Source organism: Delftia sp. ASV31 (assembly GCF_016428765.1).
Taxonomy (GTDB): Bacteria; Pseudomonadota; Gammaproteobacteria; order Burkholderiales; family Burkholderiaceae_C; genus Comamonas; species Comamonas acidovorans.
In genome coordinates, this window is record NZ_JAELTK010000029.1 from 1 (window position 1) to 56950 (window position 56950).

Sequence of the window (56950 nt, forward strand, 5' to 3'; positions counted from 1 at the left end):
GGAGCTGAGGGTGTCGGTCTGCGCATTCACGCCCGCGCCCACCGTCCAGCGGCCCAGCTCGCCCGGCAGGCGGTAGCTGCCCCACAGGCGCAGCATGTGCCGGGGCGTCCAGGTGTTGAAGATCTGGCCCTGGTAGATCATGGGGCGCGAGCGGCTGTGGCGCTGTCCCTCGGCCAGGCCCGCCGTGGTGCTGGCGCTGATGTCGTAGTCCAGCGCCGCGCAGGACTTGCGCAAAGCAGCAACTACACCCTGGCCAGCAGCCCCAACGGGCAAGAGCGCGTGCAGCAAGGCGCCTACGGCCTGGTCAACCTGATGGCGCGCTACCAGTTCAACCGCCAGCTGTCGCTGCAAGTGAACCTGAACAATGCCTTCGACAAGAAGTACTACAGCCAGATCGGCTACTACGGCGCATCGGCCTGGGGTGCGCCGCCAAGCGTGGTGGCGACGCTGAACTACAGGTTCCAGTGAGGTTCATCGCGGGGACGGAGAAGGCTTTCGCGGTTTGCTGTTAGCCTTCCTGCGCTGGCGCGGCAGCCGCCCGCCAGCGCCTGACCCATCGAGCCAACCCCGAAGCGAGCCCGCCATGACCAGCCCCCTGTACACCGCCTCCATTCCCGTCCTGCAGCAGATGCTGAAGGCCCTGTCCGACGTGCTCAAAAAGGCCGAGGAACACGCCGCGCAGAAGAACATCGATCCCGACGCCCTGCTGCAGGCCCGCCTGTTCCCCGACATGTTCCCGCTGGTGCGCCAGGTGCAGATTGCTGCGGACTTCGCCAAGGGCATCGCCTCGCGCCTGGCCGGCGCCGAGGTGCCTTCGTGGCCCGACACGCAGACCAGCTTTGCCGACCTGCAGGCGCTGATCGCCAAGGCGCTGGACCATGTGGGCTCGTTCGCGCCCGAGCAGTTCGCGCAAAGCGAGTCCCGCGAGATCGTGCTGCGCCCCGGCACGCCCAAGGAAAAGAAGCTGAGCGCCAGCGCCTACCTGCTGCACTACGGCCTGCCGCAGTTCTTCTTCCATGTGACCACCGCCTATGCCCTGCTGCGCCACAACGGTGTCGAGGTCGGCAAGCGCGACTACATGGGCAGCTACTGAGCGTGCCGTGGCCGGTCTGGCCAGCGCTTCACTGCGCGGCCAGATCCCGGCCTCGCGTCTCCGGCAGGCACATTGCGAACATCACCACCATCACGTAGCCGGCCGTGGCGCAGATGCCGATGGCCGTGCCCAGCGACAGGCCCAGCCGGTCGCTGAACACGCCCACCAGCGCGGGAAAGGTGGCCCCGATGCCGCGGCCGAAGTTGTAGCAAAAGCCCTGGCCGGAGCCGCGCAGTTCGTTGGGGAACAGCTCGGCCAGGAAGGCTCCGGCGCCGCTGAAGATGCCCGACATGAAAAAGCCCAGCGGAAAGCCCAGCACCAGCATCCAGGCATCGGTGATGGGCATCAGCGTATAGGCATAGGCCAGGCTGCCGGCGCCGATGGCGAACAGCGTGAAGGCCAGGCGCCGGCCCAGCCGGTCGGAAGCGTAGGCACCGCACAGGTAGCCGGCAAAGGCGCCAAAGATGAACATGAACTGGTAGCCGCCCGAGCCCAGCACGGTCAGGTGGCGCTCGTTTTTCAGGAAGGTGGGCAGCCACACGGCAATGGCGTAGTAGCCGCCCTGCATGCCGGTGAACATCAGGCTGGCCAGTACCGTGGTCTTGAGCATGCCGCCCTTGAAGATGTCCAGGAAGTGCCCGCTGCGCTCGCCCCGGCCCACGGCGGCGCGGGTCTTCAGGTAGACCTCGGGGTCCTTGACGGAACGGCGGATGAACAGGATCAGCAAGGCCGGCAGCAGGCCCAGCAGGAACATGGCCCGCCATGAGATCTCGGGCGGCAGAAACGAGAACAGCGCCATGGACACCAGCACGGCCGCCCCCCAGCCTATGGCCCAGCTGCTTTGCACCAGCCCCACCGCCTTGCCACGGAAAGCCGGCCGTATGGTCTCGGCGATCAGCACCGAGCCCACGGCCCATTCGCCGCCAAAGCCCAGACCCTGCAGCGTGCGGGCCAGCAGCAACTGGCCCGGCGTCTGCGCCAGGCCGCAGGCGAAGGTGAAAAGGGCGAACACGAGGATGGTCCACTGCAGCACGCGCACACGCCCGTAGCGGTCCGCCAGGATGCCGGCCATCCAGCCGCCGATGGCCGAGGCCACCAGGGTCGAGGTGCCGATCAGGCCGACCTCGGTCTTGCTCATGCCCCACAGCGACAGCAGGATGGGCGTGACCAGGGGCAGCGTGTAGTAGTCAAAGGAATCGACCGCGTAGCCGCCGAACGAGGCCGTCAGCGCGCGTTTTTCCCGGGGTTCGAGCTGGCCCAGCCAGCTGCCCTGCGACTGTTCGCCAGCCAGGGGCTTGGCATTGTCAAGGCTTGTCATTTTTCAGTCTCCTTGCGCTTCGGTATGCAGAAGCGTCTTGCCTTCAATGGCATTGCATCGGTGATGAACCAGGCCTGGCCGGGCGGCCCTCATCCACCACCCGGACAGACCCCTGCAGGCGGCGTGTCAGGCCGCCGTTCCGTAGCCGCCGCCCCCCGGCGTGCAGACCTCGAACACATCGCCGGGCTGCATCTGCACGGCGCCGATGTGCTCCAGCGCCTCGACCTGGCCATCGGCGCGCAGCACACGGTTGATGCCCGGCTGCCCCGGCTGGCCGCCCGCCATGCCGAAGGCCGGGTTCAGGCGTCCGTTGGACAGAATGCTGGCCGTCATGGCTTCCAGGAAGCGCACGCGCCGCACACCGCCGCTGCCCCCATGCCAGCGCCCGCTGCCGCCCGAGCCTTCGCGGATGGCATAGCTGTCCAGCATGACGGGGAAGCGGAACTCCAGCACCTCTGGATCTGTCAGGCGCGAATTGGTCATGTGCGTCTGGACGACGCTGGTGCCGTTGAACCCGCGCTCCACCCGGCCCTCGGCGTCCAGCACCGCGCCCGCGCCGCTGCCGCCGGCAATGGTTTCGTAGTACTGGTGGCGCGCATTGCCGAAGGTGAAGTTGTTCATGGTGGGCTGGCTGCCCGCCATCACGCCCAGCGCGCCGAACAGCGCATTGGTGATGCAGGTGGAGGTCTCCACATTGCCCGCCACCACCGAGGCCGGTGCATTGGGGTTGAGCATGCAGCCCTGGGGAATGATGACCTTCAAAGGCTTGAGGCAGCCCGCGTTGAGCGGAATGTCGTCGTCCACCAGCGTGCGGAACACGTACAGCACGGCCGCCATGCACACGGCGCGCGGCGCATTGAAGTTGTTGGTCTGCTGGGCGCTGGTGCCCGAGAAGTCGATGACCGCGCTGCGGCCCGCCGTATCCACGGTGACGGCCACGCGGATCTGCGCGCCGTTGTCCAGCGGCAGCGTGAACTGCCCGTTCCTGAGCCGCGTGATGACGCGGCGCACCGACTCCTCGGCGTTGTCCTGCACATGGCCCATGTAGGCCTGCACCACGGGCAGGCCGAACTGGGCCACCATCTTGCGCAGCTCCTGCACGCCTTTTTCATTGGCCGCGATCTGGGCCTTCAGGTCGGCCAGGTTCTGGTGCGGGTTGCGGCTCGGGTACTCGCCGCTTTGCAGCAGCTCGACCATCTCCTGGCCGCGCAGCACGCCGCGATCGACCAGCTTGAAGTTGTCGATCTGCACGCCCTCTTCCTCGATGCGCGTGGAAAACGGCGGCATGGAACCGGGCGTGATGCCGCCCACGTCGGCATGGTGGCCCCGGCTGCCCACGTAGAAGGTGGGAGAGGCCTCGTCGGCCACGTACACGGGCGTGATGACCGTGATGTCGGGCAGGTGGGTGCCGCCCTGGTAGGGGTCGTTGAGCACATAGACATCGCCCTGGGCCATGCGCCCGGCGTTCTTGCGGATCACCGTCTGGATGCTCTCGCCCATGGAGCCCAGGTGCACGGGCATGTGCGGCGCATTGGCGATGAGGTGACCCTCGGCATCGAACAGCGCGCAGCTGAAGTCCAGCCGTTCCTTGATGTTCACCGAATAGGCCGTGTTCTGCAGCTGCAGACCCATCTGCTCGGCGATGTTCATGAACAGGTTGTTGAAGACCTCCAGCAGCACCGGGTCCACCGAGGTGCCGGCCGCGTACTCGGCCTTGCGCGCGACCACGCGGTCCAGCACCAGATGGTCCAGCGCCGTGAGCCGCGCCAGCCAGCCGGGCTCGACCACCGTGGTGGCATTGTGCTCGGCGATGATGGCCGGGCCGGGAATGGCGTCGCCGGGCCGCAGGTCCTCGCGCACCACCAGGGCCGCGTCATGCCAGGCACCGTCGGAGTACATGCGCACGGTTTCGCGGCGCGGATGCGCGCGCGGCGGATGCTCCTGCAGCACCGGCTCGCTGGGCGCATCGCCCGCAATCACGGCTTCGACGGAAACGGCTTCCACCACCAGGCCCTTGCCCGCCATCAGGAAGGCGAACCGCTGGCGATAGGCCGACTCGAAGGCCGCCTGGATGTCGTCCAGCCCGCCGAAGGGCACGGCCAGGGCGGAATCGGTGCCCTCATAGCGCACATGCACGTTGTAGCGTACCTGCACGGGGCTGGCACCGACCTGCTGGCGCTCAAGCTCGGCCTTGGCCGCGTCGCCCAGCGAATCCAGCGACTCCGCGATCAGCGGCAAGGCCGCCGCAGACAGCGCCACCTCCATCGCCTGTTCACGGATGACGGTCTGGTCCGCCAAGCCCATGCCGTAGGCGCTGAGCACGCCGGCCAGCGGATGCACGAACACACGGGTCATGCCCAGGGCATCGGCCACCAGGCAGGCATGCTGGCCGCCCGCACCGCCAAAGCACTGCAGCGTGTAGCGCGTCACGTCATAGCCGCGCGCCACGCTGATTTTCTTGATGGCGTTGGCCATCTGCTGCACGGCGATGCGGATGAAGCCTTCGGCCACTTCCTCGGGCCTGCGCCCCGTCTGCACCGCCAGTTCATCGAAGCGCGCCCGGACGGCCTCGCCATCGAGCCGCTCGTTGGCGGCCGGGCCGAACACGCTGGGGAAGTAGCGGGGCTGGACCTTGCCCACCATCACGTTCGCATCGGTCACGGCCAGGGGCCCGCCACGGCGGTAGCTCACGGGGCCGGGGTTGGCGCCCGCGCTCTCCGGGCCCACGCGAAAGCGCGAGCCGTCATAGGCCAGTACCGAGCCGCCACCGGCGGCCACCGTGTGGATGCTCATCATCGGCGCGCGCATGCGCACACCGGCCACCTGGGTCTCGAACTCGCGCTCGAAGGCGCCAGCGTAGTGGCTGACATCGGTGGAGGTGCCGCCCATGTCGAAGCCGATGACCTTGTCGTGCCCGGCCAGCCCCGCCGTGCGGGCCATGCCCACGATGCCGCCGGCCGGCCCGCTCAGGATGGCATCCTTGCCCTGGAAGCTGCCCGCATCGGCCAGCCCGCCGCAGGACTGCATGAAAAACAGCCGCACGCCCGGCATCTCGCCAGCGACCTGCTGTACATAGCGGCGCAAGATGGGCGAGAGGTAGGCATCGACCACCGTGGTGTCGCCCCGGCTCACGAACTTCATCAGCGGGCTGGTCTCGTGCGAGGTGCTGATCTGCGTGAATCCCGCCTGCCGCGCAATGCGCGCCGCAATCTGCTCGTGCCGCATGTAGCGGTAGCCATGCATGAAGACGATGGCCACGCTGCGCAGGCCCCGGGCATGGGCCTGCAGCAGCGCGGTGTGCAGGTGCAGCACGTCCAGTTCCTGCTGCACTTCCCCACGGGCATCCACGCGCTCAAGCGCCTCCACCACCTCGCTGTACAGCAGCTCGGGCAGCTGGATATGCCGGTCGAACAGGCGCGGGCGGTTCTGGTAGGCAATGCGCAGCGCATCACGAAAGCCCCGCGTGGTCACCAGCAGCGTGGGCTCGCCCTTGCGCTCCAGCAGCGCATTGGTGGCCACCGTGGTGCCCATCTTCACGCACTCCACAAGGTCCGGCGTGACCGGCTCGCCGGGCTTGAGGCCCAGCAGATGGCGGATGCCGGCCACGGCCGCATCACGGTACTGCTCGGGGTTTTCCGACAGCAGCTTGTGCGTGGCCAGGCTGCCATCGGGCCGCTTGCCCACGATGTCGGTGAATGTGCCGCCGCGGTCTATCCAGAATTGCCAGCGCCTGTCATGGGGAGTGGAGCGTTCTTGCATGGTGTCGGAACCCGTTTGTCTCGAAGTTGAAGTCAGGAAAACCGTGGCCTGGAGCACGGCCCTCCGCCGGTGCCCACCACTGGCGTCCAATCTAAAAGTGCCCCTGGACCGCGTCCATCGAGAAGTTTTCGCCCCCTCTGTTCACGAAAACTGAACAGGAGCGGCCCCTTGCCGGCCGGCAACGCAAAGAAAAAGGCCCGCCGAAGCGGGCCCCATGCCAGGCAGGCAGGCCGTCAGAACGCGGCCAGATGGCTGTTGCGCAACTCCGTCACCAGCATGTGGCCCGGCTCGTGCGTGATGGCGAATGGCAGGGCCGCCGAGCGGATGGCCTGCTGGGGCGTCACGCCGCAGGCCCAGAACACGGGGATCTCCCCGGGTTTGAGCGCCATGGGCTCGCCGAAGTCCGGCCGCTCGATATCGGCAATGCCGATCTGCGCGGGGTCGCCCAGGTGCACGGGCGCCCCATGCACGCTGGGAAAGCGCGAAGTCACCTGGATCGCACGGATGGCCTGGGAGGCCGTCATGGGCCGCATGCTGACCACCATCCGGCCACCGAACCGGCCCGCCTGGCCGTTGGCAATGTCGGTGATGAACATGGGCGCGCCCCGGCCCTCGTCGATATGGCGCACGGGCACGCCCGCATCGCGCAGCGCGTCCTCGAAGGAATAGGAGCAGCCGATGACGAAGCCCACCAGGTCGTCGCGCCACAGGTCCGTGAGGTCATTCACCTGCTCGGCCCTGTGACCATCGCGAAACACCCAGTACGAGGGCAGATCGGTCTTCAGATCGATATCGCCGAGCTCGGGCACGCGGCTGCTGCCGGGCTCGGTCACGCCGATCAGCGGGCAGGACTTGGGGTTCAGCCGGGCAAAGCGCAGGAACTCCTCGCTGCACTCGCGCGGCAGTATCGCCAGGTTGCCCTGGGTGTAGCCGGGGCACTGCCCGGCCGTCTGCCCGCGAAAGCGTCCGGCGCGCACCTCCTGGCGGAATTCGGTCGGATGGGTCCAATGCGTCATGGGGGAGCCTCTATTGAATGGAGATGCCCCCCAATGTAAAAAGCAGCAGGCCACCGGTCCACTCAGGAATTGTGCGCAGCCACCCCCAGGAAAACTGAACAGCCACTGCAGCCCGCGCTGCCTCCCCATGAACATCCGCTTTCTGGAAACCTTTGTGCTGCTGGCACGCATCGGCAGCGTGCGCCGCGTGGCCGAACTGGTGCATGCCAGCCCCGGCGCCGTCTCCATGCGCATACGCGGGCTGGAGTCGGACCTGGGCGTGACCCTGTTCCACTGGGACCGCAAGACGCTGCAGATCACCGATGCCGGCGCCCGCTTGCTGCGGCATGCGGAAGCCGTCATCGAAGCCACACGCACCCTGGAGCGTGCCGCCAGGTCCGACGACGCCATCGGCTGCCGCCTGCGGGTCGGCGTGCTGGAGACGGCGGTACACACCTTCCTGCCCGAATTCGTCAAGGCAATGGGCGCCAGCCTGCCGCACATCGAGCTGGACCTGACCGTCGATCTGAGCACCCACCTGTCGGAGCAGATGATGCGGCGCGACCTGGACCTGATCGTGCGCACCGGCAGCGGCGTGGACCCCCAGTTCGCCGTGGTCGAAAACCTGCTGGAAGTGCCCGTGCACTGGATTGCCCGGCGGGGCCTGGTGCCCAGGAAGGATGGTCTGCACAAGGCGCTGGGCAAGCAATTGCTGACCCAGATGCGCGGCACCGGCCCCTACGAGCAGGCCGTGGCCATGGCACAGCAGCTGGCCGTGCAAAGCGGCATGGTCTCCAGCGATCTGCGCATCTCGGGATCGCCCTCGCTGGCGGCCCTGGTCTCGCTGGTGCGCGAGGGCCTGGGCGTCGCCATCATGCACGGCATGCTGGTGGCGCCGCAGCTCGAAAGCGGGGAGCTGGTGGAGCTGGAGTTGCCCACGCCGCCTTCCTTTCGCATCACCACCTGGTACCCCAAGAGCCCGTCGCCCGGCGTCACCGACACCGCCCAGGTGCTGCGCCGCGTCTGCAAGAGCTACTGCAAGCGGGTCAGCCCGCATCTGGCGCGGTACATCGGCTAGGGCGCGGATGCCGGCGGCGGCTCCTGCCCGTGCAACAGCGCCAGAAAGCTGTCGGCCGCCTGGCTCAGCGGCCGGTCGCGGCGCACCAGGCTGCCGTAGGCCTGCAGGTTGCGGCGCATGCGATAGGGCAGGATGCGGACCATGCCGTGCGCGGCGCTGTCCCGGGCCACGGCCTGCGGAATCACGGCGATCAGGTCGGAGTTGCGCACCAGGTTCATGGTGGTGAGGATGGAGCCCGTCTCGATCAGGCCACGCGGCAGCGGCAGGCCGTGGGCCTGGAACTCCTGGTCGATCAGTGCGCGCATGGGGCTTCCGGGCGGCTGCAGCACCCAGCCATGGGCCTGCAGCTGCGCAAAGCCAACGCTGCGGGCACGCGCCAGCGGGTGGCTGCAGCCCACGATGATGGACAGGGCCTCGTCATCTATGGTGCGGAACAGATGGGCGGGATCGGCCTGCCCGGTCTGCCGACCCACCACCACCTCCAGCACGCCGTCCTGCAACTGCGCCAGCAGCCGGTCGCTGGTGTCCACGGCCACCTCGATGGACAGCAGCGGCCACTGGCGCTTGAGCGCCAGCAGCGCCTGTGTCAGCCGCCCCGGCGAGGCCGCCATGATGCTGCCCACGGCCAGCCGCCCCGCGCTGCCTTCGCGCAGTTCCTGCAGCTCGCGGTTCAGCGCCTCCATGCCGCCGCGCAGATGGCGGAAGTAGCCCGTCACGCGCTCGCCCGCCGCGTTCAGCTGCAGGCCGCGCCCCACGCGGTCGAACAGGGGCAGGCCCAGCGCGCTTTCCAGCTCATGCAGCATCTTGGTGGCGGCCGGCTGGCTCAGTCCCAGCTCGGCTGCGGCGCCGCGCAGCGTGCCCTTCTGGTCGATGGCCAGCATCAGCGCCACCTGCCGCATGCGCAGGCGGTTGAGCAGTTGCGGCGTGCTGTCCCTGCGGTCGATGGAGCCCATAGGAATATCCCGCGAATTGATTACCCAAGGTTATTGATTCATCAGCAACTTTCAGTTTACGGCAATCAATCATCTGCCTAGCATGGGTCCACAACAAAAGCACCGGAGACAAGACATGCAACGCCGCCCCCTGCTGCTGGCCGCAGCTGCCCTGCTGCCCGCCATCGCCCTGGCCCAAACCCCGCCGGACTGGCCCACGCGGCCCGTGCGCATGCTTGTGGGCTCGGCCCCGGGCGGCGGCACCGACGCCATGGCCCGCGCCGTGGCCGACCGGCTGGCGCCGCTGCTGCGCCAGCCGGTGATCGTGGAAAACCGCCCCGGCGTCTCCAACACCCTGGCCGTGGACATGACGGCCAAGTCCACGGACGGGCACACCATGGTGATGGGCGTGGTCACGGCCCATGCCATTGCCCCGCACCTGCTCAAGCTGGGCTACGACAGCAACCGCGACCTGGTGCCCGTGGCCTATGTGGGCGCAGTGCCCAATGTGCTGGTGGTGGGCAACAACCTGCCCGCCAACTCGGTGCAGGAACTGGTCGCCCTGGCCCGCAAGGAGCCCGGCAGGATCAACTTCGCCAGCAGCGGCACGGGCAGCACCCAGCACATCGCGGCCGAGATGTTCAAGGACGCGGCCGGCATTGAACTGACCCACGTGCCCTACAAGGGCAGCGCCGCCGCCCTGATGGATCTGGTCAGCGGCCAGGTGCAGATGAGCTTCGACACCATGCCTTCGGTGATCGGCCAGATCAAGGCCGGCAAGCTGCGCGCCCTGGGCGTGACGTCGCCGCGCCGCAACGCCCAGCTGCCCCAGGTGCCCACGCTGGCCGAGGCCGGCCTGCCCGGCGTGGAGATAGGCGCCTGGTACGGCATCTACATGCCAGCGGCCACACCCCGCGCCGTGCAGGCCCGGGTGCACGACGAGGTCAACAAGGTGCTGGCCATGCCCGAGACGCGCACGCGACTGGAGGCCGTGGGCGCCGAGCTGCAGCCCATGGGCCAGGCGGAGTTCATCGCCTTGCACAACGCCGAGTACCAGCGCTTTGGCGAAATCATCCGCAAGAACCACATCAAGATCGACTGAGCCGCATATGCCCGCATCCGAACTTCCCGTCGTCGCCCTGACCCTGGGCGATCCCGCCGGCATAGGCGCCGAACTGATCGCAGGCCTGCTGGCGCGGCCCGAGGCCATGCAAAAGGCCAACATCGTGCTGGCCGGCGACCCCTGGCTGTGGCAGCAGGGCCAGCGCATCGCGGGCCTGCAGGTGGCCACCACACCAATCGCCAGCATGGCCCATGCACGGGGCCGCACCGACACCGCCCTGCCCGCCTTCCTGGCCCTGGACACGGTGGCCCCCGATGCCGTGCACCAGGGCCGTGCCGAAGCCGCAGGCGGGCGCTCGGTGCTGCAGGTGCTGGACCTGTGCATGGACGCGGCCCAGGCCGGCCAGATCGACGCCATCTGCTTTGCGCCGCTCAACAAGCAGGCCATGAAGCTGGGCGGCCTGCGCCATGAAGACGAGCTGCACCACTTTGCCGAGTACCTGGGCGTCACCGGCTATTTCTGCGAATTCAATACGCTGGGCGATCTGTGGACCTCGCGCATTTCGTCGCATGTGCCGCTCAGGGACGTGGCCGGCTATCTGAGCCAGGAGCGCATCGCGCAGGCGGCCGAGCTGATCTACCGCGCGCTGCTGGCCAGCGGCATGGCCACCCCCAAGGTGGCGGTGGCGGGCTTCAACCCGCACAACGGCGACGGCGGCACCTGCGGGCGCGAGGAGATCGACATCATCGCGCCCGCCGTTCGCGCGCTGCAGGCCCGCGACTGGCCCACGCCCGATCCGTTCCACGGACCCTTCCCGGCCGACACCATCTTCCTGAAGGCCCAGGCCGGCGAGTACCAGGCCATCGTGACCATGTACCACGACCAGGGCCAGATCGCCATCAAGCTGCTGGGCTTCTCGCGCGGCGTGACCGTGCAGGGCGGCCTGCCGATCCCCATCACCACGCCGGCCCACGGCACGGCCTATGACATCGCGGGCCAGGGCCGGGCCAGCGTGGAGGCCACCTGGCAGGCCTTTCTGATCGCCTGCCGCATGGGCGCCGCGCGCCTGTCCTGACTGACTTCACTCCCTCGCCATCACCATCATGAAAATCAAATCCGTCCGCGCCCACGTCTACGAATGGCAAGGCAAGACCGTGCCGCCCCAGGGCAACTTCTGCTCCAACGCCATGGACCTGCTCTATGCGCCGCAGGAGACCATGTCCACCTTCCGCTTCCATTCCTGGACGGTGGTGGAGATCGAGACCGACGACGGCATCGTCGGCCTGGGCAACGTAGCGCTGGCGCCGCGCATCGCCAAGGCCATCATCGACGAGTACCTGGCGCCCCTGGTCATCGGCCACGACCCATGGGACTACGAATACCTGTGGCAGCGCATGTACCGCGCCACGCACGCCTGGGGCCGCAAGGGCGTGACCATGGCCGCCATCTCGGCCGTGGACCTGGCCATCTGGGACATCCTGGGCAAGAGCGTGAACAAGCCTGTGTTCAAGCTGCTGGGCGGGCGCACCAAGGAAAGGATTCCCTGCTACTACAGCAAGCTCTACCGCACCGACCTCAAGGCCATGCAGGAAGAGGCGCAAAAATTCCTGGACCAGGGTTTCAAGGCCTTCAAGATGCGCTTCGGCTACGGCCCGGCCCACCTGCAGGAAGGCGTGCGCGAGAACCTGCGCTCGGTCGAGGCAGTGCGCGAGGTCATAGGCTACGACTGCGACCTGATGCTGGAGTGCTACATGGGCTGGAACCTGGAGTACGCCAGGCGCATGCTGCCCAAGCTGGAAAAATTCGAGCCGCGCTGGCTGGAGGAGCCCGTGATCGCTGACGACATCGACGGCTACGCCGAACTCAACCGGCTCACCAGCATTCCGATCTCGGGCGGCGAGCACGAGTTCAGCCTCTACGGCTTCAAGCAGCTGCTCGACAAAAAGGCCGTCAGCGTCGTGCAGTACGACACCAACCGCGTGGGCGGCATCACGGCCGCGCACAAGATCAATGCGCTGTGCGAGGCGTTCAGCGTGCCCGTCATCCCGCATGCGGGCCAGATGCACAACTACCACCTGACCATGAGCACGCTGGCCTCGCCCATGGCCGAGTACTTTCCCATCTTCGACGTGGAGGTGGGCAACGAGCTGTTCTGGTACATCTTCGACGGCGAGCCCGTGGCCGAGAACGGCTTCCTGCAGCTCAGGGACGATGTGCCGGGCCTGGGCCTCACGCTCAAGACCGAGTACCTGGACCAGTTCCGCATCGTCGAATGAGGGAGCACGCCATGCCCGGAATTTCTCGGCCGCGCTACAGCGGCATCTTCCCCGTGGTCCCCACCACCTTCCACGAGGACGGCACGCTGGACCTGGCCAGCCAGAAGCGCTGCCTGGACTTCATGATCGACTCGGGAGTGGACGGCCTGTGCATCCTGGCCAACTTCTCCGAGCAGTTCCTGCTGGCCGATGACGAGCGCGAGGTCCTCACGCGCACGGCGCTGGAGCATGTGGCGGGCCGCGTGCCCGTGATCGTCACCACCACGCACACCTCATCGCGCGTGTGCGCCGAGCGAAGCCGCCGCGCGCAGGACATGGGCGCGGCCATGGTGATGGTCATGCCGCCCTACCACGGCGCCACCTTCCGCTTCGGCGAGCCCCAGATCCAGGGCTTCTTCCAGGCCGTGTCCGATGCCATCGCCATTCCCGTCATGGTCCAGGACGCGCCGGCCGCAGGCACGCCGCTGTCCCCCGCCTTCCTCGCGCGCATGGCCCGCGAGATCGAGCAGGTCTGCTACTTCAAGATGGAAACCGCAGGCGCCGCCGGCAAGCTGCGCGAACTCATCGCCCTGGGCGGCGAGGCCGTCGAAGGCCCCTGGGATGGCGAAGAAGCGATCACCCTGCTGGCCGACCTGGAGGCCGGCGCCACGGGCTCCATGACGGGCGGCGGCTTTGCCGACGGCATACGCCCCATCATCGAAGCGCACAGAAACGGCGACCCCGACACCGCATTCGCCCTCTACCAGCGCTGGCTGCCGCTGATCAACCACGAAAACCGCCAGGCCGGCTTCCTGGCCGCCAAGGCGCTGATGAAGGCCGGCGGCGTGATCGCCTGCGACGCGCCGCGCGCGCCCTGGCCGCCCATGCACCCCGAGGTGCGCCGCCAGTTGCTGGACATTGCGCGGCGGCTCGATCCGCTGGTGCTGCGCTGGGGGCGCTGAGGGATTGGGTTGTTGGGGGCGCATTAGAGGGGCATTAGAGGGGCACTAGAGGTTCATTAGAGGGGCACCAGAGGGCTGCAGCCGCCTGCGCATGGGCTATGCTGCCGCTCTGCCTGCCCAGCCCCAATGAATCGACTGCCGCCCATGTTCGCCACCTCTTTTCCCCCTCCCGACTTCGAGCTGGACGACGCGCTGTATGCAAGAGCCCTGACCTGGAGCGACGCCCAGGCCCTGGCCCAGCAGACCGTGAGCTTCTTCATGGCGGAGGGAGAGCACACCATCGGCATCGATATGCAAGTGCTCGGCGCAACGCAGACATCAATCGACACGCCCGGCATGCTGCAGTTCTCCCTGGTGTTTCGCGGTCCGCGCCAGCCGCAACTGCCGCAGCGCACTTACCGCGTGCGCCATGCGCAGCTCGGTGACTACGCCATCTTCATCACGCCCATTGCGCAGTCGGCAGGCCATGTCGATTACGAGGCCTGCTTTTCCCATGCCGTCTGATCCGTTCGTGCCCGAGTTGCCGCCGCTGTATCTGGAGGATGTGCGGCTGCGCCTGGCCGAAGAAGCCGACTACGCTTTTCTCCGCGCCCTGTACCGCCAGGTACGCGCTGCCGAACTGGCGCCCGTGCCCTGGAGCGAAGCTGAAAAGCATGCCTTCTGCGATTCGCAGTTCGCTTTGCAGGACCAGCACTACCGCAAGCACTACGCACACAGCGCGTTTTTCGTGATCGAGAGGGCAGGACTGCCTATAGGCCGGCTCTACCTCAATCTCGCACCCGGGCCATTGGGAGTGATGGACATCTCGCTCGACGCCGCTGTTCAAGGCCAGGGGCTGGGCACGGCCCTCATGCAATGGCTGGCCGGCTGGGCAGATCAAGAAGGGCGCGACATGCAGCTGTTCGTGGAAGCCAACAATCCAGCCCGGCGCCTGTATACGCGCCTGGGCTTTGTCGAGCAGGACCAGGAAGGCATCTACCTGCGCATGCGCAGGACCGCAGCACTCAGCCGCGGTTGAACACGGCTTCCAGCAGACCGCCTTGCGCGTCGCTGGGACTCAGGAAGACAGCGTGGCGTCCCAGAGCCGGGTGAACGATTTCCCAGGTGTTCTGTGGCAAGGCACCAGGGCGGGACAACTCAAACAGGGCGCTGAAAGACCGGTCACTCTGCAGCGCGTGCGGCAGCGCGCTCAGCGCAACCAAACGTAACTCAACCGTTTCCCCGGCGACCGAGAAATTTTGGCCAAGCAGCGGCTGAAAGTGGCTGCGGCGCAACTCCATGGCCACAGCGCTGACGCCCATCGAAATGCTGGAAGCAGCCGCTGCAGCGGGCAAGGCCCCTGCAACCTGCATGAAAGCACGGCGTCCTGTCTTCATCGTGGCCCTTCCTGCCAAAGCAACGGCAGCAAAATATTTTTGCTGCGCAACAGATTGGCATACTAAACTATTTTGCAATTATTAACGTTTTCTAACTTCACCCCACTTTGCCATGGCTCAACCCTACGTCGGGGAAATCCGGATGTTTGCCGGCAACTTCGCGCCGGCAGGCTGGATGTTCTGCGAAGGGCAGCAAATGCCCATCTCGGAATACGAAACCCTTTTCAATCTGATCGGCACGACATACGGCGGTGATGGCCAAAGCACGTTCGCCCTGCCAGACATGCGTGGCCGCATCCCCCTGCACGCAGGCAACGAATTCACGCTGGCCCAGGCCGCTGGAGTCGAAGAGGTCACGCTGACCGTCAATCAGATTCCAGCCCACACGCACGGCGTTCCCGCTTCCTCCGGCACCGGCTTTCTGGCCTCGCCCGCCGACGCAGTGTTTGCCAAGCACAGGGATCACAAGGCCTTTGTGAAAGGCGTCCCCGCCACGTACATGGCTACATCGATGGTGAGTTGGGTAGGAGGGTCGCAGCCGCATACCAATATGCCGCCCTTCCTTTGCGTGAACTTCATCATCTCGCTGTTCGGCATCTATCCCTCCCCCACCTGATGTCTACCCCCTTTCTCGGAGAGGTTCGCGTCTTCTCCTTCAACTTCGCCCCCAAAGGCTGGGCTCTTTGCAATGGGCAGTTGCTGCCCATCAACCAGAATCAGGCGCTGTTCTCGCTGCTGGGCACCACCTATGGTGGCAACGGGCAGACCAACTTTGCACTGCCCGACCTGCGCGGCCGCATGCCCATGCACATGGGAGCCGGCCATACGCTGGGAGAGAGAGCAGGCGAGCAAGCCCATACCCTGACCCTGCCAGAGATACCGCAGCACAGCCACGCCATGGCCGCTTCCGGCACCACGGGCCAGGCGACATCGGGCAACGGCAACCTGCCTGCAGCGGCGCGCGGCCACTATGCGCAAAGCGGCAATACGACCATGCCCGCCCTGTTGGCCAATGTGGGCGGCAGCCAGCCACACCTCAATATGCCGCCCTATCTGCCACTGAGCTTTTGCATGGCCATGCAAGGCATCTTTCCTTCTCAGACCTGAAGACCATGTCCGATCCCTTCGTCGCCGAAATCCGCCTTGGCGGATTCAACTTCGCACCCAAGGGCTGGGCCTTTTGCGATGGTCGGCTCCTGCCGATTTCTCAGAATACGGCGCTGTTTTCCCTGCTGGGAACAGCATATGGTGGAGATGGCAAGTCCAGCTTCGCGCTTCCCGACTTGCGGGGCCGCATGCCCATGCACCCAGGCCAAGGACCTGGACTGTCACCGCGCGATCTGGGCGAATCCGGCGGTGTTGAAACCGTGACGCTGCAGGCATCGGAAATTCCCGCCCACAACCATCTGGCCCGAGCGGGCACGCCTGCGGATCCCGCTGTAGCAAGCCCGGCAGACGCCGTCCTGGGCACCGCACCGACGCGCCCCTACATCGCGCCAGCCTCCAACACCTCTGCGGTCACCATGGCTCCCCCTCAAGCTGCGGGCGGCAGCCAGCCACACAACAATCTTCCGCCCTACCTGGTCATGAACTTCATCATCGCCTTGCAGGGCATCTTCCCCCCACGGAGCTGAGTACACCTATGCGCAGTTCCATTGCGGCCTTGACCATGTTGGCCCTGACCACGGGGGTCCAGGCCGATCCCCTGGTCCAACGCGAATTCTCCGGCAGGGACAACCGCTTCATAGAGATACCCGGTGCCGGCTTTCGCGCCATGGCCGCAGGCAAGCGCATCAGTTTCGATGCGCAAGGCATGAGCATCGACCTGCCCGGCCAGACCAACGGCGTGCAAGGCCGGTCGGTGGCCGCATCCGGCGTGGCCCGGAGCCTGAGCCTGCGCCCGGATTCGCGCCTGCGCTACAGCTTCGAGAACGCATCGATGTCGGCCCCGCAGGGCCTGCACCCTTCGCCCACTCTCTATCACTGGCTGGTCGGCGAAGCCGCGCAATGGCGCACGGGCCTGCGCAGCTTCGGCGCCTTGGGCTACCGCAGTGTCTGGCCCGGCATCGATGCTGTCTTCCAGGGTGAGCCCGGTGGCCTCAAGTACCAGTTTGAGCTGGCTCCTGGTGCCGATGCCGCACAGGTCTGGCTGCGCGTGGAAGGTGCGACGGATGCACGCATCCTGCCCACGGGAGCGCTGCAGTGGAGCATAGGCAACGACCTTTTCACCGACGATGCACCGCTGGTCTACCAACCCCGGGGCAATGGCCGCGTGGACGTGCCCGCCCGCTACCGGCTGGAGCAGGTGGACGCCACCACCTGGCGCGTGGGCTTTGAGCTGGGCAGCCATGACAAAGGCCTGCCGCTGGTCATCGATCCGGCGTGGACCGGCTACTCGGGCCTGGTCGGAGGCAACTCGGCCGACCAGGTCAACGCCGTGGCGCGAGACAGCGACGGCAACACCTACGCCTGTGGCGTGACGCAATCGTCCGACCTTCCCAACGCGGGCAGCAGCAAAGGTGGCGAGGATGCCTTCGTCGTCAGATTCGATCCCAAGGGTGTCCCCATGAGCGTCACTTATGTGGGCGGATCGGAAGACGACGCCTGCAACGGCCTGGCCGTGGACATACAAAACCGCATCCACCTGGCGGGCAGCACGGAATCCACCGGCTTCCCCCTGCTTGGCACAGATGCCAACCAACGCTTTCGGCGCAGCAAGAGCACGACGGATAGGGATGCCTTCGTCATGCGCCTGACACCAGACGGTGCCGGCATTCTGTATTCGGGCCTGATTGGTGGAACGGGTGACGATCAGGCCAATGCCCTGGCTCTGGACAACAGCGGCAGGGCCTACGTGACCGGATTCACGGAAGGCAAAGGCTTTCCTGCCGTGAACGGGCCGCAGCTCAACCACGGCTCCGGCCCTGCGCAGTCAGAAATGCGGGATGCCTTCGTGGCCCGCATCGACGCTTCAGGCAGCGGGCTGGAGTACGCCGGATACATCGGCGGCGACGGTGGCGCCGACATCGGATATGCCATTGCCGTGGACAGCACCGGCGCGGCCTATGTGGCTGGCGCTACCGACTCTGTCTCGGGACTGCCGGGCGCAACGGGCTTCAGGACACAAATCAATTCGCGCGCCATCGATGGATCAGACGGCTTCGTCGCCAAGATCCGGGCCGACGGCAGCGCCTTCGACTACTTCACGCTGCTGACAGGCTCGGGGGACGGTGCGGACCGTGCACTGGCCCTGAACCTGATGTATGACGGCTCACTGCTCGTGGGCGGGGAGACCGGGTCCGACTACTTTCCCGCCGACAACAGCGGACGGCGCCAGGGCCTCGGGCCGCAGATCGCGCGCAGCACCGGCATGGACGGCTTTGTGCTGCGCCTGAATGCAACAGGAGACCAGGTGCTGGACGCCACCTACCTGGGTGGCAATGGCTACGACAGCGTGGAAGGGCTGGCCAGCGACGGCAGGAACTGGTTCGCCACGGGCAGCACCAACAATGGCGCAGGCTTTCCCGTCAAGGCTCAAAGCGGCCTGTCCACCACGCCAGGTGGCAAGCAGGACGGCTTCCTGGTCAGCGTCGCAACCAACAATCCGAACGGCTGGGACTATGCCGGGTTCCTGGGCACCTCGGAAAACGAGGCCATGCGCAGCTTGGCCGCAACCAATGTGCAGGGCAGGACCCTTCTTTCCGTGGGCGGCGCCACCACCACATCGGGCACCAACGGCCTGACCAACCCTGCGAACAGCGCCCTCAGCGCAAACGAGAGCCTTTCGAATGGTCTGGTATTTCGCATCGATCCTTTCGGCCCACCTGCGGCCATGGCGGTGCTCACTGGCTCTCAACAGTCCACCCGCATCCAGCAGCCTTTTGCCACGCCGTTGTCGGTCAAGGTCACCGACATCGACGACCAGCCGCTTGCCGGCATCATGGTGGACTTCAATGCGCCTGCCGCATCGGGGCCATCCACCACCTTTGCCACAAGAACCTCGGTCACGACCAACGACCAGGGCATCGCATCGCTGAGTGCCACGGCCAACCTGTTCGCCGGCAGCTATACCGTGACGGCGCAGGCAGGGGCGGCCAGCACGTCGTTCTCGCTGACCAATGACAAGAGCCCGCAGGCTGCACTGACGGCAAGTGCAGCACTCCAGACCCTGCCCTATGCCAGCACCACCACGCTGAGCACCAACGGCGGCTCTGGCGCAGGCGCCATCAGCTACGCCGTAACCGCAGGCGCGGCCTATTGCGCCCTGACAGGCAACACGGTCACAGCCACGGCCGTGGGCGATTGCACCGTGACGGCGACCAAGGCGGGAGACGCCAGCTACCTGGCCGCCACGACCACCGTGGACATCTCGGTGATCAAGGCCCAGCAGCCTGTTCTGACGGCGACGGCAACGCCCAGCACGCTGGTGGCCTTCAGCACGGCCGCGCTGTCAACCAGTGGCGGCGCAGGGTCCGGCGCCGTGGGCTTTTCCATCACGGATGGAGCCGCCTTTTGCTCCGTCAACGGCAACACGCTCACTGCGGAAGGCACGGGCTCCTGCACAGTGACTGCCACCAAGCTGGGCGATGCCAACTACCAGGACACGCTGGCCACCACCGTGGTGACCGTGACCCCTGCAGCCCAGGTCACCCTGAGCGTGCAGTCCACGCCTTCGACCCTGACCTTCGGCGCCACGGCAACCCTGGCGACCACTGGGGGTTCGGGCAGCGGCGCCGTCACCTACGCCGTGACGGGTGGTGCCCAGTTCTGCGCGGTGACCGGCAACCAGTTGAGTGCCATTGGCGCCGGCAGTTGCACCATCACGGCCACCAAGGCTGGCGACATCAACCACCAGGCCATCAGCGCCAGCACCACCGTCATCGTGGCCAAGGCTGGACAGACAGCACTGTCGGTGCAGGCCAGTCCTGCAGCCATCAGCTTTGGCGGCATTTCGCAACTGAGCACCACGGGCGGCTCGGGCACCGGCGCCATCGGCTTGAGCGTCGCGGGCCCCTGCAGCATCGCGGGCTCCACGCTCACCGGCCTGGCTGTCGGAACCTGCACGGTCACGGCCACCAAGGCAGCGGATGCCGACCATGAAGAGGCCACGGCCAGCACTTCGGTGACGGTATCCCAGGCAAGCCAGGGGGCCCTGTCCGTGGTGGCATCACCCGCCAGCATTCCCAAAGGCAACTCCAGCACGGTCACCGTCACTGGCGGCAGCGGCAGCGGTGTGCTCACGCTGGCGCTGACGGCAGGCGCTAGCAACTGCGCGCTGTTCGGCAACACCGTCACCGGCACGGCCGTAGGCAGCTGCACGGTGACGGCGACCAAGGCGGCCGATGCCAACCATGCACAGGCCACCGGCTCGGTACAGATTGCAGTCGGCAAGGCGATCCAGAACATCACCTTCGATTTCTCGTCCCTGCGCTATCTGAGCCCCGAGGCCCTGTCTCTGGCCAACGCCGCCGGCACCAACTCCAACCTGCCCATCAGCTTCAGCAGCTTCACCCCTCAGACCTGCGTGGTCACGGGCACCTCGCTGCGCCTGATGCGTACGGGCGAATGCACATTGCAGGCCAGCCAGGCCGGCGATGCCGAGTACGCCGCGGCAACGCCCGTGAACCAGACCTTCACGATCACCCTGCCCCCCCACTCTCTGAGCACCATCACCGGTACCGTGGGCGGAACGACGGTCTCAGCAGAGATTGCTGCGGGAAGCCCATGGGTCTTCACACCCATGGGAACAGGCCCGGCGCAGACTGCGGGCTTCATCCCGCTGCAGGGGCACATCAGGTCACCTGCCGATGCACCGCCTGCCAATCTTCAGTTCCCGCTGGGCCTGTTCGATTTCGCTGTCCACAACGGTGCGCCGGGATCCACGGTGAGCATCAAGCTCACGTTCCCGAACAATCTGCCCCGCAATGCACAGTACTGGAAGTACGGCCCCACGTCCGACAACGCAACGCCGCACTGGTATCACTTCACCGGCGCGCAGTTCAACGCCAACGACAACAGCGTGACGCTGACGATTGAAGACGGCAGGAACGGCGATGACGACCTGGATGTGAACGCCTTCATCAGTGACCCGGGCGGCGTGGCCGTGGTGGCCGCCGCTGCCGGCGGCAGCCCCGCGGCCATTCCCACGCTTTCGCAATGGGGTCAGTGGATGCTGGCAGCGCTGATGCTGGGCGTCGCAGTCCTGGCCGGACGCCGCACGCGAATGCGCAAGCCGCGCTGAGTCGTACGCTGTAGCCGGGGGCTGCTCACGCGCCCCCGGCTACCCGAGTCAAGCCTCCACGATCCCCGACACATCCAGCACATACATCTGCCGCTGGTGCTCGTGCACGGAGTCGATGCAGACCTGGCGCCCGTCACGGCTCCAGCGCGGGTGCAGGTCGCAGCGGTTTTCCTTGCTGAGATCGGGCGAGGCGTAGAAGCTGCCCAGGTCGTGGCGCTCGCCCGTGTGCATGTCGTACAGGAACAGGAAGCGCTCGTGCGTGCGGTCGTCGGGGTAGGTATCGCTGAGCAGCCAGCGCGTGTCCACGGGCGAGAAGCTCATGTGGCCGTTCTCCACCAGCACGCCTGCACCCACCACCTGCACGTCACCGCCCTCCACATCGTCATAGAGGTGATAGTGGATCGCCCCGGCATGCGGGCCCCACACAATGATGTGGCTGTCGTCCTGCCATAGCGGATGCGAGATCTGGTATTCGGACTTTTCGTAGTCGAACGTGCCCACGGCCAGTGGGTCGAAGTCGTCGGCCAGCTGGGGCAGCGGATGGTCCGAGCATTCGAGCAGGCGCATGTCGGAGCCGTCGGGCGCCATGGTGATCAGGCGGTGCAGAAAGCAGGTTTCGTCCTTGACGCGTTCGGTCCAGCGGTGCAGGAACAGGATGCGCGATGACGACGGGTTGACCTCGATATGGCTGACCCAGTGGATGGCCTTGTCCATCGATGTACGGTGATGAAAGGCCTTGAGCCGCGCATAGCTGGCCAGCAGCCTTGCCTCGCCCGTCGCGACCTCCATGCGCCAGATGCCGTCTTCCTCGGGCGCCAGGGGCAAGGCGAAGGGACCACCCTCTTCGCTGTAGCCGATGGTTTCGTGCGTGATGTAAAGGCGCCGGTAGTCCACGCACAGCGCCCAGGCGCTGCTGGGCGCCACCACATAGACGGGCATGGGCAGGGTGCGCCGCTCGCCGCTGTCCACATCGATGACCACGGAGCCGAACCCCGGATAGCGCCCCCCGGAATCTGCCGTCCTGTCGTTGTGGATCAGTTGGCGGCCCGCCAGCCCGTCCAGCCACTGCAGTTGGCTGCCCATCTGCCAGTTCCAGGCGCCGGTCTCGCCCACGGCGTGGAAGCGGTCGCCGTTTTCGGTATCGAAGTAGCCGATGGAAGCCCGCGCCTGGGGCGTGAGGTACTGGTCCATCCACGGCGTTTGCTGTGCCAGCACCAGGCGATTGCTGCGGTCCCAGCTGGACTTGTTGTAGTAGCCGAAGAAGTGGTGCTGGCGGCCATCGCCCAGGCGGCGGCAGGGGACGAAGGATGCGGGGGTGTTCGAAGTCATGGAGCGTTTCATTGGGCGGAGATGTGGCCTTCGGCGATCACGCGGTCCCAACGCTGCTTTTCGCGGGCAACGAAGGATTGCGCCTCAGGCAGGCTGTTGGCGACGGCGCTCATGCCCTGCTCTTGCAGGCCCTTGCGGAACTCGGGCGTGGCCACGACCTTTCGGATGTCGTCGTTGAGCTTTTTGACGATGGCCTCGGGCACCTTGGAGGAGACGGCCACCGTGGTCCAGGAGGTGGCCACATAGTCCTTGAGCCCGGACTCGGCCGCCGTGGGCACGTCCGGCAGGGCCGGCAGTCGCTGGCTGCCCGTGACGGCCAACGCCTTGAGCTTGCCGCCGCGTATGTGCGACAGCACCGTGGGCGGGTTCTCGAACATGAGCTGGATCTGGCCGCCCAGCAGGTCATTGAGCGCGGCCGAGCTGCCGCGATAAGGCACGTGCACAATGGGCGCGCCCGCCTGCAGCTTGTACAGCTCGCCCATCATGTGCACGGACGAGCCCACGCCGGCCGAGCCGAAGTTGACCGTGCCAGGCGCCTTTTTGGCCAGCGCCGTCAGCTCGGCCAGGTTGCTGGCGGCAAGGCCGGGCGTAGCCACCACCACATGCGGCATCTCGGCCAGCACGGTCACCACGCGCAGATCCCTTGCGGGGTCATAGGCCAGCTTGCCGTACACGCCATAGGCGGCATGCAGGCCGATGGAGCCCACCATCAGCGTGTAGCCGTCGGCCGGCTGATCGGCCACATATCGGCCTCCCAGATGACCGCCCGCGCCGGGCTTGTTTTCCACCACCACCGGCTGGCCCCAGAGCCGGCTCAGGCGGTCGGCCAGCATGCGTGCCTGCACGTCGGAGCTGCCGCCTGCAGTGAACGGCACGATGATGCGCAGCTGGCGCCCTGGCTGGGGAAAGCCATCCTGCGCGATGGCGGCGGCTGGCGCCGCGCCTGCCACCGAGGCGGAGATGGCCGCAGCGAGCATGGCGGCTTTGCGGCCTGCGCTTGTCTTGATCATGGAATCCTTTCGATGGCGCTGCTGCGCCTGGGCAAACGATGCAATGGGGCCAGTGTAGAAAGCCGGGCATCTTTGGAAAAATGCATTTTTCCGTGGCCTCTATACAGAAAAGATATACATTGCCAGCCACCCCGAGCAGGACCGAATCGCCATGTCCAGACCCCTGAGCTCCCGAGAGATCGAAGCCTTCCGTGCCGTCATGCAGACCGGCACCACCACGGCCGCCGCGCGGCTGCTGCACACCACGCAGCCTTCGGTCAGCCGGCTGCTGGCCCAGATGCAGGCGGCCGCAGGGCTCAAGCTGTTCGACATGCACAAGGGCCGGCTGCGCCCCACGGCCGAGGCCGTGGAACTGTTCGCCACCGTGCAGCAGCATTTCCTGGGGCGCGAGCGCATAGAGCGCGACCTGGCCGCACTGCGCCAGTCCGGCGCCGGCACGCTGCGCATAGGCTGCACGCCGGCCCTGGGCCTGAGCGTGATCCCGGCCGTGGTGCGCAGCTTCGCGCAGCGCTACCCGGGCACCCACATCAGCCTGCAGACCCTGGGCTCCACGCCCTTGCGCGAGGGCCTGCTGCATGGCCACTTCGACCTGGTGGTCAGCACCATGGCGCTGAGCACGCCCGAGCTGGACGCCACCGTGCTGCACCGCAGCCGCGCCGTCTGCGTCATGCACCCGGACCATGCGCTGGCCACGCGCACGCGGCTGCATGTGCGCGATCTGCAGGGCCAGTTGCTGCTGACCCTCAACGCCGATGACGATATCTGCCTGCAACTGCGCCACACCATGCAGGAACACGGAATAGAAGCCGGCTCCACCATGGAGACCACCTACTCCTCCACCATCTGCAGCCTGGCCGCACAGGGGCTGGGGCTGGGCGTGGTCAACCCCTACGTGGCCTCGGTGTTCGCACGCGACCTGCGTGTGCTGCCACTGCTTCCAGCCTGTGCGGTGGAGGTGGTGCTGGCCCTGCCGCCCCAATACGCGCCCACCGAAAGGGCTGACTGCTTCGTGCAGTTGCTGCGCGAGCAATTGCACGCCTATCCGCAGGCCTGCACGCCCTAAAATTGCGGCCGATTGGAGACAAGCGGTTTGCAAACGAGTACCCACGAGCCCATGCTCACCCCCGCCGAGCGCGAGGCCATCAATTCCGGCCAGTGGTTCTGCAGCCTTTCGCCCTCGCTGCGCCATGACATCCTGCGCCAGACCACGGTCCGGCGGCTCAAGGACGGGGCACTGATCTATGCACGCGGCGATGTGCCGCACAGGTGGTATGCCTGTGCGCAGGGCGCCGTGCGCATGAGCTCGACCAGCCTGTCGGGTCGGCAGACCACGCTGGCCTATGTGGAGCCGGGTGCCTGGTTCGGTGCCATGTCCACCTTTCTTGACGAGCCCCGCACGCGCGATGCCTATGCCCACGGCGACACCACGCTGCTGTGCGTGGACAAGGAGAGCTTTCACGCCATCCTGGCCACGCATGTGGAGTTCTACGACGCCCTGCTGCGCCTGCAGGCCCACCGCATACGCCAGACCTACGGGCTGGTGGAAGACCTCAACACCCTGCCCCTGCGCGCACGCCTGGCCAAGCAGTTGCTGCACCTGTCGCGCAGCTACGGCACACAGGTGCTGGACGACCCGCGCGAGCTGCGCATAGGCCTGCAACTGGTGCAGGAGGAGCTGGCCCAGTTGCTGGGCGCCTCGCGCCAGCGCGTGAACCAGGAACTCAAGCGCATGGAGCGCGACAACTGCATTCGCGTGGAAGCCCAGGGCCTGGTGGTCAGGGACCTGGTGGCCCTGCAGACCATCGTGCGCGAGGCCAGCCTGGCCGGCGCCTGAGGCCGGCGCCAGCGCGCCGGCGGTTCAGCGCCGGTTCAGCGCCGCCAGTCGATTCTTGCCGGGCGGCCCGGCAGATGCAGCGCAGCCGTTGCAGCAGGCGCCTCGGCCAGCAACCGGCCCTTGCGGAACACCTTCAGGCGCGTGGCGCGCAGCCGTATCGCCTCGGCCGCATCGCGCGCCTGCAGCAGCACGAAGCTGGCATCGCAGCCGGCCTCCATGCCATAGCCGTCCAGATGCATCGCACGCGCCGCGCGCGTGGTCACGGCGTCGAAGCAGTCGCGCATGCCGTCCTGGCTGGTCATCTGCGCCACATGCAGGCCCATGTGGGCGACCTCCAGCATGTCGCCCGAGCCCATGCCGTACCACGGGTCCATCACGCAGTCATGGCCGAAGGCCACGTTGACGCCTGCGGCCAGCAGCTCGGGCACGCGCGTCATGCCGCGGCGCTTGGGATAGCTGTCCTGGCGGCCCTGCAGCGTGATGTTGATCAGCGGATTGGCAATCACGGCCACGCCGCTTTCGGCGATCAGCGGCAGCAGCTTGCTCACGTAGTAGTTGTCCATGCTGTGCATGGAGGTGCAGTGCGAGCCCGTCACGCGGCCCTGCAGGCCCAGGCGCTGCGCCTCGAAGGCCAGGGTTTCGATGTGGCGCGACAGCGGGTCGTCGGACTCGTCGCAGTGCATGTCCACCAGCAGGCCGCGCTCGGCCGCCAGCTCGCACAGCAGCCTGACGCTGTCGGCACCCTCGGCCATGGTGCGCTCGAAGTGGGGAATGCCGCCCACCACGTCCACGCCCTTGTCCAGCGCCCGCCGCAGGTTGGCGACGCCGCCGGGCGAGCGCAGCACGCCGTCCTGCGGAAACGCCACCAGCTGCAGGTCGATATAGGGAGCCACCTGGCGCTTGACCTCCAGCAACGCATCGACGGCCAGCAGGCGGGCATCGCTGGTATCCACATGGCTGCGGATGGCCTGCAGCCCCTTGGCCGCCGCCCAGTCGCAATACTCCAGCGCGCGCGAGATCAGCGCCTCGGCCGTGAGCAGCGGCTTGAGCTCGCCCCACAGCGCTATGCCCTCCAGCAGCGTGCCGCTGCGGTTGACGCGCGGCAGGCCGTGGCTCAGCGTGGCATCCATGTGGAAATGCGGATCGACGAAGGGCGGCGACACCAGCTGGTGCTGTGCATCGATGACCTGATGGGCGGGCGCCGAAAGACCGGCCGCGACCTCGACGATGCGCCCGCCCTGCACGGCGATGGACATGTCCTGGCGGCCGTCGGGCAGCGTGGCGTGAATGACGAGTAGATCAAGCATCTGCGTATTCTGCGGGCATGGCCGCGCACCCGCAGACTTGCCTGACCACGCTGAATGGCCTGCCAGCGGTCAGACCGAAAGCGCAAGGGATCAGGGGGAACTACTGGTAGCTGATGGTGAAGGTCGCCGCCGCATTGGCACTGCCTATGGTCACGTTCTCTTCGGTCTTGACATAGCGCGCCGTCAGCGGGATATCCAACCGCTCCTGCCCGTAGGCAACAGCCCCTGCAAACCATTGATTCCTGTTGCCGGCGGCATTGGAGTCCGGGCCAAAGCCCAGTATCTGGTCATCCTTGCGGATCTGCACACCCACACCTTTTGCCACCGAGGTTTTCGACAGGGTCAGAGCATTGCCGATATTTCCAGGATTTGCCACATCCGTCAGCGTGACATAGGCGTTGGTCAACGAACCTGGGATGCCGCCCTTGCACAACAACGAGATGAGGAAGGAGCGGGGAGCACCGGTTGAGCCGATTGAGGTGAGTTTTTGAGTGACAGTCTGGGCCATGCGCACGGGCTCCGGCGCCTGTGGGGTACAGGTGGGCACCTTGGGCCGGAGGACGACGGGCGAGGAAAAGCTGTATTGAGCGAGAAGCTGGCCAAATGCATCAGTCGCGCGTTCGTACAGGAAATCGCTGTCCAGCACGCCACCTGCAGTGATATCGCCATCTGCGGTCTTGATCAACTCAACTGTGACAATGGCATATTGATATGCAAAAGATCCGGGGTGATTGGAATGCTCCGAAGTACTTACAGGCGCAGCACCATTTACAGTCGAAACCCTCATTCCAATACCCTCGACTGTCGTCGGGTATATATTATTGACTGGTGTAGATTTACCCAAACTATAGCCCTTGACCGCTGGACTACAACGCATCAGTCTATCGCCAACCCCATTACTCAGTACCGCTATAGCGGTTTTTGAGTAAATCACCGTGTTCTTGGCCACAGTGGGATTGAATTCTGGAGGATTGAAATTGCTGAACACATACTTGTAATAGCCTGACCCATCACTTGTATCTACAATTGCGCATGCAGACCATGCGGAGGTGGCCATCATTGCCAAAATAAATATCATGACAGCCTTGTTTATTCTGCAAAAAGCACCTATGAATATATGCATTTTGAATACCCCCGGATAATAAAAAATTCCAAGGCCGCATTTCCTTGGTAAATTTTCAATCGTAGACACCTTTCATCCGAGATGAAATCAGATCAATCTGATTCAAGGTCTGCCCGGTGCCATGAAGGTCGTGGCGAGGCAGGCCCCATCACGTCAACGGCCCCGCATGCCGATACGCTGGCCGAAGCCAGGGCCGACAGCCGCGCTGCCGAATCGCCTGAAAAACACCCAAGCGCAATCGCGCATCAAAATAGGGGCTGACTGCTGCGGCAAGGGCATGATTTTTCGGGTGAACAGGCTGGCAACCGCCACAAGAGCAACCATCGAAAAATCACGCAATCATTTGATTTAATTGGATTTATTTATGCAAATCGCCACCTGGAACGTCAACTCCCTGTCCGTGCGCCTGCCGCAGGTGCTGGCCTGGCTGCAGGCCAACCCTGTCGATGCGCTGGCGCTGCAGGAACTCAAGCTCACCGACGACAAGTTTCCGCTGCAGGCGCTGCAGGAGGCCGGCTACCACGCGGTCAGCCATGGACAGAAGACCTACAACGGCGTGGCCTGGCTGACGCGCACGCCGGTGCGCGACGTGGTGCGCAATATTCCGGGCCTGGATGACGAGCAGGCCCGCATCATTGCCGCCACCCTCGATGCCGAAGGCGGCCCGGTGCGCCTGATCAATGGCTACTTCGTCAATGGGCAGGCGCCCGGCACCGACAAGTTCGCCTACAAGATGCGCTGGCTGCAGGCGCTGCAGGACTGGGTGAAAAGCGAAATGGCGACCCACCCGCGCCTGGTGCTGGTGGGCGACTTCAACGTGGCGCCCGAGGACCGCGACTCCTACGATCCCATCGGCCTGAAGGACACGATCCACCACACGGTGGAAGAGCGCACGCATTTCCAGGCGCTGCTGCAGCTGGGCCTGACCGATGCCTTCCGCATGTTCGACCAGCCCGAGAAAAGCTATTCGTGGTGGGACTACCGGATGCTGGGTTTCCAGAAGAACCGGGGCCTGCGCATCGACCACATCCTGGTCAGTGAGGCGTTGCGCCCCAGCGTCACTGCCTGCAGCGTGGACCGTGCGCCGCGCAAGAACCCGCAGCCCAGCGACCATGCGCCCGTGGTCGTGACCTTGGGCTGAATTCCAGCCAGCCGGCTACAGCATGTACCGGCGCAGCCAGTGGATGGCCTCGATATGGCCGCGCAGCATCAGGGACTGGCGGTGAAGAATCTCGCTGAGCGCCCTGGGCAGACGTACCTGCTCGGCAGCCTCATAGGCGCTCAGCCATTGCTGCTGGCAGGACTCGGCCTGGTCCAGCACGTAGTCCGCGCCCTCTTCCCTGCCCAGCAGCCCGTCCCAGAAGGCGTTGCGACGCAGTGCGGCACGGCTGTCGCGCACGGGCAGGACCACGCCGCCGCTGGAGCCGATGGCACGTTCCAGGTCTTCGACCAGGATCTGGCTGGCATTGAAGTGCCGCGCCAGCACCTGTCCGATCAGCCCCTGGGGCATGGGATCCATGCATTCACCCAGGCGTGCATGGGCCTGGCGGCCCAGGGCCAGCACGGCATTGAGCAGGGCCGTGCTCTGCAATTCCAGCGTGGTGGCCACTGGCTGTGTGGGCGTGCGCTGGCGCGCCTGCAACCATGAGGCCTCCACGGCCTCGCGTACCTGGCTCCAGCGCAGCAGGCTGCTGCCCCGAACCTGCTCCCAGCGCTCTTCAAGCTCGAATTCGACATCGTCGAAATCCTGCTGCGCGTGCTCGGGTTCAAGTGACGCTTTCCAGCCCAGTGCGTAGGCGGGACGGTATTGGTCGTAACCACGCCCCGCAACGAAGTAAGGCTCCAGGAAGTAGCGGTCATGCCAGTACGCATCGACCGGCTCGCCAAGCGTGCGCGGTGTCGATGGGTACATCAGGCCCGGACGAGCGGGCTTGGCTTTTTGCCAGAGATTGGAGAGGACTGTGGGCACGATAGGTCGGGACGTAGGCCGTTCCAGCGAAGAGGACTCCATTGTCCCAAGCCCGGGCGGCCCGGACCGTCAGCACCCCGGGCGCCGGCCTGTAGGAGCCGGACCCTTGCCAAGGCAAGGGCCCGGCCGCCCGCCGGCTTGCCTTACTCGAAGGCGTCCTCGTCCATGCCCAGCTCCTGGAGCTTGCGGGTGATGGTGTTGCGGCCAATGCCCAGGCGCTGGGCGGCCTCGACCCGGCGGCCGTGGGTGACGGCCAGAGCCGAGCGGATCAACTGCGCCTCGAAGCGGCGGGACAGCTGGTCCCAGACTTCACCATGCCCCTGGGCGTGGGTGTGCTCCAGCAGCTGGCGCGCCTGCTGCCCCAGCAGATGGACCCAGTCCAGGTCGGATGCGGCCAGGGCGGTGTCATGCGGCGGGGCCAGCGCGGACACGGGCACGGCCAGTCGGCCAAGGCCCTCTTCCGCCAGCGGTGCCGGCGCATGCGGCAGCGTGGCCGGTGCAGGCACGCTGCCGTTGCCACCGCCCACGGGCGGGGCGGCTTCGCCCAGCACCTCGGGGGGCAGGTCCTTGACCGAGATGACCTGGGCAGGAGCCATGACGGTCAGCCAGTGGCAGATGTTCTCCAGCTGTCGCACGTTGCCGGGGAAGGCGAAGGTCTGCAGCCGCTGCATGGCATCGACCCCCATGCGCTTGGGCTCCACGCCCAGTTGCCGCGCGCTTTGCTGCAGGAAGTGGCGAGCCAGCATGGGCACGTCTTCATTGCGCTCGCGCAGCGCGGGCAGGCGCAGGCGGATGACGTTGAGGCGGTGGAACAGATCCTCGCGGAAGCCGCCGTTGCGCACGCGCTGCTCCAGGTCCTGGTGGGTGGCGGCGATGACGCGCACATGGGCCTTGACGGCCTGGTGGCCGCCCACGCGGTAGAAGTGCCCATCCGACAGCACACGCAGCAGGCGCGTCTGCAGGTCGAAGGGCATGTCGCCGATTTCATCGAGAAAGAGCGTGCCGCCCTCGGCCTGCTCGAAGCGTCCGCGCCGTTGCGTCTGGGCGCCAGTGAAGGCGCCGCGCTCGTGGCCGAACAGTTCGGACTCCAGCAGGTCCTTGGGGATGGCGGCGGTGTTGATGGCCACGAAGGGGCCGCCCGCCACGGGCGAGTGCTTGTGCAGCGCGCGCGCCACCAGCTCCTTGCCCGAGCCCGACTCGCCGGTGATCAGCACCGTGACCTGGCTCTGGCTGAGCCGGCCGATGGCGCGGAACACGTCCTGCATGGCAGGCGCCTGGCCCAGCATCTCGGCCTGCAGCGGGGCCTGGGCCTCGGCCACGTCCTCGCGCAGGCTTTCCTCGACGGCGCGCCGGATGAGTTCCACGGCCTTGGGCAGGTCGAAGGGTTTGGGCAGGTATTCGAAGGCTCCGCGCTGGAAGGCCGAGACGGCACTGTCCAGGTCGGAGTACGCGGTCATGATGATGACGGGCAGGCCCGGCTGCTGGGCACGGATCTGCTCGAGCAGCTCCAGCCCCGAGCCGCCGGGCATGCGGATGTCGCTCACCAGCACCTGGGGTGGCTGGCGCGCCGGGTCGCCGGCATCGACATCGGACAGTGCCGTGAGCACATCGCGCGCCTGGATGAAGCTGCGCGTTGCCCAGCCTTCCCGGCCCAGTGCCTTTTCCAGCACGAAGCGGATGGAAGGGTCATCATCCACGATCCAGATCGGTTTCATTGGTGGTGCATCCTTCCCTTGTTGCAGTGTTGACTTCCGTGGGCCTCAAGGCAGGGGAATGAGGATGCGGAAATCCGTGCGTCCCGGCTGGCTTTCACATTCGATCAGCCCCTGGTGGCGCTGCACGAAGGTCTGCGCCAGCGTCAGCCCCAGTCCCGAACCGCCATCCCTTCCCGATACCAGCGGATAGAAGATCCGCTCCTTGATGGCATCGGGAACGCCTGGCCCGTTGTCGATCACATGCAATTCCAATGCCAACCGATAGCGCTGGCGACCAAAAGTTACCTGCCGGGCCACGCGCGTTCGCAAAATGATCTCGGCATCACCAGCCGCAATGCGCTCCTGCAGCGCCTGCGCCGCGTTCTGGACGATGTTGAGCACGGCCTGGATCAGCTGGGCGCTGTCGCCCCGGAACTCCGGGATGGAGATGTCGTAGTCGCGCGTGATGGTCAGCCCGGCAGGGTGCTCGACCAGCACCAGCGAGCGCACGCGCTCGCAGACTTCGTGGATGTTGACGTCACCGACCTCATGCGGATGGCGGTGCGGCGCCAGCAGCCGATCCACCAGCGCCTGCAGCCGGTCGGCCTCGTGGATGATGACTTCGGTGTACTCGCGCAGCTCGGGTGCGTCCAGATCCATCTGCAGCAGCTGGGCTGCGCCACGGATGCCGCCCAGCGGGTTCTTGATCTCGTGGGCCAGGTTGCGGATCAGCTCCTTGTGTGCCTGGGCCTGCTCGCGCAGCCGCTCCTCGCGGTCCTGGCGGGCCTGCTGCTCCAGCGGCCAGAACTCGACCAGCACATGGCCGGGCCGCTCGGCCAGCGAGACCGTGACGTGCACGGGCAGCGCATCGCCGCCCACGCGGTGCAGGCTGGCCTCGAAGCGCAGGGCCGCGAAGTCGTTGTCCTGGGCGCCACGCAAGGCCTTGTCCAGCAAGGCCGGCTCGGTGAAGCAGGCCGCCAGCTCGCTGCCTTCGAGCATGCGGCGCGACAGGCCCAGTGCGTTTTCAAGGGCAGCGTTGGCGAAAAGCACGGCACCCTGCTCGTCGAGCACGGTCATCAGCGTGCACAGCAGGTCAAGCGCTTGATAGGAGGCCGGGGGCGCCGGCCGGTCGTCCTGGATCATGGCCGGGCTCCGGTGGGCCGCGCGGGCCCGTCAGTTCTTGGGAAGTCGATCCAGCTCACGGCGGATGCCGGCGACATCGCCTTCCTGCCGCGAGATGCTGCTCTTGAGCTGCTCGACACGTTCCAGATAGCCCTGGGGATTGCGCAACTCCAATGCGGTGCGCTGGGGATTGCCATCGTTGTACTCCTGACGCAGCTGTGTCAGCTTCTCCTGGGCGCGGGCCAGCTCGCTTTCCAGAATGGTCCGCGCGTCGGAGTCGCGGGCCTTCTGGGCGCTGCTGTTGACCTTGGCCGGAGCGGGCGATCCTGCGGCCGGAGCGGCGGAGGTGCGCGGTGCCTGGCTGCCGCCCGAGGCCGCCGGCTTGCTGCCGCCATGGATCACCGTCACATGCCCGCCATCCACCGGCTTGCAGTCCTTGGCCTTGGCCTGGCTGACGTTGTTGGTGTACTCGTTGCCGCAGCGGTAGATCACGTCCTGGGACCAGGCTCCCACCGACAGCAGGGGCAGCAGCAGTGACACAAACAGTTTCTTCATTCCATTCCCTCGGGTAGCCAGATCGGAAGGGCCCGGCTTATCCGGGCAAGTATCGCTCCATCTTCCGGGCTGGACGTCATTTCTTGAGCGGGCCAACCCCTTTTGGTTCCGCGCCCAGCATACCCAGGTCCTGGCCGAAAGCAAAAAAGGCGGCTTGCGCCGCCTTTTTGCCGACTCGCCTTACAGCGAGAAGTACATGTCGTACTCGACCGGATGCACGGCCTGACGGTAACGGGTCACTTCGCCCATCTTCAGCTCGATGTAGGCATCGAGCATGCTGTCCGAGAACACGCCGCCCTTGGTCAGGAACGAGCGGTCCGCGTCCAGCGCTTCCAGGGCCTGGTCCAGGCTGTGGCAGACCGTGGGCACCAGCTTGTCCTCTTCCGGGGGCAGGTGGTACAGATCCTTGGTCGCGGCTTCGCCGGGATGGATCTTGTTTTCCACGCCGTCCAGACCTGCCATCAGCAGGGCCGAGAAGCCCAGGTAGGGGTTCATCAGCGGATCGGGGAAGCGTGCCTCGACGCGGCGGCCCTTGGGGTTGGCCACGTAGGGGATGCGGATCGATGCCGAGCGGTTCTTGGCCGAGTAGGCCAGCTTGACCGGAGCCTCGAAGCCGGGCACCAGGCGCTTGTAGCTGTTGGTGCCGGGGTTGGTGATGGCGTTCAGGGCACGGGCGTGCTTGATGATGCCGCCGATGTAGTACAGCGCGAAGTCGGACAGGCCGGCGTAGCCGTCACCTGCGAACAGGTTCTTGCCATCCTTCCAGACGGACTGGTGCACGTGCATGCCCGAGCCGTTGTCGCCCGGATAGGGCTTGGGCATGAAGGTGGCGGTCTTGCCGTAGGTGTTGGCCACGTTCCAGATCACGTACTTCATGACCTGTGTCCAGTCGGCGCGTTCCACCAGGGTGCTGAAGCGGGTGCCGATCTCGTTCTGGCCGGCGCCTGCCACTTCGTGGTGGAACACTTCGACGGGAATGCCCAGCTGTTCGAGCAGCAGCACCATTTCGGCGCGCAGATCCTGGGTGCTGTCCACGGGGGGCACGGGGAAGTAGCCGCCCTTGTTGCGCGGACGATGGCCGCGGTTGCCGGATTCGAACTTGGCGCCCGAATTCCAGGGTGCTTCGTACTCTTCGATTTCGTAGAAGGTGCTGCCGGGTTCGGTGTTCCAGCGCACGCCGTCGAAGATGAAGAATTCGGGTTCGGGTCCGAAGTAGGCGGTGTCGCCCAGGCCCGATGCCTTCAGATAGGCTTCGGCGCGCTTGGCCACGGAGCGGGGATCGCGGTCGTAGGCCTTGCCATCACCGGGTTCGATCACATCGCACTGCAGGAACAGCGTGGTCTCTTCAAAGAAGGGGTCGATGTTCGCGGTAGCGGGATCGGGCATCAGCTGCATGTCAGATGCTTCAATGCCCTTCCAGCCTGCCACCGACGAGCCGTCGAAGGCGTGGCCCGAGGTGAACTTGTCTTCGTCGAAGTGCGACACCGGCACCGTGACGTGCTGCTCCTTGCCACGGGTGTCCGTAAAACGAAGGTCCACGAATTTGACCTCGTTCTCCTTCACCATGTTCAACACGTCTGCAACGGTCTTTGCCATCAGATCTCTCCTGCCAATCTGGCTGATCAAAAAAGATAAATACTCTTAAGCAGTTTGCGTGCCAGGCTGCATCCATTGAGTGCATGCCTGCAGACTGGCACCTGCTTGGCGCGCCAGCCCCGTGATTCTGCCGCCTTGGGAAGGGCTTGTGGATGACATTGAAGCCTCTGTCGGCATTCGATCCACCGCCCGGCATCTTCACCAAATCGGTGCAGATTCAGGAACCGGCCCGTAAATCAGATATTGCGCACCAATTCAGGGCCAAGACTTGCACCAAATGAGTGCAAACCTTCCAGCAGCGTGGGCCAGGCCTTGGTGACGGCACCAGCTTCGCCCTTGACACCAAGTTCTATGTGCCGGCCGTGCTTGGAATCATCCACGCTGGGCAGGCTGAACACCTTGACGCCCGGGTGGTCGCGCTCTATGGCCACCATCAACGGCGTCAACGTGGCCTCCATGCCGCCGTAGACGATGACCGAATGCTCCCGCTGCACCGTACTGTGGAAATGCTTGGCGTACCGCTGCTCCAGCACCCACTCGACCATGGGCCAGGCCATGACAGGGAAACCGGGCACGAAGTGCACGGTGCCCGCTGCGCCCGAGCAGGAAAAGCCCGGGATCTTGTTGTAGACGTTGGGGATGATGCGCGCGCCTTCGGGGAAGTTGCCCATCTGCAGCCGGTGCAGGTTGTCGGCGCGCTGGGGTTCGTAGGGCTTGCCTTCTTCGGTGGCCACATCGCGCATGCGCTCGCGGATCAGGGCCACGGCTTCCGGGTGCAGTGCCAGCGGCACGCCCAGGGCCTCAGCCGCGCATTGGCGCGTGTGGTCGTCGGGGGTGGCGCCTATGCCGCCAAAGCTGAAGACCACGGCCTGCGATGCGAAGGCGCGGCGCAGGGCGTCGGTGATGCGCGCCCTGTCATCGCCCACGTACTCGGCATGGGCCAGGGACAGGCCACGCGCGCCCAGCAGCTCGATCAGCTTGGGAAGGTGCTTGTCGGCACGCTTGCCCGACAGGATTTCGTCTCCGATGATGAGTGCGCCTACTTGAAGGGTCATGAGGTCTTTTCTTGCGGGGTGGAGGGGGGAGAGGCCGCGCCGGCTCCGAGCGGCGCGTCGGGAGCGTAGGGCACGATGGGGGTGTCGGGCAGCGCCGGTTCCTCCTCGCGCATGCGCTGCAGCGCGGCCAGGCAGAAGTGGGCAAACCACAGCGAGGAGAAAGCGAAGATCAGCGCATAGATCCAGATGGCCACCGGAATCAGTATCCAGAAGGCCGCGATGAAGACCACGCCGGAGGCCCAGACAATGGCCGGCGCCGCGCCCAGATAGCCGCAGACCACGCCCATGAGCATCAGCGCCAGGCGGTGGCGCAGGAACAGGCTGCGGCGCTCGGGCTTGCTGGCGTGGGCAGAGAGCGCGTCAAAGGCCATGACGCGGTAGGTCAGCCAGCCCCAGATCAGCGGCGGGATCACCACCACCAGGGGCGGCACGAACCACAGCGGCACCGACACGAGCAGCGCGATCAAGGCAATCAGCGAAGAGCCTGCGGACCACACCAGGCTGCCGACCAGGGTGGCGCCCTGCCTGCGCTCCAGCGCGGGAAAACGCCGCTGGGCCACCAGCTCGACCAGGGCCGGCGTCATGAACAGCGCCACCAGCAGCAGCGAGACCACGACCAGCACCGGCGTGACCGAGAGCACGACCAGTACCGGCGCCACCAGCTCGGGCAGCGATTGCACGCCCATCCAGGACCAGACGGTGTGCAGCCAGCCCACGCCCTGCAGGACCCCTTCCGTCCAGACGACGGCATCGGCCCAGAAGAAATAGCCCAGCAGCCAGGCCGTGATGGCCATGAACAGCAAGGGAAACAGCGACCATGCAATCACCCGCTTATGCAGGCAATACGCCGTCGCACGCCAGAAGGAATCGAGTAGCAAGCCCATGCCGACAAGCATACCCCGAGCCCAGCCTCAAGCGCGACCCATCAACCTTAGGAACCCACGCCATTGCTGGGCCCAAAAGCCCTGGCCGTAGTCGCGCAGCTGGCCCTGGGCATTGGGCTGGACCTGGTCGCGCACGCCGGTGGGATCGAAGCGCAGCTCGAAGTTGGCGGTGCCGAACAGCATGTCCCACCAGGGCAGGAGCACGCCGAAGTTGTTGCCGTGCGCCTTCTTGTTGCGCACGGGCGCCATGGGCTCATGGCCTATGCCGATGGCGTGGTGGCGGCGGTGAAAACGGGGGCTGATCCACAGCCGCTCGCCGACGGTGCCGAACCAGACGCGCAGGTTGGCGTGCTGGAAGCTCTCGCTGAGCTGGGTGAAGGCCACGATGGCCACGAACTGGCCCGGCGCCACGCCGATGAGCTGGGCCACGAGCACGATGATGGTGTCGCGGATCACATCGTCGAGCAGGTGGTTGCGGTTGTCGCTCCACACCGTCATCTGGCGCTGCGAGTGGTGCAGCGCATGCAGCTTCCACCACCAGCCGATGCTGTGCTGGCCGCGGTGTATCCAGTAGTCCAGGAAGTCGAAGGCCAGCAGGTAGATGATCAGGCTGACCCAGGCCAGGTCGGTGACGCCGGGCCAGACACCATCCAGGTGAAAGCTCGGCAGGCCCCAGACATGCAGGCGGCCCATGAGCTCGTCCCACAGCGGGTCCAGCGTGAAGAACAGCGCCAGCCTGAACAGGCCCAGCCGGTGGACCACGGTGTAGATGATGTCCACATGGATGGCGCGCCGGTCGGTAACGGGCTCGACGGGCCGCCAGTACTGCAGCGGCGCGATCACCGCCACCATGATGAAGATCTGCAGCAGGCCCACCAGCAGCCAGCCCGTGGCGCCATAGGCGTCCTCCAGCAGGCTGGCCTGCCCCAGGCCGAACAGCAGGGGCTGGACAACGCCCTCGAACAGGCGCTGCTGCGCATTACCGAACCACTGAATCCACCAGTCCACACCACGCTCCCATCGCCCGCCGCGCTGCGCGCGCGGACACTATGCGAATTTTGCTACCCAATCCCGATAGTCGGGATGCTCCCGCAGCGTGCGGAAGCAGAACCCCTGCTTGAGCAGGCCCGTGACCAAAGGTTCCAGCACGGCAGGTGCCCAGGGGTCCTTGCGTGACCAGATGCCCAGATGGGCCAGCAGGATGTCTCCGCTGCGGATGTTCTTGAGCGCCTGGGCCAGCAGCTGCGCATTCGGGTAGCGGTCGCTGGGCAGCTCATCGCCCAGAAAACCCGCGCTGGCCCAGCCCACATGCATGTAGCCGCCCTGCCGCGCGGCATCCAGCAGCGCGGGCGAGGTCTTGCCGCCGGGCGCCCGGAACAGCGGCAGGGGCTTGCGCCCCGTGATCTGCTGCAGCCGCTGTGCGGATCGGCGGATCTCGTCGCAATAGCCTGCCGCATCGACCGTGAAGGTCTCGTTGGCGCGAGGCCCTGCCGAGGGGCGCACGCGAAAACCCGTGACCGGCCCGTTCTTCGAGGCGCGCAGATCACCGCGCCAGTACATGTGGTCGTAGGTGTGCGAGGCGAACTCATGACCTTCGGCCGCGCGTGCGCGCCACCAGGGCGCCCAGGTCTCGCCCAGGCTGCCATCGCCTTGCTGGGTGGGCTCGTTGGCCGCGAAAAACGTCACTGGCACCGCATGGCGCTTGAGCACATCGGCCACCAGGTCGGCAATGCCCATGTGGCCCGTGTCGAAGGTCAGATACACTGTCTTGGCACAGCCTGTGCCCTGCCCCGCCGCCAAGGCGGGGCGCAGCAGGCCGAAAGCCGCCGCACCGGCCAGCGATTGCGCAAAGAGACGGCGGTCCATCAGCGTTGCGCGTGGGCCAGCGTCCACACGCCGTGCGGCGACTTGCCGACCTTGACCTGCTGGACCACCTTCTTTTCCACGGTGTCGATCACCGACAGCTTGCGCGCCCAGCGCGAGCTGACCAGCAGGTAGCGGCCGTCGGCGGAGACGTCCATGCAGTCGGGGCCGCCCGGTGCCGGGTAGTTGGCCACGACCTGGTTGGTCTGCATGTCGATCTTGCTGATGGTGTTGGCCACGCGGTTGCTCACATACAGGTGGCGGCCGTCGCCGGCGGCGCGCATGGCGTGGGCGCCAGCGGCTGTCTTGATGCGGGCCACGCTGCGCGGCTCGGGGCCGGTGATGTCGAACACTTCCACGCCATCGCTGCCGGTCAGGCCGATGAACAGCTTGGTGCCGTCCGGGCTGCCATAGAGATCGGCCGGCATGGGGCCGGTGGGCACGCGGGCCTTGATGGTCTGGGTGGCGATGTCGATGGCCACCAGGGCATCGCTGTCCTGCATGGTGGAATAGATGGTCGTGCTCTTGGCATCGATCCAGAGATGGCTGGGCGTCTTGCCCGTGGGCACGCGCTTGACCAGCTGCGGGTTCTGGCCATCCCAGCGATAGATGTCGATGTGGTTGAGGCGGTTGGCCGCCGTGACGAACCACTTCATGTCCGGGCTGAAGCGCAGGTGATAGGGGTCGATGATGTCGCGGATCACGCGCTGCACCTCGCCCGTGCGCGGATCGACCAGGGTCAGGGTGTCGCCCAGCGCGTTGGCCACGACCAGCGATTTCTCGTCCGGCGTGAGGTACAGGTGATGCGGCTCCTTGCCCGTGGGAATGCGTGCCGTCTCCTGCCAGGTGACCGGGTCCACGATGCTGATGTTGGCATCAAGCGAGTTGAGCACAAAGATGGGCGTGGGGCCCTGGGTCTGCGGTGGCGGCGTGACACGCGCGACCGGGGCCGCGGGAGCTGCCGTAGCCGAGGGAACGGAAGGCGCGGCAGGAACGGCGGCCGCCTGGGCCGATGCGGCTTGCGCCTGCACGGCAGCAGACGTGGCCGAGGCCGCGCGGGCCGATTTGGATCCGGGCAGGGATGCCACAGCCAGCCAGGCCAGCGCACCGCCGCCCACAACCAAAGCCACAGCCGCGCTCAAGCGCCCGACGGAAAGACGTTTCACAAAGCACCACCTTCTGAGAATCTGCGCAGTGTAGCTGCGCCAATCAGCCCCTCGGACGCTCTGGGGCATCGGCTTTTGCTGCTGTGCAAAAAACCGACATTTGCGCGACGTTGGCCCGAGATATCGCGGCAAGCACGCCAATCCATGACTTGCATCAAGGCATGACAACGGCGCATGGAAATACCCGCCACAAAGAAAAAGGGAGCCGACAGGCTCCCTTCGCTGGCATGCGCCCGAAGGCGCAGTGGCGATCAGATCTTCCACTTCTCCATGAGCTTTTCGGGACGCAGGGTGTCGTAGTGCTCGAAGGGCTGGTGGATCCAGGGGTTGGTCGGCAGGTAGTCCACCGAGTAGTCGGGCGTGAAGGCCGACAGGCCCTTGGTCCAGATCACGGCGCTGCGCAGCTCGGTGATCGGCGGGTAGTTGGTCTTGAGCATGGCGATCACGGCGTTCAGCGTGTGGCCCGAATCGGCCAGATCATCGACCAGCAGCACGCGGCCGGCGATCTCGCCCTTGGGCGTGGTAATGAAGCGCGCGATGTCCAGATGGCCCTGCACCGTGCCGGCTTCGGCGCGGTAGGAGCTGGTGGACATGATGGCCAGCGGCTTGTCGAAGATGCGGCTGAGCATGTCACCGGGACGCAGGCCGCCACGGGCCAGGCAGAGAATGGTGTCGAATTCCCAGCCGGACTGGTGCACTTTGATCGCGAGCTTTTCGATCAGTCCGTGGTATTCGTCGTAGCTCACATACAGGTGTTGACCGTCTTCCGTCAGCATGGAATGGCTCCTGGTTCAATCTTGGGGTTCAGCCGCCAGTGGTTCACTGGGCGGCGTAGGGGTTTTGCATCAGGATGGTGTGATCCCGGTCGGGGCTGGTCGAAACCATGGCGATGGGCACGCCCGTCACTTCCTCGATGCGCTCCAGATAGCGGCGGGCATTGGCCGGCAGCTTGTCGTAGTCGGTCACGCCCACGGTGGAATCGGTCCAGCCGGGGATGGACTCATAGATGGGCTTGCAGCGGGCGATCTCGTCGGCGCCCATGGGCAGCAGGTCGATCTTCTCGCCATCGAGCTCGTAGCCCACGCACAGCAGCAGTTCCTGCAGGCCGTCGAGCACGTCGAGCTTGGTGATGCACAGGCCCGACAGGCCGTTGACCTGGGCGCTGCGCTTGAGCAGCGCGGCGTCGAACCAGCCGCAGCGGCGCGAGCGGCCGGTGGTCACGCCCTTTTCGGCGCCCACGGTGCTCATGTGCCAGCCCGGCGTGCCTTCCTTTTCCCAATCCAGTTCGGTGGGGAAAGGACCGCCGCCCACGCGGGTGCAGTAGGCCTTGGTGATGCCCAGGATGTAGTGCAGCATGCCGGGGCCCACGCCCGAGCCTGCAGCCGCATTGCCGGCGACGCAGTTGGACGAGGTGACATAGGGATAGGTGCCGTGGTCCACGTCCAGCAGCGTGCCCTGCGCGCCTTCGAACAGCAGGTTGGCGCCTTCGGCGTGCGCGGCGTTCAGCTCGCGCGAGACATCGGCCATCATGGGCTTGAGCAGCTCGGCATGGCGCATGGCCTCTTCGTACACCGCGTCGAATTGCACTTCGCCATCCTTGATGTACGGCTTGAGCGCGTCACCGAAGGTGAAGTTCTTCGAACCCAGCACGTTGACCAGGATGTGGTTGTGCAGGGCCAGCAGTTCGCGCAGCTTGGTGGCGAAGCGCTCGGGGTACTTGAGGTCCTGCACGCGCAGTGCGCGGCGGGCAATCTTGTCTTCGTAGGCGGGGCCGATGCCACGGCCGGTGGTGCCGATCTTCTCGGTGCCGCCCTGCTCGCGCGCAGCTTCGCGCGCCACGTCCAGCGCCGAGTGGAAAGGCAGGATCAGCGGGCAGGCTTCGGACACGCGCAGACGGTCACGCACCTGCACGCCGGCCTTCTCCAGGCCTTCGATTTCCTCGAACAGCTTGGCGGCAGAGAGCACCACGCCGTTGCCGATATAGCACTTCACGCCGGGGCGCATGATGCCGCTGGGGATCAGGTGCAGTGCGGTCTTCACGCCGTTGATGACCAGCGTGTGGCCAGCGTTGTGGCCACCCTGGAAGCGGACCACGCCCTGGGCGCTTTCGGTCAGCCAGTCCACCAGCTTGCCCTTGCCTTCGTCACCCCACTGGGTGCCGACCACGACCACGTTGCGACCTTTGGTAGCTTTCATATTCAAATCCGATGAAATCCGAAGAAATTGACAAATGCGTCAGATGGCTTGCACGGCCCACTGCCCGGCAACCTGCACGAGCTCGCGGTCGCAGTGGAATTCGTCCACTTCGCTTTCATGCCCTGGCAGCACGCAGACCACGGTCTCGCCCTGCCGGCGCAATGCAGCAATGGCAGCCGCAACCTGGGGATCGTCGCCCCAGGGCGCGCGGATGGCAGCCTTGAGCGGGCGCTCGGGCACGACGGCGACGAGCTGCTTGATGTCCAGGCTGAAGCCGGCGGCGGGCCGGTTGCGGCCAAAGACCGCACCCACCTCGTCATAGCGGCCGCCGCGCACCAGCGCATCGCTGGCACCCGGCACATAGATGGCGAAGCGCGTGCCGCTGTAGTAGGCATAGCCGCGCAGATCGGCCAGATCGAAGCTCACGCTCACGCCCTCCAGGCGCTGCGCCAGCCAGCGCAGCTGGTCCAGCAGAGGCTGCACGCCTGCGGTGCGGGCCAGCAGCTTCTCGGCGCGGTCCAGCACCTCGATGCCGCCATACAGCTGCAGCAAGGCCATCAGTCCCTCGCGCGAGGCGGCAGGGAAGTCGCGCGTGAGGCGCTCGAGCTCGCTCGCATCCTTGGCGGCCAGCGCAGCGTGCACGCCGCGCAGCACCTGCATGTCCACCATCACGCCAGCCAGCAGGCTGCGCACGATGCGCACATCGGCCAGATCGACATTGATGTTGGTGACGCCTGCGCTGCGCAGGCAGTCCAGCGCCAGGTGCAGAGCCTCCAGGTCGGCTTCCATGCCCTGGTGGCCGTAGATCTCGGCACCGAACTGCAGCGGCTCGCGCGTGGCGCGGGGGCGGTCAGGGCGGGCATGGACGACGGGGCCGCAGTAGCACAGGCGCGTGAGGCCCTTGCGGTTGAGAAGATGGGCGTCGATGCGGGCCACCTGCTGCGTGGTGTCTGCACGCAGACCCATGGTGCGGCCTGTCAGCTGGTCGATGAGCTTGCAGGTCTGCAGGTCCAGCGCCTCCCCTGTGCCGGTGAGCAGGGATTCGAGGTACTCCAGCATGGGCGGCATGACCAGTTCATAGCCATAGCCACGCGCTGTATCGAGCAGGCCTCGACGCAATTCTTCGATGTGCCGGGCCTCGGAAGGCAAGACATCGGCGATGTGATCCGGCAGGACCCAAGCAGACATGGAAAAGGGGGAGGCTGTTAAAAACGTGATTCTACCGGCTGTTGCGGGCCAGCCCAAATTGGGGGTGACCCAAGGCCCACGGCGGGTGTTCGGTATTCCGAATCGATTCGGTGCACGGGCGACAGCGGCGGCGCAAGAAAAAACGGCGCCCCAACAGGGGCGCCGTGCAGGGGCCGGGCGGCGTTGCCGCTCAGGCGCGCTTATTTTCCAGAGCTTCCACCACTGCGGTAGGCCTTGAAGAAATCGGTCTGCGAAGGATCGAGCACGAGCACATCGCTCTTCTTGGCAAAGCTGGCCTTGTAGGCCTCCAGGCTGCGGTAGAACTGCGCAAACTGCGGGTCCTTGCCAAAGGCCTCGGCGTAGGTCCGGGCGGCCTCGGCATCGCCCTCGCCCTTGATCTTCTGGGCATCACGGTAGGCATTGGCGATGGTGATCTCGCGCTGGCGATCGGCCTCGGCGCGGATCTTCTCGCCTTCGGCGGCGCCGGTGGAGCGCAGCTCGTTGGCCACGCGCTTGCGCTCGGCTTCCATGCGGCGGTAGACCGATTCCGTGATCGTCTCGGCATAGTCCACGCGCGTGATGCGCACATCGACCACGTCCACGCCCCAGGGCTTGGCGCCGCGCACGGTCTCCAGCACTTCGCGCTTGACGTCGTTCATCAGCGCATCGCGCTTGCTGGACAGCAGTTCGCGCACGGTGCGGCGGTTGATTTCCTCCTGGAAGGCATTGCGCACCACGCGGTTGAGCTGCATGGCGCCGGCCGACTCGTCCAGGCCCACATTGCGGATGTACTCCGACGGATCGGAGATGCGCCAGCGCACGTACCAGTCGATGACCACGCGCTGCTTTTCGGCAGTGAGCATGGGCTCGGTGTCGGTGCTGTCCAGCGTGAGCAGGCGCTTGTCGATGTAGCGCACGTTCTGGAACGGCGGCGGCATCTTGATGTTCAGGCCCGGCTCGGTGATCACTTCCTTGATCTGACCCAGGGCATAGACCACGCCGAACTGGCGCTGATCGACGACGAACAGCATGGAGCTGAGCAGCGCGAGCGCCAGAAGAATGCTGGTGATGAAAAATCCAACTCGGTTCACTTGGGCTGCTCCTCAGCGTGCTTCGCGGTCACGGCTGCGACTGCTGTCGCGGCTGCGCGCATCGTTCGAAAGGCCGGGAATGGCGGCAGGCGCAGGCGCCTGGGTGCTGGGGGCCGCCGAGCTGTCGGCTGCCGGCACATTGCCGCTCACGCCTTGCATGATCTTGTCCAGCGGCAGGTACAGCAGGTTGGAGCCCTGGCGCGATTCCACCAGCACCTTGGTCACGTTGCCGTAGATCTGCTGCATGGTTTCCAGGTACATGCGGTCGCGCGTGACCTGGGGAGCCTTCTGGTACTCGGTGAACACCGAGCTGAAGCGCTGCGCATCACCCTGGGCCTGGGCCACGATGCGGGCCTTGTAGCCGTTGGACTCTTCCAGCAGGCGCGCTGCCGAGCCGGCTGCGCGCGGCACCACGTCGTTGGCGTAGGCCTGCGCTTCGTTCTTGGCACGCTCACGCTCCTGGCCGGCACGCAGCACGTCGTCGAAGGCCGCCTGGACCTGCTCGGGCGGACGCACGCCGCCTTGCTGCAGGTTGATGCCCACGACTTCCACGCCCACCTTGTAGCGGTCCAAGATGGTCTGCATCAGGTCGCGCACGCGCGGGGCGATCTGGTCGCGCTCCTCGGCCAGCGCCGTGTCCATCTTCATCTTGCCGACGACTTCGCGCACGGCAGTCTCTGCGGCCTGGACCACGGCCTCGGACGGGTTCTTGCTCTCGAAGAGCCAGGCGCGCGCGTCGCTCAGGCGGTACTGGACGGCGAACTTGATCTCGACGATGTTCTCGTCCTCGGTGAGCATGGCCGACTCGCGCAGGCCCGTGCTCTTGATGATGGTGTCGCGCCCCACGTCGGCCGAGCGGATCTGCGTCACGAAGACCAGTTCATGGCGCTGGATCGGGTACGGCAGCCGCCAGTTGATGCCGGCGCCCACCGTGCTCTTGTACTTGCCGAACTGGGTGATGACGGCCTGCTGGCCTTCCTGGACGATGAAGATGCCCGTGCCCATCCAGATGATGAAGGCAATGCCGGCGATCAGGCCCACGCCCATGCCGGCGCTGCGCATGTCCGGCGGCTGGCTGCCGCCGCCATTGCGGATGGGCGGCTGGCCACGGCCGCCGCCCGGCTTGCCGCCGAACAGGCCCGAGAGCTTGCGGTTGAGGTCGCGCCACAGCTCATCCAGATCAGGCGGCTGGCCGCCGCCCGACGAGGGGCGGTTGTCACGGCTGTCGCGGTTGTCGCGTGCAGGTTCCGCAGGCGGGGGCGGCGGCGCGGGACGGTCGGCATCGGGGCGCGAAGCATCGTCGTTCTTGTCGTCGCCACGTCCCCATCGCGGATCATTCAGGTTGAACATCCCGCGAAGGCGCTGCGGCAGCATCGCCCAGCGATGGGCGCGTTGTGAAAGATTCATGCGAGAAGTCTCGGTTTCTTCGGTAAAGACAGGGACCCAATCGGCATTTTGCCCAATCAGGGCGCTAGCCCCTAGTATTCGGCGTCCTGCCCAGGGGGCATCGCGCCATCCACCTCCTCCTGATCCCGCTCATCACCACCGTGCGCTTCGGCGTGTTCCGCCTCCGCGCGCAGCGCATGCTCGGCCAGCAACTGCCGCAGCTGCGGCAGCCCCTCGCCGGAGCGGGCGCTGACGAACACCCGTGAAACAGGCAGCCCGTCAAGCTCGTACTGGTCCTGCAACTGCGCTGGAAGCCGCTCCGGATCGACGGCGTCCAATTTGTTGAAAACCAGTACCAGAGGCACCTCCTGGGCACCGATTTCCTTCAGAACTTTCTGGACTTGTTGGATTTGCTCTGGGAAATTCGGATTGGAGGCGTCGACCACATGCAGCAGAAGATCGGCATCGATCGCCTCCTGCAACGTGGCCTGGAATGCATCGACCAGGCCGTGCGGCAGGTCGCGGATGAACCCCACGGTATCCGACAGGGACACCGATTGCTGGGCTTCATTCAGGTACAGCTGGCGCGTGGTCGTGTCCAGCGTGGCGAACAGCTGGTCGGCCGCATAGGCGCGCGCCTTGACCAGCGCATTGAACAGCGTGGACTTGCCGGCGTTGGTGTAGCCAACCAGAGAGATATTGAAGATGCCATGGCGCTCGCGCCGCCGACGCTGCGTGGCGCGCTGCTTCTTGACCTTCTGCAGCCGCTCCTTGGTGCGCTTGATCGACTCGTCGATCATGCGGCGGTCCAGCTCGATCTGCTTTTCGCCAGGGCCGCCACGGCCGCCGATGCCGCCCATCTGCCGCTCCAGGTGGGTCCAGCGCCGCACGAGGCGCGTGGCCACGTATTGCAGGCGCGCCAGCTCCACCTGCAGCTTGCCTTCATGGCTGCGCGCGCGCTGGGCGAAGATCTCCAGGATCAACAGGGTGCGGTCGTTGACCGGCATCTGCAGATGGCGTTCCAGATTGCGCTGCTGGGCCGGGCTCAGGGCCTGGTCGAACAGCACTTCCTGGGCACCGTGCATCTGGGCGAGCATGCGGATTTCGTCGGCCTTGCCACTGCCCACGAACAGCGCCGCATCGGGCACCTTGCGCTTGCAGGTCAGGCGTGCGACGGGGCGCAGGCCGGCCGTGCCGGCCAGCAGGCCAAGCTCTTCCAACTCGCCATCGAAATGGGGAAAGCCGAAATCCACGCCCACCAGCAGCACTGGCGTTGGCGTGGACCGGTCAAAAGATTCAGAACTCAAGAAAAACCTCTCCCGAAGGGTGAGGAAGCTCCCCGGCGGTGCGGGGAGGCATCAGGGCGCCGCGAGCTCAAGCGCTGGCGTCGCTGCCGGCAGCTTCGGCCGTGGAGAAGTTCACGGCGCGGCCGGGAACAATGGTGGAGATGGCGTGCTTGTAAACCATCTGCGTGACGGTGTTGCGAAGCAGAACCACGTACTGGTCGAAGGATTCGATCTGGCCTTGCAGCTTGATGCCGTTGACGAGGTAGATGGACACCGGAACATGTTCGCGGCGAAGCGCGTTCAGGAACGGGTCTTGGAGGAGTTGGCCTTTGTTGCTCACGATATTCTCCGTGTTCGAAGAGTGTTGTTGTAAACCGACACCTTACCACAGTGCTTTGGGGCCCTTGTTCGCACAAGGGTTTTCCCGAAATCCCGCAGCTTGTTACTTGTCCTTGTCGGCAAAAGGATTATGAGAGGTTTTCAACTCGATCCGCAACGGCGTGCCAACCAAATTGAATTCCTTGCGGAATCGCCCTTCGAGGAAGCGCTTGTAGGCCTCCGTCACATGCTCTAGCGAATTGCCGTGTATGACGATGACCGGAGGGTTCATGCCACCCTGGTGCGCATAGCGCATCTTGGGGCGGTAGATGCCCGTCTTCTTGGGCGTCTGGAACTGTACGGCCTCCATCAGCAGGCGCGTGAGCACCGGCGTGGGCATCTTGCAGGTGGCAGCCTTGTGCGCCTGGATGATGGAGTTCCACAGCGGACCCAGGCCCTGGCGCTTTTCCGCCGAGATGAAATGCATGGGAGCGAACTTGAGGAAGGACAGGCGCGTCTCGATCGAGCGCTCCAGCATCTGGCGCTGGTAGTCGTCCACCGCATCCCATTTGTTCACGGCCAGCACCACGGCACGGCCGCTTTCCAGCACGTACCCGGCAATGTGCGCATCCTGGTCGGTCACGCCCTGCGTGGCATCGATGAGCAGCAGCACGACGTTGGCGCTTTCGATGGCCTGCAGCGTCTTGACCACGGAGAACTTCTCGATGGCCTCGAACACCCGGCCCTTGCGGCGCAGGCCTGCCGTGTCGATCAGCTCGAACTTCTGGCCGGCGCGCTCGAAGGGCACCGAGATGGCGTCGCGCGTGGTGCCCGGCATGTCGAAGGCGACCAGCCGCTCCTCACCCAGCCAGGTGTTGATCAGCGTGGATTTGCCGACATTGGGGCGCCCTGCCACGGTGAGGCGGATGGGCTTTTGGGCCACATCGTCGAAGGGGTCGTCTTCCTCGGGCTCGGGCAGGTTGAGCTGGCCCAGGGCCAGGTCGAGCAGGTCGCGCACGCCCTGCCCGTGTGCTGCGGAAACCGGCAGCACATCGCCCAGGCCCAGTTCGTAGAACTCGGTCAGCTGCACGCCTTCCTTCATGCCCTCGGCCTTGTTGGCCACGAGCACGCAGGGCTTGCCCAGCCGGCGCAGGTACTTGGCGATGTCGTGGTCCTGGGCGGACATGCCCAGGCGCGCATCGACAACGAAGACCACGACGTCAGCCTCGGCAACAGCCTGCTGCGTCTGGCGCGCCATCTCCTTGAAGATGCCGCTGGATGCATCTGGCTCAAAACCGCCGGTATCGATCACGATGTACTCGTGCTTACCCTGGCGGCCCTGTCCATAGTGGCGGTCACGCGTGAGGCCCGCGAAATCCGCGACGATTGCATCCCTCGACTTGGTCAGCCGATTGAACAGCGTCGATTTGCCCACATTGGGTCGCCCTACCAGGGCAATAACTGGCTTCATTCCCGAAAATACCTATCAATCCGGCCTGAAGCCGTACACAGTTCCGCTGCGGCTTACCACCACCAGCGTATTGGCAGCCGATACCGGGGGCGAGGCCACGCCGGAGTCGTCCGTCTTCAATCGTGCCAGCGCCTGTCCGTCCGTCTTGGACAGCAGGTGCACCACACCATAGTCATCACCAAACACCACCGAGCGGCCCAGCATCAACGGCGCCGTCAGGCGGCGGTGCTGCAGCTGGTCGATGGACCACACGCGCGAGCCGTCGCCGCGGCGCCAGGCCTGGACGGTGCCATTGCTCTCGGCGCCGAACACGGAATCACCATCGCCGTCGATGCCATCGGCACCCTTGGACGGCTGGGTCCAGCGCACCGATGCGTTTTGCGTATCCACACAGCCCACGGCAGCCTGGAAGGCACGCGCGCAGACGCTGTCACCGACACGGCTGACGCGGCCCACGAGGTCCACCAGGCGCTCCACGTCATTGGTGCCGCGCGGGCTGGCCAGCGGGGCCTCCCAGCGTACGGCGCCGGTGTCGGGATCGATACCCACCATGCGGCCCGACAGGCCGGCCACCAACGTGTTGCCCACGGCGATCAGCACACCGGGCTGGCGCAGCACCAGGGGCTCACCCGGGCGCTGCGCGGTCCACAGCTTGCGGCCGTTGGCGGCATCGAAAGCGGCCAGCGAGCGGTCGGCTGCCAGCACGAAGACGCGGCCTCCCGCGACCAGCGGCGGCGTGTAGGCGGCTGCGGGCAGCGGCTGCTTCCACAGCTGCTTGCCTTGCGAGTAGACGATGACCTGGTTGCTGCGCGTGAGCACGGCCTGGCGCTCGGCGTCACCGCCCACGCCCGCGGTCAGCGGCTCGCCCACGGTGAAGCGCGACAGCTGGCTGCCGTTGCGTGCATCGAGGGCCGTGACGCTGCCGTCCTTGGCAGCGATCAGCAGCGTGTCGCCCTGCACATGGATGTCGGTGGCCAGCGGCACTTCGGCGCCGAGCTTGGCGGTCCAGGCCTGGTGCACGGCCAGCAGGCCGGGGTTGGCACCCAGCTCCTGGGGCTTGGGCTTGGTGTCGCTGCTGAACCACGAGGACACGGTGGAGCAGCCGCCCAGGGCACCGGCCAGCAGGCCCAGAGCCATCCAGCGCGCAACGCCGCGCGGGCGCGAAATCGCCATCAATTGATCAGCCGAGGTTTTCAAGGTTGCTTCTCCGAAGTCGACGTCTTGGCCTGTGCCAGCACGGTGGGTTCAGCACCCAGCGCATTGAGCTTGAACTCGATCAGACGGCCATAGTCCACGCCCTTGTCCAGGGCGGCATGGGCGCGCTGGTAGGCGTCAATGGCTTCGGCCTGCTTGCCCTGGGCCGCGAGAATGTCGCCACGGCGATCGGCCACGATGCCGGCGAAGGACTCGGGCATGCTGCCTTCCAGCGCCTTGAGGGCTTCGTCGTATTGCTTTTGCTGCTCCAGCACGGCGCTCAGGCGCAGCTTGGCCAGGGCCTTGTAGCCTTCGTCGCCCTTGTCGGCCACCCAGCTCAGGGCTGCCTTGGCGTCATCGAGCTTGCCTTCGTCCACTGCAGCCTTGGCCAGCAGCAGGCCGGCCTGGGCCGCCTGCGTGGTGCCTGCGTACTTGTCCTTGAGATCGGCGAAGGCCTGGCCGGCGCGCGCCGCGTCCTTGCCAGCCAGCGCCACGTCAACGGCATGCGCCAGAGCGGCAGCCTGCGTGGCCTGGCGCTTTTCCCAGTACTGGTAGCCATTCCAGCCGGCAAAGCCGACGAAGATGACCACGAGCACGCCGGTGATCAACGTGCCCCAGGTATTCCAGAAATGCTTGAGCTGCTCTATCTGCTCTTGTTCTTCGAGATCGAAATGGTTTGCCATGGATCGCCTGTGTCGCTTTATGTATGGAGGTCGCCGCTGGAGCGGTCGCTTGAAAAGCTGCGGATGCTGGTCAAACCGCCGATTGTAGGGTGGCAGCCCATTGGGCCGCATCAGCCAGGGCTTGCTGAACCTGCTGGCCCGCGCCGTCGCGCAGCGACTTGACGGTGACCAGGCCCTGCTGCAGCTCATCGGAGCCGAAGATCAGCGCGAAATGTGCGCCGCTGGCATCGGCCTTCTTGAACTGCGACTTCATGCTGCCCATGCCTTCGGCGCTGGCCGCATGCATCTGCACGCGCACACCGGCCTCGCGCAGCTGCTGCAGGGTGCGCAGCGCCACGGGCATGGCCGCCACATCGGGGACGATGGCGTAGGCATGCAGCGTGGGCGCGGGAATGTCGGTGCCGAGCTCCTTGACGAGTTCCAGCACACGCTCCACACCCAATGCCCAGCCCACGGCAGGCGCGCTCTTGCCGCCCACCTGTTCGATCAGGTAGTCGTAGCGGCCGCCCGCGCAGATGGTGCCCTGCGAGCCCAGCATGTCGGTGATGAACTCGAACACCGTCAGGTTGTAGTAGTCCAGGCCGCGCACCAGGCGCGGGTTCACGGTCCAGGGCACGCCGTTGGCGTCCAGGATGGCCTTGAGCCCGTCGAAGTGGGCCAGCGAGCCCTCGCCCAGGAAGTCCAGCAGGCGCGGCGCGCCGTTGACCATTTCCTGCATGGCGGGGTTCTTGGTGTCCAGCACGCGCAGCGGGTTGCTGTACATGCGGCGCTTGGCCTCTTCGTCCATCACGTCCTGGTGCTGCTCCAGGTAGGCGATCAGTGCCTGGCGGTGTGCCTGGCGCTCCTCGGGCTGGCCCAGGCTGTTGATTTCCAGGCGCCACTGGGTCAGGCCCAGCTGCTTCCACAGGGAAACGGCCAGCATGATGAGTTCGGCATCGACATCGGGGCCGGCAAAGCCCAGGGCCTCGGCGCCGATCTGGTGGAACTGGCGGTAACGGCCGCGCTGCGGGCGCTCATGGCGGAACATGGGGCCCATGTACCACATGCGCTTGCCGCCGTCGTACAGCAGGTTGTTTTCGATGGTGGCGCGCACCAGGCTGGCCGTGCCTTCGGGGCGCAGCGTCAGGCGCTCGCCGTTGAGCTTGTCCTCGAAGGAGTACATCTCCTTTTCGACAATGTCCGTCACCTCGCCGATGCCACGAACGAACAGCTGCGTATGCTCGACGATGGGCGTACGCACATTGCGGTAGGCAAAGCGCGCCATCAATTCACGCACCTGCGCTTCCAGCCATTCCCAGCGAGCGGACTCGGCGGGAAGAATGTCGTTCATGCCTTTGACGGCGGAAAGTTTTTCGGGTTTGGCCACGTTGTTCTCGTTCGATGAATGCTCGGAAACAGGCGCTGACCCCGCTTTTTTCGCCCCATGCTCTCAACGCCTGTTTCGCGTGAGAGCCAATGAGGCAAAGCGTGGTGCGCTATCTATTTTGCAATAACTGCAATGCTCGATGCAGCCGATCAGGCGGGTGCAGCGGCGGTGGCGCCATAGGTGCGCGCCACATAATTTTCGACCAGTGCCTGGAATTCCTCGGCAATCCGCTCGCCGCGCAGCGTGAGCGCCTTTTCCCCGTCGATGTAGACGGGGGCGGCGGGCGCCTCGCCCGTGCCGGGAAGGCTGATGCCGATGTTGGCATGCTTGCTCTCGCCGGGGCCGTTGACGATGCAACCCATCACGGCCACCTTCATCGCCTCGACACCGGGATACTTCATGCGCCACAGCGGCATCTGGCCACGCAGATAGTCATCGATCTGCTTGGCCAGTTCCTGGAAGGTGGTGCTGGTGGTGCGGCCGCAGCCCGGGCAGGCCGTGACGCTGGGCACGAAGATGCGCAGGCCCAGGGCCTGCAGGATTTCGGAGGCGACCACCACTTCCTGCGTGCGCGCCTCACCGGGCTGGGGCGTGAGCGAGACACGGATGGTGTCGCCAATGCCTTCCTGCAGCAGCACGGACAGCGCGGCGGCCGAGGCCACCGTGCCCTTGGTGCCCATGCCGGCTTCGGTCAGGCCCAGGTGCAGCGCATAGTCGCAGCGCTGCGCAAGGGCCCGGTAGACCGAGATCAGGTCCTGCACGCCGCTGACCTTGCACGACAGGATGATGTTGTCGCCATTCAGCCCCATGGACTCGGCCAGGCGCGCGGAATCGACGGCCGAGGAAATCAGCGCCTCGAACATGACCTGGCGCGTGTCCCAGGGCTGGGCGCGGCGCGAGTTCTCGTCCATCAGCCGGGCCATCAGTTCCTGGTCCAGCGAGCCCCAGTTGACACCGATGCGCACGGCCTTGTCGTAGCGGGCCGCCGCCTCGATCATCTGGCCGAACTGCTTGTCCTTCTTGTCGCCCTTGCCCACGTTGCCGGGGTTGATGCGGTACTTGGACAGTGCCTCGGCGCAGGCCGGGTATTCGGTGAGCAGGCGGTGGCCGTTGTAGTGGAAGTCGCCCACCAGCGGCACGTACTCGCCCATGCGGTCCAGCTGCTCGCGGATGTAGGGCACGGCGGCGGCCGCCTCGGGCGTGTTGACGGTGATGCGCACCATCTCCGAGCCGGCCTGGGCCAGTTGGCGCACCTGGATGGCCGTCTCGACCGCGTCCACCGTATCGGTGTTGGTCATGGACTGCACGCGCACAGGCGCATCGCCACCCACGGTGACGACGTTGTTGCGCCAGACCACACGGGCCTGGCGGGACTTGCGCGGCAGCGGCGAGGCAATCGCTATCGGCTGCTGCGTGATGGGGAGATCTTGCACGGTCACTTCACCTCAAAGCGGGCCACATTGTCGCGGGTGGTCTTGGCGACTTCCAGCAATTCGCCACGCACACGCACCTCGGTGCCGCTGGCATTGCCGACGATGACCGACAGCGGCAGTGCGCCCTCGGCGCCAATGGATTCACCGGCCGCCAGCGTCTTTTGCAGCACCACGCGGCCGCTGGAATCCTTGACCTGCACCCACGATTGTGCGTTGGCCTTCATGACCAGCACGCCACCAGGCGTTTGCGCCGCAGTGGCTGCCGATGTCGCTGCGGCGCCATCGGCAGGCGCATTGGCGGCAGGGACTGTTGCAGCAGCAGGGGCGGCAGGCGCTGTTGTGGACGCAGGAGCCGGAACGGCTGCCGCTGCAGGCGCTGAAGTTGCCGGTACAGATGCAGATGCGGATGCGGGGGCAGATGCAGCCGGCACATCGGCCGGCGTCGTCGCCGCAGGCGCAACGGGCTCCTGGGCGGCCACGGGCTCGGACACAGTCCCTGCAGGCTGCACCAGGGCAGCGGCATCGGAAGCGCCGGCCTGCGGCTCTTCGGCGTCGCCTTCATGCTTGGGCAGGAAGTAGACGGCAGCGGCAGCGGCCAGCAGCAGCAGCACGATGATGGCCACCTTGCGCGAGCCGTTTTCACGTCCCAGCGATGTTCCGGTGGCCTTGAAGGAGCGCTCCTTGAACGTGGCGTTGATGCTGCCGCGATCATCGGCCAGGCTCTTGAGCTGGGTGCGCGGCAGCAGGGCCAGCACCGATGCAGAGTCCATGCGCAGCGTGCGGCAGACGCTTTGCGCCAGGGCCCGCATGAAGACATGGTCCTGGAATGCGGCGTAGTCATCCGCCTCCAGCGCCTCAAGCTTGGGGGCTGGCACCTTGAGTGCCGCCGCCAGCCCGGCCAGAGACAGACCCGCCGCCTCGCGCGCCTGGCGCAGCAGCGTGCCCGCCGTCATGGAAGTTTGTGCGTTCTCGCCTTGCGTACCTGCTTCGTCATGCACCGCCAACACCTCACTCATTGAATGCTCCACGCTCGTAGGCCAGCCATTGGCGGGACTCGGGGAAGCGCTGGTGCAGCTGGTCAGCCAGCTGCCGCATCGCTGCAGATTGCTGCAGCGCCCTCTCTATCTTGATCCCCAGCCACAGGCTTTCCGCATTGGACTGGGGACTGCTGTTCAGGCGCCGGATGTAGAACTGCGCCCTCTTGGCGTCGCCGCCCTGCAGCATCACGTTGCTCAGGTGGTAGGCGATCACCGGGTTGGCGGGATCGAGTTCATAGCCCTTGAGCAGCGCCTGCTGGGCCTCGACCAGCAGGCCGGCCTGCTGAAGGCACAGGCCCTTGGCCATCCAGGTCTTGGGGCGCTCCAGGTAGCCGGGCTGGGCCAGGGCCTTGTCCAGCCATTCCTGGGCTTGCGCGTATTGCTTGCGCTGGCACAGCAGCCAGCCGTAGTTGTGCTGCAGGTCGCCGTCCTGGGGACGCAGCGACATCGCCTTGCGCAGGCTGGCGTCGGCCTGGTCCCAGTCCTGGTTGCGCATGTAGATCAGGGCCAGCAGGCCGTAGCCGTCGGCGGAACTGGGGTCAGCGGCCAGCGCCTGGTTCACCTCTTCCAGGGCCACATCGATGCGGCCGGCCTGGAAATAGGAAGCCGCCAGCTCCAGGCGGATGCTTGCGCGGCGGCGGGGATCGGCCTCGGCGGCAGAAGCCATCGAGGCATTGGAGACGGAGGAAGCGTTGCCGGAGCCGGAATTCGTCGGGGGCACCAAAGGCTGCTTGCCTGCGCAGCCCGCCAAGAAAAGAACCAGCGCGGGCACTGCCCAGCGCATGCCTGTACCGATATCCCCCGTTCGCAGCCGCCGAGCCACTGACTTCATGAACTGTCCTTTGTTCCGTCGGGGCATGCCAGGCATGCCCCAGGTCTTCTCAAGGCACCTGCTTGAGAACAATGGTGCGCTGCCTGGCCATGCGCTCGGCAGCGCGCGTGCGGTCCTTGACATCGCCAGCCAGCTGTCCGCAGGCTGCGTCGATGTCGTCGCCACGTGTCTTGCGCACCGTGGTCACGATGCCGGCATTGCTCAGCAGGCTGGCGAACTCCGTCACCCGCGCTGCGGGTGAACGCAGCAGCCCCGAGGCCGGGAACGGATTGAACGGAATCAGGTTGAACTTGCACCAGCTGCGGCCATCGCCACGCGCGCGGACCAACTCTATCAGTTGGCGCGCATGCTCAGGCTGGTCATTGACGCCATCGAGCATGCAGTATTCGAACGTGATGAAGTCACGGGGCGCGAATTCCAGGTAGCGCTCGCAGGCATCGAGCAGCTCGTGGATGGGGTACTTGCGGTTCAACGGCACCAACGGGTCGCGCAGCTCGTCATTGGGCGCGTGCAGCGACACGGCCATGGCCACGGCGCAGTCCTGGGACAGCCGGTCGATCATCGGCACCACGCCCGAGGTGGACACGGTCACGCGGCGGCGCGAGAGGCCGTAGCCATGGTCATCGAGCATGGCGCGCAGCGCCGGCACCAGGGCCGTGTAGTTCTGCAGTGGCTCGCCCATGCCCATCATCACCACGTTGGAGATGACGCGCTCGCCGCCCGTGCCCAGGCGCTTGCGCAGCGCATGCTCGGCATACCACAGCTGGGCCAGGATCTCGCCCGTGCTGAGGTTGCGGCTGAAGCCCTGGTGACCCGTGGAGCAGAAGCGGCAGCCCACGGCGCAGCCCGCCTGGGACGACACGCACAGCGTGCCCCGGTCATCTTCGGGAATGAAAACGGCTTCGACGGCATCGCCGCCCCCCACGTCGAACAGCCACTTGACTGTTCCATCGGCAGACACGTGCTCGGTCAGAACCGGCAGGGCCGTGATGTGGGCACACGCCTTGAGCTTTTCGCGCAGGGACTTGGCCAGATCGCTCATCTGGTCGAAGTCGCTGGCGCCTCGCTGGTGGATCCAGCGGAACAGCTGCGTCGCGCGGAAACGCTTCTCGCCGAGTTGCTCGCAGTAAGCGGCAAGTCCGTCGAGATCAAAATCTAGCAAATTGGTATTCATGTCGGCAGGCCGGTGCCACGCCGCTCTCGGCTCTTCCGCGGCAGGCACGGCCTGCACCGGACAGACCATGACGGCCGCGGAAGACGCGGGGATTAGCGCGAGTAGACGTTCATGCCGGGGAAGAAGAAAGCCACTTCCACGGCTGCAGTTTCAGCGGCGTCAGAGCCGTGCACGGCGTTGGCGTCGATGCTGTCGGCGAAGTCGGCGCGGATCGTGCCCTTCTCAGCCTTCTTGGGGTCGGTGGCGCCCATCAGTTCGCGGTTCTTCAGGATGGCGTTCTCGCCTTCCAGAGCCTGGATCATCACGGGGCCGGAGACCATGAAGTCCACCAGGTCCTTGAAGAAAGGACGCTCCTTGTGGACGCCGTAGAACTGCTCGGCTTCGCCGCGCGACAGGTGCACCATCTTGGCAGCGATGACCTTCAGGCCAGCGCCTTCGAAGCGTGCGTAGATCTGGCCGATCACGTTCTTGGCAACGGCGTCGGGCTTGATGATGGAAAGAGTGCGTTCGATGGCCATTTGAATGGTTCCTAATCAGGGTTACTATGGATTTTTGTCAATTGGACAAAACCGTTGATTCTAGCTGTGCCATCAAAGTCCTTGATGACATGGTGCTGCCAAATGGCAGGCTTGCAGGGCGGGCCGATCGCCGCCGGATGAACCAGAAGGCGGACGGCCCGGCCGCCTTTCAGCGGCGTCCTCCCGGCTTGCGCTTGG

At 65.9% G+C, this 56950-nt stretch carries 52 protein-coding genes and 1 pseudogene (1 of these 53 cut by a window edge); 16 read left to right on the top strand and 37 right to left on the bottom strand.

Annotation, left to right across the window (positions count from 1 at the left end; genetic code table 11):
- A pseudogene (locus JHD82_RS29885) lies at positions 1-234 on the bottom strand (hypothetical protein); the annotation flags it as partial.
- 45 nt (positions 235-279) lie between these two features.
- Here JHD82_RS29885 and JHD82_RS30470 point away from each other — a divergent pair.
- Together JHD82_RS30470 and JHD82_RS12645 are read left to right on the top strand one after the other, a co-directional pair.
- Positions 280-468: a hypothetical protein gene (locus JHD82_RS30470; RefSeq protein WP_374191644.1), complete on the top strand. Its 189-nt coding sequence runs from the start codon at positions 280-282 to the stop codon at positions 466-468.
- 115 nt (positions 469-583) lie between these two features.
- The gene (locus JHD82_RS12645) at positions 584-1093 is read left to right on the top strand and encodes a DUF1993 family protein (RefSeq protein WP_013801420.1); all 510 of its coding nucleotides are present in this window, start codon (positions 584-586) and stop codon (positions 1091-1093) included.
- A 28-nt stretch (positions 1094-1121) separates the two neighbouring features.
- Here the strand turns inward: JHD82_RS12645 and JHD82_RS12650 are convergent, their stop codons facing one another.
- The 3 genes from JHD82_RS12650 to JHD82_RS12660 form a co-directional block, all read right to left on the bottom strand.
- Complete coding sequence (locus JHD82_RS12650; RefSeq protein ID WP_034396225.1) at positions 1122-2411, bottom strand: MFS transporter; 1290 nt, start codon at positions 2409-2411, stop codon at positions 1122-1124.
- A 126-nt stretch (positions 2412-2537) separates the two neighbouring features.
- Entirely contained in the window at positions 2538-6170 is a 3633-nt protein-coding gene (locus JHD82_RS12655) for a hydantoinase B/oxoprolinase family protein (protein ID WP_199136779.1), read from the bottom strand.
- Positions 6171-6403: 233 nt separating this feature from the next.
- Complete coding sequence (locus tag JHD82_RS12660) at positions 6404-7186, bottom strand: putative hydro-lyase (RefSeq protein WP_199136781.1); 783 nt, start codon at positions 7184-7186, stop codon at positions 6404-6406.
- 127 nt (positions 7187-7313) lie between these two features.
- On the opposite strand from JHD82_RS12660, the gene JHD82_RS12665 reads away from it, so the two are divergent.
- On the top strand, positions 7314-8243 hold the full coding sequence (locus tag JHD82_RS12665) for a LysR family transcriptional regulator (protein WP_034396231.1): 930 nt from the start codon (positions 7314-7316) through the stop codon (positions 8241-8243).
- On the opposite strand, the gene JHD82_RS12670 is transcribed toward JHD82_RS12665, so the two are convergent.
- On the bottom strand, positions 8240-9196 hold the full coding sequence (locus tag JHD82_RS12670; protein WP_199136783.1) for a LysR family transcriptional regulator: 957 nt from the start codon (positions 9194-9196) through the stop codon (positions 8240-8242). The genes JHD82_RS12665 and JHD82_RS12670 overlap by 4 nt on opposite strands.
- A 115-nt stretch (positions 9197-9311) precedes the next feature.
- On the opposite strand from JHD82_RS12670, the gene JHD82_RS12675 reads away from it, so the two are divergent.
- From JHD82_RS12675 to JHD82_RS12700, 6 genes are all read left to right on the top strand, one after another.
- A complete protein-coding gene (locus tag JHD82_RS12675; protein ID WP_199136785.1) occupies positions 9312-10277 on the top strand; it encodes a tripartite tricarboxylate transporter substrate binding protein in 966 nt (321 codons plus the stop codon).
- A 7-nt stretch (positions 10278-10284) separates the two neighbouring features.
- Positions 10285-11313, top strand: a complete 1029-nt coding sequence (locus tag JHD82_RS12680; RefSeq protein ID WP_199136787.1) for a 4-hydroxythreonine-4-phosphate dehydrogenase PdxA — start codon at positions 10285-10287, stop codon at positions 11311-11313.
- 28 nt (positions 11314-11341) lie between these two features.
- Positions 11342-12514 (top strand): L-rhamnonate dehydratase, encoded by a 1173-nt coding sequence (locus JHD82_RS12685; RefSeq protein ID WP_199136789.1) that lies wholly within the window; start codon positions 11342-11344, stop codon positions 12512-12514.
- Positions 12515-12525: 11 nt separating this feature from the next.
- A complete protein-coding gene (locus tag JHD82_RS12690) occupies positions 12526-13455 on the top strand; it encodes a dihydrodipicolinate synthase family protein (RefSeq protein ID WP_199136791.1) in 930 nt (309 codons plus the stop codon).
- A 144-nt stretch (positions 13456-13599) separates the two neighbouring features.
- Positions 13600-13959 (top strand): hypothetical protein, encoded by a 360-nt coding sequence (locus JHD82_RS12695; protein ID WP_199136793.1) that lies wholly within the window; start codon positions 13600-13602, stop codon positions 13957-13959.
- Positions 13949-14473, top strand: a complete 525-nt coding sequence (locus JHD82_RS12700; protein ID WP_199136796.1) for a GNAT family N-acetyltransferase — start codon at positions 13949-13951, stop codon at positions 14471-14473. Before JHD82_RS12695 ends, JHD82_RS12700 begins: the two co-directional genes overlap by 11 nt.
- On the opposite strand, the gene JHD82_RS12705 is transcribed toward JHD82_RS12700, so the two are convergent.
- Positions 14460-14831, bottom strand: a complete 372-nt coding sequence (locus tag JHD82_RS12705) for a hypothetical protein (RefSeq protein ID WP_199136798.1) — start codon at positions 14829-14831, stop codon at positions 14460-14462. The genes JHD82_RS12700 and JHD82_RS12705 overlap by 14 nt on opposite strands.
- 142 nt (positions 14832-14973) lie before the next feature.
- Here JHD82_RS12705 and JHD82_RS12710 point away from each other — a divergent pair, with 142 nt between their 5' ends.
- The 4 genes from JHD82_RS12710 to JHD82_RS12725 are packed head-to-tail and all read left to right on the top strand — an operon-like array spanning position 14974 to position 21072.
- Positions 14974-15447: a phage tail protein gene (locus JHD82_RS12710; protein WP_012206786.1), complete on the top strand. Its 474-nt coding sequence runs from the start codon at positions 14974-14976 to the stop codon at positions 15445-15447.
- On the top strand, positions 15447-15938 hold the full coding sequence (locus JHD82_RS12715; protein WP_199136800.1) for a phage tail protein: 492 nt from the start codon (positions 15447-15449) through the stop codon (positions 15936-15938). The genes JHD82_RS12710 and JHD82_RS12715 overlap by 1 nt, the downstream gene beginning before the upstream one ends.
- Positions 15939-15943: 5 nt before the next feature.
- Entirely contained in the window at positions 15944-16465 is a 522-nt protein-coding gene (locus JHD82_RS12720) for a phage tail protein (protein ID WP_199136802.1), read from the top strand.
- A 35-nt stretch (positions 16466-16500) separates the two neighbouring features.
- On the top strand, positions 16501-21072 hold the full coding sequence (locus tag JHD82_RS12725; RefSeq protein ID WP_233174718.1) for an IPTL-CTERM sorting domain-containing protein: 4572 nt from the start codon (positions 16501-16503) through the stop codon (positions 21070-21072).
- 48 nt (positions 21073-21120) lie between these two features.
- On the opposite strand, the gene JHD82_RS12730 is transcribed toward JHD82_RS12725, so the two are convergent.
- Positions 21121-22413, bottom strand: coding sequence for a hypothetical protein (locus JHD82_RS12730; protein WP_199136806.1), 1293 nt, complete (start codon positions 22411-22413; stop codon positions 21121-21123).
- On the bottom strand, positions 22410-23411 hold the full coding sequence (locus JHD82_RS12735) for a tripartite tricarboxylate transporter substrate binding protein (protein WP_199136808.1): 1002 nt from the start codon (positions 23409-23411) through the stop codon (positions 22410-22412). The genes JHD82_RS12730 and JHD82_RS12735 overlap by 4 nt, the downstream gene beginning before the upstream one ends.
- 151 nt (positions 23412-23562) lie before the next feature.
- Between JHD82_RS12735 and JHD82_RS12740 the strand changes: the two genes are divergently transcribed.
- Positions 23563-24474 (top strand): LysR family transcriptional regulator, encoded by a 912-nt coding sequence (locus JHD82_RS12740; protein WP_199136810.1) that lies wholly within the window; start codon positions 23563-23565, stop codon positions 24472-24474.
- A 51-nt stretch (positions 24475-24525) separates the two neighbouring features.
- Entirely contained in the window at positions 24526-25245 is a 720-nt protein-coding gene (locus tag JHD82_RS12745) for a Crp/Fnr family transcriptional regulator (RefSeq protein ID WP_013801399.1), read from the top strand.
- A 35-nt stretch (positions 25246-25280) separates the two neighbouring features.
- On the opposite strand, the gene JHD82_RS12750 is transcribed toward JHD82_RS12745, so the two are convergent.
- The gene (locus JHD82_RS12750; RefSeq protein WP_199136812.1) at positions 25281-26552 is read right to left on the bottom strand and encodes an amidohydrolase family protein; all 1272 of its coding nucleotides are present in this window, start codon (positions 26550-26552) and stop codon (positions 25281-25283) included.
- A 100-nt stretch (positions 26553-26652) separates the two neighbouring features.
- Entirely contained in the window at positions 26653-27744 is a 1092-nt protein-coding gene (locus JHD82_RS30385) for a fimbrial protein (protein WP_199136814.1), read from the bottom strand.
- A gap of 295 nt (positions 27745-28039) precedes the next feature.
- On the opposite strand from JHD82_RS30385, the gene xth reads away from it, so the two are divergent.
- Positions 28040-28816 carry an exodeoxyribonuclease III gene (gene xth, locus JHD82_RS12760; RefSeq protein WP_065346008.1) on the top strand — a complete coding sequence of 259 codons (777 nt, stop codon included), beginning with the start codon at positions 28040-28042 and terminating at the stop codon, positions 28814-28816.
- A 15-nt stretch (positions 28817-28831) separates the two neighbouring features.
- Here the strand turns inward: xth and JHD82_RS12765 are convergent, their stop codons facing one another.
- The 27 genes from JHD82_RS12765 to JHD82_RS12895 form a co-directional block, all read right to left on the bottom strand.
- A complete protein-coding gene (locus JHD82_RS12765) occupies positions 28832-29587 on the bottom strand; it encodes a hypothetical protein (protein ID WP_233174715.1) in 756 nt (251 codons plus the stop codon).
- A gap of 200 nt (positions 29588-29787) precedes the next feature.
- A complete protein-coding gene (ntrC, locus tag JHD82_RS12770) occupies positions 29788-31359 on the bottom strand; it encodes a nitrogen regulation protein NR(I) (RefSeq protein ID WP_199136816.1) in 1572 nt (523 codons plus the stop codon).
- Positions 31360-31404: 45 nt separating this feature from the next.
- The gene (gene glnL, locus JHD82_RS12775) at positions 31405-32481 is read right to left on the bottom strand and encodes a nitrogen regulation protein NR(II) (protein ID WP_012206799.1); all 1077 of its coding nucleotides are present in this window, start codon (positions 32479-32481) and stop codon (positions 31405-31407) included.
- Positions 32482-32511: 30 nt separating this feature from the next.
- Positions 32512-33015, bottom strand: a complete 504-nt coding sequence (locus tag JHD82_RS12780; protein WP_013801180.1) for a hypothetical protein — start codon at positions 33013-33015, stop codon at positions 32512-32514.
- 180 nt (positions 33016-33195) lie between these two features.
- Positions 33196-34611 carry a type I glutamate--ammonia ligase gene (gene glnA, locus JHD82_RS12785; protein ID WP_012206801.1) on the bottom strand — a complete coding sequence of 472 codons (1416 nt, stop codon included), beginning with the start codon at positions 34609-34611 and terminating at the stop codon, positions 33196-33198.
- Positions 34612-34847: 236 nt separating this feature from the next.
- Positions 34848-35666, bottom strand: coding sequence for a molybdopterin-binding protein (locus JHD82_RS12790; protein WP_012206802.1), 819 nt, complete (start codon positions 35664-35666; stop codon positions 34848-34850).
- Positions 35663-36562 (bottom strand): EI24 domain-containing protein, encoded by a 900-nt coding sequence (locus JHD82_RS12795; RefSeq protein WP_199136818.1) that lies wholly within the window; start codon positions 36560-36562, stop codon positions 35663-35665. The genes JHD82_RS12790 and JHD82_RS12795 overlap by 4 nt, the downstream gene beginning before the upstream one ends.
- 15 nt (positions 36563-36577) lie before the next feature.
- Positions 36578-37558, bottom strand: coding sequence for a sterol desaturase family protein (locus tag JHD82_RS12800; protein ID WP_199136820.1), 981 nt, complete (start codon positions 37556-37558; stop codon positions 36578-36580).
- A 39-nt stretch (positions 37559-37597) separates the two neighbouring features.
- Positions 37598-38416 carry a polysaccharide deacetylase family protein gene (locus JHD82_RS12805; RefSeq protein WP_012206805.1) on the bottom strand — a complete coding sequence of 273 codons (819 nt, stop codon included), beginning with the start codon at positions 38414-38416 and terminating at the stop codon, positions 37598-37600.
- Entirely contained in the window at positions 38416-39543 is a 1128-nt protein-coding gene (locus tag JHD82_RS12810; RefSeq protein ID WP_325100473.1) for a beta-propeller fold lactonase family protein, read from the bottom strand. The genes JHD82_RS12805 and JHD82_RS12810 overlap by 1 nt, the downstream gene beginning before the upstream one ends.
- A gap of 287 nt (positions 39544-39830) precedes the next feature.
- Complete coding sequence (locus tag JHD82_RS12815; protein ID WP_012206807.1) at positions 39831-40355, bottom strand: phosphoribosyltransferase; 525 nt, start codon at positions 40353-40355, stop codon at positions 39831-39833.
- Between the two features lie 43 nt (positions 40356-40398).
- Positions 40399-41775 (bottom strand): adenylosuccinate synthase, encoded by a 1377-nt coding sequence (locus JHD82_RS12820; protein WP_012206808.1) that lies wholly within the window; start codon positions 41773-41775, stop codon positions 40399-40401.
- Between the two features lie 39 nt (positions 41776-41814).
- On the bottom strand, positions 41815-42963 hold the full coding sequence (locus JHD82_RS12825) for an ATP phosphoribosyltransferase regulatory subunit (RefSeq protein ID WP_012206809.1): 1149 nt from the start codon (positions 42961-42963) through the stop codon (positions 41815-41817).
- 200 nt (positions 42964-43163) lie between these two features.
- A complete protein-coding gene (gene hflC / locus JHD82_RS12830; RefSeq protein ID WP_012206810.1) occupies positions 43164-44054 on the bottom strand; it encodes a protease modulator HflC in 891 nt (296 codons plus the stop codon).
- A 12-nt stretch (positions 44055-44066) separates the two neighbouring features.
- Positions 44067-45461, bottom strand: a complete 1395-nt coding sequence (gene hflK / locus JHD82_RS12835) for an FtsH protease activity modulator HflK (RefSeq protein ID WP_012206811.1) — start codon at positions 45459-45461, stop codon at positions 44067-44069.
- A gap of 71 nt (positions 45462-45532) precedes the next feature.
- A complete protein-coding gene (hflX, locus tag JHD82_RS12840; protein ID WP_012206812.1) occupies positions 45533-46747 on the bottom strand; it encodes a GTPase HflX in 1215 nt (404 codons plus the stop codon).
- Positions 46748-46814: 67 nt separating this feature from the next.
- On the bottom strand, positions 46815-47066 hold the full coding sequence (gene hfq, locus JHD82_RS12845) for an RNA chaperone Hfq (protein WP_012206813.1): 252 nt from the start codon (positions 47064-47066) through the stop codon (positions 46815-46817).
- 102 nt (positions 47067-47168) lie between these two features.
- Positions 47169-48515, bottom strand: coding sequence for a ribosome biogenesis GTPase Der (gene der / locus JHD82_RS12850; RefSeq protein ID WP_012206814.1), 1347 nt, complete (start codon positions 48513-48515; stop codon positions 47169-47171).
- 15 nt (positions 48516-48530) lie between these two features.
- On the bottom strand, positions 48531-49688 hold the full coding sequence (gene bamB / locus JHD82_RS12855) for an outer membrane protein assembly factor BamB (protein ID WP_043782580.1): 1158 nt from the start codon (positions 49686-49688) through the stop codon (positions 48531-48533).
- Between the two features lie 20 nt (positions 49689-49708).
- A complete protein-coding gene (locus JHD82_RS12860) occupies positions 49709-50392 on the bottom strand; it encodes a tetratricopeptide repeat protein (protein WP_012206816.1) in 684 nt (227 codons plus the stop codon).
- Between the two features lie 70 nt (positions 50393-50462).
- Complete coding sequence (gene hisS, locus JHD82_RS12865; protein WP_212739077.1) at positions 50463-51722, bottom strand: histidine--tRNA ligase; 1260 nt, start codon at positions 51720-51722, stop codon at positions 50463-50465.
- A gap of 185 nt (positions 51723-51907) precedes the next feature.
- Positions 51908-53191, bottom strand: a complete 1284-nt coding sequence (gene ispG / locus JHD82_RS12870) for a flavodoxin-dependent (E)-4-hydroxy-3-methylbut-2-enyl-diphosphate synthase (protein ID WP_012206818.1) — start codon at positions 53189-53191, stop codon at positions 51908-51910.
- A 2-nt stretch (positions 53192-53193) separates the two neighbouring features.
- Entirely contained in the window at positions 53194-54207 is a 1014-nt protein-coding gene (locus JHD82_RS12875; RefSeq protein ID WP_199136822.1) for a RodZ domain-containing protein, read from the bottom strand.
- Entirely contained in the window at positions 54200-55060 is an 861-nt protein-coding gene (pilW, locus tag JHD82_RS12880; RefSeq protein ID WP_233174716.1) for a type IV pilus biogenesis/stability protein PilW, read from the bottom strand. Before pilW ends, JHD82_RS12875 begins: the two co-directional genes overlap by 8 nt.
- Before the next feature lie 49 nt (positions 55061-55109).
- Positions 55110-56234: a 23S rRNA (adenine(2503)-C(2))-methyltransferase RlmN gene (gene rlmN / locus JHD82_RS12885; protein ID WP_034396288.1), complete on the bottom strand. Its 1125-nt coding sequence runs from the start codon at positions 56232-56234 to the stop codon at positions 55110-55112.
- A 92-nt stretch (positions 56235-56326) separates the two neighbouring features.
- A complete protein-coding gene (gene ndk / locus JHD82_RS12890; protein WP_012206822.1) occupies positions 56327-56752 on the bottom strand; it encodes a nucleoside-diphosphate kinase in 426 nt (141 codons plus the stop codon).
- Positions 56753-56921: 169 nt separating this feature from the next.
- Positions 56922-56950: the final stretch of a pseudouridine synthase gene (locus JHD82_RS12895; protein ID WP_065346017.1), read on the bottom strand. Its footprint extends 1375 nt past the window's final position; the window shows 29 of its 1404 coding nt (coding positions 1376-1404); its start codon lies beyond the right edge, outside the window — the gene reads right to left on this strand; it ends in the stop codon at positions 56922-56924.

What these genes read in the sequence shown, in the direction of transcription:
- JHD82_RS12655 (WP_199136779.1), bottom strand. Translation starts at nt 6,170, where the DNA reads ATGCAAGAACGCTCCACTCCCCATGACAGGCGCTGGCAATTCTGGATA.
- JHD82_RS12745 (WP_013801399.1), top strand. Translation starts at nt 24,526, where the DNA reads ATGCTCACCCCCGCCGAGCGCGAGGCCATCAATTCCGGCCAGTGGTTC.
- JHD82_RS12740 (WP_199136810.1), top strand. Translation starts at nt 23,563, where the DNA reads ATGTCCAGACCCCTGAGCTCCCGAGAGATCGAAGCCTTCCGTGCCGTC.
- pilW (WP_233174716.1), bottom strand. Translation starts at nt 55,060, where the DNA reads ATGAAGTCAGTGGCTCGGCGGCTGCGAACGGGGGATATCGGTACAGGC.
- rlmN (WP_034396288.1), bottom strand. Translation starts at nt 56,234, where the DNA reads ATGAATACCAATTTGCTAGATTTTGATCTCGACGGACTTGCCGCTTAC.
- hflK (WP_012206811.1), bottom strand. Translation starts at nt 45,461, where the DNA reads ATGAATCTTTCACAACGCGCCCATCGCTGGGCGATGCTGCCGCAGCGC.
- JHD82_RS12685 (WP_199136789.1), top strand. Translation starts at nt 11,342, where the DNA reads ATGAAAATCAAATCCGTCCGCGCCCACGTCTACGAATGGCAAGGCAAG.
- JHD82_RS12675 (WP_199136785.1), top strand. Translation starts at nt 9,312, where the DNA reads ATGCAACGCCGCCCCCTGCTGCTGGCCGCAGCTGCCCTGCTGCCCGCC.
- JHD82_RS12690 (WP_199136791.1), top strand. Translation starts at nt 12,526, where the DNA reads ATGCCCGGAATTTCTCGGCCGCGCTACAGCGGCATCTTCCCCGTGGTC.
- JHD82_RS12735 (WP_199136808.1), bottom strand. Translation starts at nt 23,411, where the DNA reads ATGATCAAGACAAGCGCAGGCCGCAAAGCCGCCATGCTCGCTGCGGCC.
- JHD82_RS12860 (WP_012206816.1), bottom strand. Translation starts at nt 50,392, where the DNA reads ATGGCAAACCATTTCGATCTCGAAGAACAAGAGCAGATAGAGCAGCTC.
- der (WP_012206814.1), bottom strand. Translation starts at nt 48,515, where the DNA reads ATGAAGCCAGTTATTGCCCTGGTAGGGCGACCCAATGTGGGCAAATCG.
- JHD82_RS12660 (WP_199136781.1), bottom strand. Translation starts at nt 7,186, where the DNA reads ATGACGCATTGGACCCATCCGACCGAATTCCGCCAGGAGGTGCGCGCC.
- JHD82_RS12820 (WP_012206808.1), bottom strand. Translation starts at nt 41,775, where the DNA reads ATGAAAGCTACCAAAGGTCGCAACGTGGTCGTGGTCGGCACCCAGTGG.
- JHD82_RS12750 (WP_199136812.1), bottom strand. Translation starts at nt 26,552, where the DNA reads ATGCTTGATCTACTCGTCATTCACGCCACGCTGCCCGACGGCCGCCAG.
- JHD82_RS12725 (WP_233174718.1), top strand. Translation starts at nt 16,501, where the DNA reads ATGTTGGCCCTGACCACGGGGGTCCAGGCCGATCCCCTGGTCCAACGC.
- JHD82_RS12680 (WP_199136787.1), top strand. Translation starts at nt 10,285, where the DNA reads ATGCCCGCATCCGAACTTCCCGTCGTCGCCCTGACCCTGGGCGATCCC.
- JHD82_RS12695 (WP_199136793.1), top strand. Translation starts at nt 13,600, where the DNA reads ATGTTCGCCACCTCTTTTCCCCCTCCCGACTTCGAGCTGGACGACGCG.
- JHD82_RS12720 (WP_199136802.1), top strand. Translation starts at nt 15,944, where the DNA reads ATGTCCGATCCCTTCGTCGCCGAAATCCGCCTTGGCGGATTCAACTTC.
- JHD82_RS12825 (WP_012206809.1), bottom strand. Translation starts at nt 42,963, where the DNA reads ATGTCTGCTTGGGTCCTGCCGGATCACATCGCCGATGTCTTGCCTTCC.
- JHD82_RS12875 (WP_199136822.1), bottom strand. Translation starts at nt 54,207, where the DNA reads ATGAGTGAGGTGTTGGCGGTGCATGACGAAGCAGGTACGCAAGGCGAG.
- JHD82_RS12700 (WP_199136796.1), top strand. Translation starts at nt 13,949, where the DNA reads ATGCCGTCTGATCCGTTCGTGCCCGAGTTGCCGCCGCTGTATCTGGAG.
- JHD82_RS12705 (WP_199136798.1), bottom strand. Translation starts at nt 14,831, where the DNA reads ATGAAGACAGGACGCCGTGCTTTCATGCAGGTTGCAGGGGCCTTGCCC.
- JHD82_RS12805 (WP_012206805.1), bottom strand. Translation starts at nt 38,416, where the DNA reads ATGGACCGCCGTCTCTTTGCGCAATCGCTGGCCGGTGCGGCGGCTTTC.
- ntrC (WP_199136816.1), bottom strand. Translation starts at nt 31,359, where the DNA reads ATGAAACCGATCTGGATCGTGGATGATGACCCTTCCATCCGCTTCGTG.
- JHD82_RS12665 (WP_034396231.1), top strand. Translation starts at nt 7,314, where the DNA reads ATGAACATCCGCTTTCTGGAAACCTTTGTGCTGCTGGCACGCATCGGC.
- JHD82_RS12780 (WP_013801180.1), bottom strand. Translation starts at nt 33,015, where the DNA reads ATGAAGAAACTGTTTGTGTCACTGCTGCTGCCCCTGCTGTCGGTGGGA.
- glnA (WP_012206801.1), bottom strand. Translation starts at nt 34,611, where the DNA reads ATGGCAAAGACCGTTGCAGACGTGTTGAACATGGTGAAGGAGAACGAG.
- ndk (WP_012206822.1), bottom strand. Translation starts at nt 56,752, where the DNA reads ATGGCCATCGAACGCACTCTTTCCATCATCAAGCCCGACGCCGTTGCC.
- glnL (WP_012206799.1), bottom strand. Translation starts at nt 32,481, where the DNA reads ATGATCCAGGACGACCGGCCGGCGCCCCCGGCCTCCTATCAAGCGCTT.
- JHD82_RS12710 (WP_012206786.1), top strand. Translation starts at nt 14,974, where the DNA reads ATGTTTGCCGGCAACTTCGCGCCGGCAGGCTGGATGTTCTGCGAAGGG.
- JHD82_RS12765 (WP_233174715.1), bottom strand. Translation starts at nt 29,587, where the DNA reads ATGTACCCATCGACACCGCGCACGCTTGGCGAGCCGGTCGATGCGTAC.
- xth (WP_065346008.1), top strand. Translation starts at nt 28,040, where the DNA reads ATGCAAATCGCCACCTGGAACGTCAACTCCCTGTCCGTGCGCCTGCCG.
- bamB (WP_043782580.1), bottom strand. Translation starts at nt 49,688, where the DNA reads ATGGCGATTTCGCGCCCGCGCGGCGTTGCGCGCTGGATGGCTCTGGGC.
- JHD82_RS12645 (WP_013801420.1), top strand. Translation starts at nt 584, where the DNA reads ATGACCAGCCCCCTGTACACCGCCTCCATTCCCGTCCTGCAGCAGATG.
- JHD82_RS12715 (WP_199136800.1), top strand. Translation starts at nt 15,447, where the DNA reads ATGTCTACCCCCTTTCTCGGAGAGGTTCGCGTCTTCTCCTTCAACTTC.
- JHD82_RS12795 (WP_199136818.1), bottom strand. Translation starts at nt 36,562, where the DNA reads ATGCTTGTCGGCATGGGCTTGCTACTCGATTCCTTCTGGCGTGCGACG.
- JHD82_RS12650 (WP_034396225.1), bottom strand. Translation starts at nt 2,411, where the DNA reads ATGACAAGCCTTGACAATGCCAAGCCCCTGGCTGGCGAACAGTCGCAG.
- JHD82_RS12790 (WP_012206802.1), bottom strand. Translation starts at nt 35,666, where the DNA reads ATGACCCTTCAAGTAGGCGCACTCATCATCGGAGACGAAATCCTGTCG.
- JHD82_RS12815 (WP_012206807.1), bottom strand. Translation starts at nt 40,355, where the DNA reads ATGCTGACGGAAGACGGTCAACACCTGTATGTGAGCTACGACGAATAC.
- hisS (WP_212739077.1), bottom strand. Translation starts at nt 51,722, where the DNA reads ATGAACGACATTCTTCCCGCCGAGTCCGCTCGCTGGGAATGGCTGGAA.
- JHD82_RS12730 (WP_199136806.1), bottom strand. Translation starts at nt 22,413, where the DNA reads ATGAAACGCTCCATGACTTCGAACACCCCCGCATCCTTCGTCCCCTGC.
- JHD82_RS12670 (WP_199136783.1), bottom strand. Translation starts at nt 9,196, where the DNA reads ATGGGCTCCATCGACCGCAGGGACAGCACGCCGCAACTGCTCAACCGC.